Annotated in this window: 59 protein-coding genes and 1 tRNA gene (2 of these 60 running past the window's edge); 28 read left to right on the forward strand and 32 right to left on the reverse strand. The window is 62.8% G+C overall.

All coding sequences use genetic code 11. The features are described from left to right. Positions 1–780 carry the 5' portion of a glycosyltransferase gene (locus GGQ99_RS03615; protein WP_183260717.1) on the reverse strand. Its footprint begins 498 nt before the window's first position, so only the first 780 of its 1,278 coding nucleotides appear in the window; the start codon lies at positions 778–780; its stop codon lies beyond the left edge, outside the window. Continuing rightward, positions 777–2,168: a TackOD1 domain-containing metal-binding protein gene (locus GGQ99_RS03620; protein ID WP_183260719.1), complete on the reverse strand. Its 1,392-nt coding sequence runs from the start codon at positions 2,166–2,168 to the stop codon at positions 777–779. Before GGQ99_RS03620 ends, GGQ99_RS03615 begins: the two co-directional genes overlap by 4 nt. A 440-nt stretch (positions 2,169–2,608) precedes the next feature. On the opposite strand from GGQ99_RS03620, the gene dusA reads away from it, so the two are divergent. Then, a complete protein-coding gene (gene dusA / locus GGQ99_RS03625) occupies positions 2,609–3,613 on the forward strand; it encodes a tRNA dihydrouridine(20/20a) synthase DusA (RefSeq protein WP_183260721.1) in 1,005 nt (334 codons plus the stop codon). Between the two features lie 11 nt (positions 3,614–3,624). Here dusA and GGQ99_RS03630 read toward each other — a convergent pair whose 3' ends face one another. Both GGQ99_RS03630 and GGQ99_RS03635 read right to left on the reverse strand, forming a co-directional pair. Continuing rightward, positions 3,625–4,326, reverse strand: coding sequence for a TIGR02281 family clan AA aspartic protease (locus tag GGQ99_RS03630; RefSeq protein ID WP_108607893.1), 702 nt, complete (start codon positions 4,324–4,326; stop codon positions 3,625–3,627). Positions 4,327–4,341: 15 nt separating this feature from the next. Next, on the reverse strand, positions 4,342–4,572 hold the full coding sequence (locus GGQ99_RS03635) for a DUF1289 domain-containing protein (RefSeq protein ID WP_108607894.1): 231 nt from the start codon (positions 4,570–4,572) through the stop codon (positions 4,342–4,344). Between the two features lie 227 nt (positions 4,573–4,799). Here GGQ99_RS03635 and GGQ99_RS03640 point away from each other — a divergent pair, with 227 nt between their 5' ends. Beyond that, on the forward strand, positions 4,800–5,795 hold the full coding sequence (locus tag GGQ99_RS03640) for a nicotinate-nucleotide--dimethylbenzimidazole phosphoribosyltransferase (protein WP_183260722.1): 996 nt from the start codon (positions 4,800–4,802) through the stop codon (positions 5,793–5,795). Here GGQ99_RS03640 and GGQ99_RS03645 read toward each other — a convergent pair whose 3' ends face one another. Beyond that, complete coding sequence (locus GGQ99_RS03645; RefSeq protein WP_183260725.1) at positions 5,796–7,316, reverse strand: sensor histidine kinase; 1,521 nt, start codon at positions 7,314–7,316, stop codon at positions 5,796–5,798. It lies immediately after the preceding gene. A 76-nt stretch (positions 7,317–7,392) separates the two neighbouring features. Between GGQ99_RS03645 and GGQ99_RS03650 the strand changes: the two genes are divergently transcribed. The 4 genes from GGQ99_RS03650 to GGQ99_RS03665 all read left to right on the forward strand — a co-directional run bounded on the left by GGQ99_RS03650 (position 7,393) and on the right by GGQ99_RS03665 (position 9,889). After that, positions 7,393–8,010: a thermonuclease family protein gene (locus tag GGQ99_RS03650; protein ID WP_183260727.1), complete on the forward strand. Its 618-nt coding sequence runs from the start codon at positions 7,393–7,395 to the stop codon at positions 8,008–8,010. 47 nt (positions 8,011–8,057) lie between these two features. After that, on the forward strand, positions 8,058–8,669 hold the full coding sequence (locus tag GGQ99_RS03655; RefSeq protein ID WP_183260729.1) for a glutathione S-transferase N-terminal domain-containing protein: 612 nt from the start codon (positions 8,058–8,060) through the stop codon (positions 8,667–8,669). A gap of 2 nt (positions 8,670–8,671) precedes the next feature. Beyond that, on the forward strand, positions 8,672–9,298 hold the full coding sequence (locus GGQ99_RS03660; RefSeq protein WP_183260731.1) for a uracil-DNA glycosylase family protein: 627 nt from the start codon (positions 8,672–8,674) through the stop codon (positions 9,296–9,298). A 99-nt stretch (positions 9,299–9,397) separates the two neighbouring features. Then, positions 9,398–9,889: an Lrp/AsnC family transcriptional regulator gene (locus GGQ99_RS03665; protein WP_108607898.1), complete on the forward strand. Its 492-nt coding sequence runs from the start codon at positions 9,398–9,400 to the stop codon at positions 9,887–9,889. Here GGQ99_RS03665 and GGQ99_RS03670 read toward each other — a convergent pair whose 3' ends face one another. The 10 genes from GGQ99_RS03670 to moaA form a co-directional block, all read right to left on the reverse strand. Next, on the reverse strand, positions 9,890–10,591 hold the full coding sequence (locus GGQ99_RS03670) for a DNA alkylation repair protein (protein ID WP_183260735.1): 702 nt from the start codon (positions 10,589–10,591) through the stop codon (positions 9,890–9,892). A 9-nt stretch (positions 10,592–10,600) separates the two neighbouring features. After that, positions 10,601–11,470, reverse strand: coding sequence for an NAD(P)-dependent oxidoreductase (locus GGQ99_RS03675; RefSeq protein WP_183260737.1), 870 nt, complete (start codon positions 11,468–11,470; stop codon positions 10,601–10,603). A gap of 103 nt (positions 11,471–11,573) precedes the next feature. After that, positions 11,574–12,404: an ABC transporter permease gene (locus GGQ99_RS03680; RefSeq protein WP_183260739.1), complete on the reverse strand. Its 831-nt coding sequence runs from the start codon at positions 12,402–12,404 to the stop codon at positions 11,574–11,576. Beyond that, positions 12,401–13,114 (reverse strand): ABC transporter permease, encoded by a 714-nt coding sequence (locus GGQ99_RS03685; protein ID WP_108607902.1) that lies wholly within the window; start codon positions 13,112–13,114, stop codon positions 12,401–12,403. The genes GGQ99_RS03680 and GGQ99_RS03685 overlap by 4 nt, the downstream gene beginning before the upstream one ends. A gap of 127 nt (positions 13,115–13,241) precedes the next feature. Then, entirely contained in the window at positions 13,242–14,021 is a 780-nt protein-coding gene (locus tag GGQ99_RS03690) for an ABC transporter substrate-binding protein (RefSeq protein ID WP_183260741.1), read from the reverse strand. Positions 14,022–14,182: 161 nt separating this feature from the next. Next, positions 14,183–14,695, reverse strand: a complete 513-nt coding sequence (gene mobB, locus GGQ99_RS03695) for a molybdopterin-guanine dinucleotide biosynthesis protein B (protein WP_183260743.1) — start codon at positions 14,693–14,695, stop codon at positions 14,183–14,185. Beyond that, positions 14,695–15,312 (reverse strand): molybdenum cofactor guanylyltransferase MobA, encoded by a 618-nt coding sequence (mobA, locus tag GGQ99_RS03700; protein ID WP_183260745.1) that lies wholly within the window; start codon positions 15,310–15,312, stop codon positions 14,695–14,697. The genes mobB and mobA overlap by 1 nt, the downstream gene beginning before the upstream one ends. A gap of 4 nt (positions 15,313–15,316) precedes the next feature. Further along, positions 15,317–16,237, reverse strand: coding sequence for an EamA family transporter (locus GGQ99_RS03705; protein WP_183260746.1), 921 nt, complete (start codon positions 16,235–16,237; stop codon positions 15,317–15,319). Positions 16,238–16,328: 91 nt separating this feature from the next. Further along, the gene (locus GGQ99_RS03710) at positions 16,329–16,799 is read right to left on the reverse strand and encodes a hypothetical protein (RefSeq protein ID WP_183260748.1); all 471 of its coding nucleotides are present in this window, start codon (positions 16,797–16,799) and stop codon (positions 16,329–16,331) included. 52 nt (positions 16,800–16,851) lie between these two features. After that, positions 16,852–17,847 carry a GTP 3',8-cyclase MoaA gene (gene moaA, locus GGQ99_RS03715; protein WP_183260750.1) on the reverse strand — a complete coding sequence of 332 codons (996 nt, stop codon included), beginning with the start codon at positions 17,845–17,847 and terminating at the stop codon, positions 16,852–16,854. Positions 17,848–18,054: 207 nt separating this feature from the next. On the opposite strand from moaA, the gene GGQ99_RS03720 reads away from it, so the two are divergent. The 3 genes from GGQ99_RS03720 (at position 18,055) to GGQ99_RS03730 (ending at position 20,079) form a co-directional block, all read left to right on the forward strand. Then, entirely contained in the window at positions 18,055–18,408 is a 354-nt protein-coding gene (locus GGQ99_RS03720; RefSeq protein ID WP_183260752.1) for a gamma-butyrobetaine hydroxylase family protein, read from the forward strand. 60 nt (positions 18,409–18,468) lie between these two features. Next, positions 18,469–19,080, forward strand: a complete 612-nt coding sequence (locus GGQ99_RS03725; RefSeq protein ID WP_183260754.1) for a pyridoxamine 5'-phosphate oxidase family protein — start codon at positions 18,469–18,471, stop codon at positions 19,078–19,080. Positions 19,081–19,194: 114 nt separating this feature from the next. Then, positions 19,195–20,079: a protein-methionine-sulfoxide reductase heme-binding subunit MsrQ gene (locus tag GGQ99_RS03730; RefSeq protein WP_183260756.1), complete on the forward strand. Its 885-nt coding sequence runs from the start codon at positions 19,195–19,197 to the stop codon at positions 20,077–20,079. 5 nt (positions 20,080–20,084) lie between these two features. On the opposite strand, the gene GGQ99_RS03735 is transcribed toward GGQ99_RS03730, so the two are convergent. Continuing rightward, positions 20,085–20,534 (reverse strand): MarR family winged helix-turn-helix transcriptional regulator, encoded by a 450-nt coding sequence (locus GGQ99_RS03735; protein WP_108607911.1) that lies wholly within the window; start codon positions 20,532–20,534, stop codon positions 20,085–20,087. Between the two features lie 47 nt (positions 20,535–20,581). Here GGQ99_RS03735 and GGQ99_RS03740 point away from each other — a divergent pair, with 47 nt between their 5' ends. Next, positions 20,582–21,514, forward strand: a complete 933-nt coding sequence (locus GGQ99_RS03740; RefSeq protein ID WP_183260758.1) for an alpha/beta fold hydrolase — start codon at positions 20,582–20,584, stop codon at positions 21,512–21,514. A gap of 10 nt (positions 21,515–21,524) precedes the next feature. Here the strand turns inward: GGQ99_RS03740 and GGQ99_RS03745 are convergent, their stop codons facing one another. Beyond that, the gene (locus GGQ99_RS03745) at positions 21,525–21,920 is read right to left on the reverse strand and encodes a rhodanese-like domain-containing protein (RefSeq protein WP_108607913.1); all 396 of its coding nucleotides are present in this window, start codon (positions 21,918–21,920) and stop codon (positions 21,525–21,527) included. A gap of 256 nt (positions 21,921–22,176) precedes the next feature. On the opposite strand from GGQ99_RS03745, the gene GGQ99_RS03750 reads away from it, so the two are divergent. Beyond that, entirely contained in the window at positions 22,177–24,045 is a 1,869-nt protein-coding gene (locus GGQ99_RS03750; RefSeq protein ID WP_183260760.1) for a L,D-transpeptidase family protein, read from the forward strand. A gap of 15 nt (positions 24,046–24,060) precedes the next feature. Here the strand turns inward: GGQ99_RS03750 and GGQ99_RS03755 are convergent, their stop codons facing one another. The 3 genes from GGQ99_RS03755 to GGQ99_RS03765 all read right to left on the reverse strand — a co-directional run bounded on the left by GGQ99_RS03755 (position 24,061) and on the right by GGQ99_RS03765 (position 25,719). After that, complete coding sequence (locus GGQ99_RS03755) at positions 24,061–24,696, reverse strand: class I SAM-dependent methyltransferase (protein ID WP_183260763.1); 636 nt, start codon at positions 24,694–24,696, stop codon at positions 24,061–24,063. A gap of 194 nt (positions 24,697–24,890) precedes the next feature. Further along, positions 24,891–24,965: transfer RNA gene (locus GGQ99_RS03760), tRNA-Val, on the reverse strand. 67 nt (positions 24,966–25,032) lie between these two features. After that, entirely contained in the window at positions 25,033–25,719 is a 687-nt protein-coding gene (locus tag GGQ99_RS03765; RefSeq protein WP_183260765.1) for a phosphoglycolate phosphatase, read from the reverse strand. A gap of 144 nt (positions 25,720–25,863) precedes the next feature. Between GGQ99_RS03765 and rpiA the strand changes: the two genes are divergently transcribed. The 4 genes from rpiA to GGQ99_RS03785 all read left to right on the forward strand — a co-directional run bounded on the left by rpiA (position 25,864) and on the right by GGQ99_RS03785 (position 30,247). Continuing rightward, on the forward strand, positions 25,864–26,562 hold the full coding sequence (rpiA, locus tag GGQ99_RS03770) for a ribose-5-phosphate isomerase RpiA (protein WP_108607917.1): 699 nt from the start codon (positions 25,864–25,866) through the stop codon (positions 26,560–26,562). An 18-nt stretch (positions 26,563–26,580) separates the two neighbouring features. Further along, entirely contained in the window at positions 26,581–27,132 is a 552-nt protein-coding gene (locus GGQ99_RS03775; RefSeq protein WP_183260767.1) for a DUF2059 domain-containing protein, read from the forward strand. Between the two features lie 193 nt (positions 27,133–27,325). Further along, positions 27,326–28,720, forward strand: a complete 1,395-nt coding sequence (gene gor / locus GGQ99_RS03780; protein WP_108607919.1) for a glutathione-disulfide reductase — start codon at positions 27,326–27,328, stop codon at positions 28,718–28,720. A gap of 153 nt (positions 28,721–28,873) precedes the next feature. Further along, on the forward strand, positions 28,874–30,247 hold the full coding sequence (locus GGQ99_RS03785; RefSeq protein WP_183260769.1) for a class II 3-deoxy-7-phosphoheptulonate synthase: 1,374 nt from the start codon (positions 28,874–28,876) through the stop codon (positions 30,245–30,247). Positions 30,248–30,301: 54 nt separating this feature from the next. Here GGQ99_RS03785 and GGQ99_RS03790 read toward each other — a convergent pair whose 3' ends face one another. From GGQ99_RS03790 to GGQ99_RS03800, 3 genes are all read right to left on the reverse strand, one after another. Continuing rightward, complete coding sequence (locus GGQ99_RS03790) at positions 30,302–31,072, reverse strand: RES family NAD+ phosphorylase (protein ID WP_108607921.1); 771 nt, start codon at positions 31,070–31,072, stop codon at positions 30,302–30,304. Next, positions 31,032–31,412, reverse strand: a complete 381-nt coding sequence (locus GGQ99_RS03795) for an MbcA/ParS/Xre antitoxin family protein (protein WP_246389401.1) — start codon at positions 31,410–31,412, stop codon at positions 31,032–31,034. The genes GGQ99_RS03790 and GGQ99_RS03795 overlap by 41 nt, the downstream gene beginning before the upstream one ends. A gap of 68 nt (positions 31,413–31,480) precedes the next feature. After that, positions 31,481–32,551, reverse strand: coding sequence for a GGDEF domain-containing protein (locus GGQ99_RS03800; RefSeq protein WP_183260772.1), 1,071 nt, complete (start codon positions 32,549–32,551; stop codon positions 31,481–31,483). Positions 32,552–32,873: 322 nt separating this feature from the next. On the opposite strand from GGQ99_RS03800, the gene GGQ99_RS03805 reads away from it, so the two are divergent. The 4 genes from GGQ99_RS03805 to GGQ99_RS03820 all read left to right on the forward strand — a co-directional run bounded on the left by GGQ99_RS03805 (position 32,874) and on the right by GGQ99_RS03820 (position 35,236). After that, on the forward strand, positions 32,874–33,293 hold the full coding sequence (locus GGQ99_RS03805; RefSeq protein WP_183260775.1) for a GFA family protein: 420 nt from the start codon (positions 32,874–32,876) through the stop codon (positions 33,291–33,293). Between the two features lie 104 nt (positions 33,294–33,397). After that, positions 33,398–34,195, forward strand: coding sequence for a DODA-type extradiol aromatic ring-opening family dioxygenase (locus GGQ99_RS03810; RefSeq protein WP_183260777.1), 798 nt, complete (start codon positions 33,398–33,400; stop codon positions 34,193–34,195). Between the two features lie 50 nt (positions 34,196–34,245). Then, entirely contained in the window at positions 34,246–34,605 is a 360-nt protein-coding gene (locus tag GGQ99_RS03815; protein WP_183260779.1) for a diacylglycerol kinase, read from the forward strand. A gap of 40 nt (positions 34,606–34,645) precedes the next feature. Beyond that, positions 34,646–35,236 (forward strand): hemerythrin domain-containing protein, encoded by a 591-nt coding sequence (locus GGQ99_RS03820; protein ID WP_183260781.1) that lies wholly within the window; start codon positions 34,646–34,648, stop codon positions 35,234–35,236. Positions 35,237–35,239: 3 nt separating this feature from the next. On the opposite strand, the gene GGQ99_RS03825 is transcribed toward GGQ99_RS03820, so the two are convergent. Together GGQ99_RS03825 and GGQ99_RS03830 are read right to left on the reverse strand one after the other, a co-directional pair. Further along, positions 35,240–35,821: a DedA family protein gene (locus GGQ99_RS03825; protein WP_183260782.1), complete on the reverse strand. Its 582-nt coding sequence runs from the start codon at positions 35,819–35,821 to the stop codon at positions 35,240–35,242. Then, positions 35,818–36,087 (reverse strand): hypothetical protein, encoded by a 270-nt coding sequence (locus GGQ99_RS03830; protein WP_183260784.1) that lies wholly within the window; start codon positions 36,085–36,087, stop codon positions 35,818–35,820. Before GGQ99_RS03830 ends, GGQ99_RS03825 begins: the two co-directional genes overlap by 4 nt. Here GGQ99_RS03830 and GGQ99_RS03835 point away from each other — a divergent pair. From GGQ99_RS03835 to GGQ99_RS03850, 4 genes are read left to right on the forward strand one after another with little or no spacing between them, the layout of a single operon-like run. After that, positions 36,068–36,778: a DNA-3-methyladenine glycosylase I gene (locus GGQ99_RS03835; protein WP_108607929.1), complete on the forward strand. Its 711-nt coding sequence runs from the start codon at positions 36,068–36,070 to the stop codon at positions 36,776–36,778. The genes GGQ99_RS03830 and GGQ99_RS03835 overlap by 20 nt on opposite strands. A gap of 53 nt (positions 36,779–36,831) precedes the next feature. Beyond that, complete coding sequence (locus GGQ99_RS03840; RefSeq protein WP_183260786.1) at positions 36,832–38,514, forward strand: NAD+ synthase; 1,683 nt, start codon at positions 36,832–36,834, stop codon at positions 38,512–38,514. A gap of 45 nt (positions 38,515–38,559) precedes the next feature. Next, on the forward strand, positions 38,560–38,979 hold the full coding sequence (locus GGQ99_RS03845; protein WP_183260788.1) for a GNAT family N-acetyltransferase: 420 nt from the start codon (positions 38,560–38,562) through the stop codon (positions 38,977–38,979). A 9-nt stretch (positions 38,980–38,988) separates the two neighbouring features. Then, entirely contained in the window at positions 38,989–40,230 is a 1,242-nt protein-coding gene (locus tag GGQ99_RS03850; RefSeq protein ID WP_183260790.1) for an MFS transporter, read from the forward strand. A 4-nt stretch (positions 40,231–40,234) separates the two neighbouring features. On the opposite strand, the gene GGQ99_RS03855 is transcribed toward GGQ99_RS03850, so the two are convergent. From GGQ99_RS03855 to GGQ99_RS03865, 3 genes are read right to left on the reverse strand one after another with little or no spacing between them, the layout of a single operon-like run. Next, positions 40,235–40,855, reverse strand: a complete 621-nt coding sequence (locus GGQ99_RS03855; protein ID WP_108607933.1) for an ATP-dependent Clp protease proteolytic subunit — start codon at positions 40,853–40,855, stop codon at positions 40,235–40,237. 36 nt (positions 40,856–40,891) lie between these two features. Continuing rightward, complete coding sequence (locus GGQ99_RS03860) at positions 40,892–41,275, reverse strand: SRPBCC family protein (protein WP_108607934.1); 384 nt, start codon at positions 41,273–41,275, stop codon at positions 40,892–40,894. Next, on the reverse strand, positions 41,272–41,586 hold the full coding sequence (locus GGQ99_RS03865) for an ArsR/SmtB family transcription factor (RefSeq protein WP_108607935.1): 315 nt from the start codon (positions 41,584–41,586) through the stop codon (positions 41,272–41,274). Before GGQ99_RS03865 ends, GGQ99_RS03860 begins: the two co-directional genes overlap by 4 nt. A 342-nt stretch (positions 41,587–41,928) precedes the next feature. Here GGQ99_RS03865 and GGQ99_RS03870 point away from each other — a divergent pair, with 342 nt between their 5' ends. Together GGQ99_RS03870 and gltX are read left to right on the forward strand one after the other, a co-directional pair. Further along, complete coding sequence (locus GGQ99_RS03870) at positions 41,929–43,731, forward strand: ABC transporter ATP-binding protein (protein WP_183260792.1); 1,803 nt, start codon at positions 41,929–41,931, stop codon at positions 43,729–43,731. Between the two features lie 160 nt (positions 43,732–43,891). Further along, on the forward strand, positions 43,892–45,265 hold the full coding sequence (gene gltX / locus GGQ99_RS03875) for a glutamate--tRNA ligase (RefSeq protein WP_183260794.1): 1,374 nt from the start codon (positions 43,892–43,894) through the stop codon (positions 45,263–45,265). Here the strand turns inward: gltX and GGQ99_RS03880 are convergent. From GGQ99_RS03880 to GGQ99_RS03890, 3 genes are all read right to left on the reverse strand, one after another. Further along, on the reverse strand, positions 45,183–46,253 hold the full coding sequence (locus tag GGQ99_RS03880) for a DUF2865 domain-containing protein (RefSeq protein WP_183260796.1): 1,071 nt from the start codon (positions 46,251–46,253) through the stop codon (positions 45,183–45,185). The genes gltX and GGQ99_RS03880 overlap by 83 nt on opposite strands. A gap of 71 nt (positions 46,254–46,324) precedes the next feature. After that, the gene (locus GGQ99_RS03885; protein WP_183260799.1) at positions 46,325–48,643 is read right to left on the reverse strand and encodes an NADP-dependent malic enzyme; all 2,319 of its coding nucleotides are present in this window, start codon (positions 48,641–48,643) and stop codon (positions 46,325–46,327) included. A 167-nt stretch (positions 48,644–48,810) separates the two neighbouring features. After that, entirely contained in the window at positions 48,811–49,590 is a 780-nt protein-coding gene (locus tag GGQ99_RS03890) for an SDR family oxidoreductase (RefSeq protein ID WP_183260801.1), read from the reverse strand. 118 nt (positions 49,591–49,708) lie between these two features. Here GGQ99_RS03890 and GGQ99_RS03895 point away from each other — a divergent pair, with 118 nt between their 5' ends. After that, entirely contained in the window at positions 49,709–50,527 is an 819-nt protein-coding gene (locus GGQ99_RS03895; protein WP_108607940.1) for a UDP-2,3-diacylglucosamine diphosphatase, read from the forward strand. A gap of 308 nt (positions 50,528–50,835) precedes the next feature. After that, a complete protein-coding gene (locus tag GGQ99_RS03900) occupies positions 50,836–52,056 on the forward strand; it encodes an MFS transporter (RefSeq protein ID WP_183260803.1) in 1,221 nt (406 codons plus the stop codon). Here GGQ99_RS03900 and dgcA read toward each other — a convergent pair. Continuing rightward, a complete protein-coding gene (gene dgcA / locus GGQ99_RS03905) occupies positions 52,018–53,001 on the reverse strand; it encodes an N-acetyl-D-Glu racemase DgcA (protein WP_183260805.1) in 984 nt (327 codons plus the stop codon). The two genes, GGQ99_RS03900 and dgcA, sit on opposite strands and share 39 nt — an antisense overlap. A 77-nt stretch (positions 53,002–53,078) precedes the next feature. Here dgcA and GGQ99_RS03910 point away from each other — a divergent pair, with 77 nt between their 5' ends. Then, positions 53,079–53,828, forward strand: partial view of an MlaE family ABC transporter permease gene (locus GGQ99_RS03910; protein ID WP_108607943.1) — the 5' portion only. 438 nt of this gene lie beyond the right edge of the window; the window shows 750 of its 1,188 coding nt (coding positions 1–750); the start codon lies at positions 53,079–53,081; its stop codon lies off the right edge, out of view.

Raw genomic sequence — 53,828 nt, forward strand, 5'->3', positions numbered from 1 at the left:
TACAAACGCAATCCGCCAGCCGGCCTGGCGCATGCGAATGGTGACATCGAGATCTTCGCCGCCGCCGACGTCGAGACCGCCAACCTGAGCCAACGCTTCACGGCGAAAGGCTCCGAATGCTCCCGAGCAACAGGTTACTTGGTCCATCGATCCGCTGAAACGTTTGCCCACGGAGATGGATTGCAAATATTCGATTTCTTGGATCTGCGTCATCAGCGTTGCGTCGGCATTTCGCGGGGCGATGTCACCACAGGCCGCTCCGACGCGAGGGTCGTCAAAAGCGCGCATCAGCGCTTGGATGGCAAAGCGATCGAACGAGCAGTCGCAATCGACGTTGATGATGATGTCGCCTTTGGCGATCTCGCAGGCGAGGTTTACGCCGCTTGACTTGCCGCCCCTGACATCGGTCGAGAGGACACAGGTCGCGTCGCCGGAACCCACAATCTCACACGCCACTTTGCTCATCCGGTCGGTTGAGCCATCACTGACAATCACGATCTCGAAGTCGGAAAAAGACTGTTCCCTAAGCGAGCGGACGCAAGCCCGAATAGAATCGGCCTCATTATGGCCAATCAGGACAACACTCACTTTGAAGGGCTTGCGATGGGGCTGCGTGATTGGGTCGGACTGGGCTGCTTGTCTTCTTTGGCTTAGCGCCACCGCAGCAAAGGGCAGGGCGTAGCGCGGCAGATCGAACACCAGCGTGTACCAGAAGATCACAACTACGCTCGACAGGGTCTGCGAATACAGGAACGAGAGGCCGAATTCGATATCGGTCACGCAATTGCCCCGTCCGAACCGCCCCACAAGATGCGCAGCCTCGGCTGCAGGTGGTCCGATAGAACGGCTTCGCACATGTTGAGTATGACCTGTGCATCAGTGTCCCTGTCGGATTGCGTCAGATGGAAAAAAAGCACGAAATCGCGCTCGGTTGACGGATGTACAGTGGCCATGCCCGCCAGATGGCCTTGGAGGTTTTCGGCGAACAATCTGCGGAGGGCAGCAAAGGTCGCTTCCCCGCGCCGACGTACGATCTCGTCGCGGGCTTCATAGATCAACTCGGCAACGACGCAATCGTGCAGGACCGGCAGGTCATTCGTGAACGAGCGAAGCTCTTTCTGCAGCCCGTCCGGGCAGTCCCTTAGTTGTGGTGGCGAATGCAGTGCCTGCCGCGCGGCGTCGGTCAATTGGTAGGTGGCGTAATCGGTCAAGGCATAGGAGTGCAGATCGACTGTCGCTACCCTTTGACCATCGATTCCCGCTCCGCAGTCCTGGCACACAAACCCGATTGCCGGCTCAGAAGTCGTGTGGCGGCACTCGCCACATATTTGCACGCTTCCCGGCTTGTCGTAGTCCTTCCCGTAGTTTCGCAGCTGCTTGCTACATTTCGGGCAGATAAGAGCGTTGTCGCGTTGAAAATCGACCTCCGGGCCAATCTGGGCGCAACTGTAGTGATGGATCAGCTTTGCTTCATCGAGGTTGGCCGACCGGCAGGTTGGACATTCTTCCCTCACCACAAGCCGGTGCGAGCCGCATTTGTCACATTGATGATGCCGGTCGACGAAATGCCTCTCCAACCAGCCCCGGTTTGCAAGAGCTTCCGCGACCAGCACCGTCGAGTTGGTGTCATGGAATCCTTTCATGGCGAAAAAATACTTGGACTCCGGGACGCGAACTGGCGTGAGGGTTTCGCCTGATAGAAACAGGTGCGCCAGCAGTCTTGAGGCCGGCGAGTCCGCCAGCATGAACTTGGGTGACAGTCGGGATCTTCTTTCGGCGAACTTGCTGATGACGCCTGCCGTCTTGATGATCGATTGAGGGTCCGCGACATCAAAATCGACGTCAGTGACATGGCTGGATCGGCCCGTCGCATTGACGACTGGCACAAAGCAGAGGCCCCTGGCGCTTCGGAAATCATCGAGTGCCAGAACGTGTCGCTCGTCCGTCAGTACGATGGCATCGGCATCCCCGCTGTCGACGACTTCGAAAATCTTGCGAAGATTACCGAATTGTCTGCTCGCCTGAGGGAGCAAGGCTACACGCGGAGCGGGTATGTCGAATTGCTCCCAGATGGACTTGCAATATTCGGCTGAAGTGTAGTTCGGCAGCTGAAAATGATGCTCGGAAATTTCGAGCTTTTCGATTGAGGAGAAGTTTCGACTCAACACGAAGCGACTCCGCTGCAAATGGAAGAGCAAGACATATGTCGAAGTCGGCTAAATTCCGACAAGAATGACTGAAAATTAACCTTCATTCTATGCAGGTCAATCGCATATAAGAGCTACAATGCCGCTAGCTATTTCGATCTACGGTCGGCCATCTCCACACGCGAATGCAACCGGCGAATCCGCCCCGCCCATATAGCCAGGCGCCGCTTTCCGCGGGTCCTTCACCCGATCCCGTATCGAAGGCCAGCCGACGACGCATCATTCTCGCAGGCGACCCGCCTAGCCCAAGCGCACCACCAAAAAGACTGCCGGTTCAACACGCGATGTCCCGTCGCAATCGACGGAGAGCACGTCAGGCGAGCGATTTGGCCTTGCGGCCTTGATGTGCTAGGGAGCCGTCATATCTCCAGGCGTTCGCTGCTCCATATTTCGAAGAAGCCATGACGAAACTCTATGCCGACGGTGCGCAGATTGTCGCCGTTGCCCCCATGATGGACTGGACTGACAGGTGCTGCCGTTACTTTCACCGGCAAATCACCCAGGACTCCCTGCTGTACACCGAGATGGTGGTGGCCGATGCCGTGATCCACGGCGCGCGCGAACGGCTTTTGGGTTTCGATGAGTGTGAGCATCCCGTAGCCCTTCAACTTGGCGGTTCCGACCCGGCGAAACTCGCCGAGGCGGCGCGTGTCGGCGAAGCGTTCGGCTATGACGAGATCAACCTCAATGTCGGTTGCCCCTCCGACCGGGTGCAGTCAGGTACCTTTGGCGCCTGCCTGATGAAGACGCCAGGGCTCGTTGCCGAAGGCGTCGCGGCGATGAAGGGTGCGGTCAAGATCCCGGTCACGGTGAAATGCCGCATCGGCGTCGACGACCAGGATCCCGAGCCGGCCCTGGACAGGCTCGCCGATGGTGTGTTTGAGGCCGGTGCGGATGCGTTGTGGGTGCACGCGCGCAAGGCCTGGCTTGAAGGGCTCAGCCCCAAGGAAAACCGCGATATCCCGCCGCTCGACTACAGTCGCGTCTATCGGCTCAAGGCCAGAATGCCTCACCGATTCATAGGCATAAACGGCGGTATTCAGACACTCGATGAAACCCGAACGCACCTCGATCATGTCGATGGCGTCATGCTCGGCCGCGCTGCCTATCACACGCCGAGCGTTCTGGCTGGTGTCGACGCCATGCTGCGCGGCGAGGCCGCCGAAGACATCGATTTCGCAGCCCTTGTCGATACCATGGCCGACTATGCCGCTCGTCACATTGCAGCCGGCGGTCGGCTCGGCCATGTCACGCGCCATATGGTCGGGCTGTTCCACGGCCTTGCCGGCGCACGGCGCTTCCGCCAGATACTGTCGACGGACGCAACCAGGCCCGGTGCTGGTCCCGAGGTGTTGCGACAAGCGTTTGCGGCGGTCGAGCTCAATCGCGCAAGCGAGGCGGCGTAGCGCGTGAGGCCTCAGTCGCGGAGGATCATCCGGTCGCCGCGCACGTCGAAACCCGACAGCGAGCCGATGAAATTCATGCCCAGCAAGCTCTGCTCAAGGCCCTGATCGGCGACGAGCATGGGCATGTTCTTGCGCTCGATCGTGCCGAGCTGGATGCTGCCGGCGGTTATGCGGGCGGCATGGGCGACGCCGTTGGCGGTCGACACGGGAACTGAAAAGTTCAGGCTCTCGGGATCGAAACCCGCGCGCCGGGCGTCGGCCACGGTGAGCACGGTGCTGGTGGCGCCGGTGTCGACCATCGCCTGGATGGTCGCGCCATTGATCTGCAGGCGTGCGCCGAAATGCCCGTTCGGCAGCTTGTCGAGCGTCACCGTCGCGCGGCCGTCGCCGTCAAGCGCCGACATCGGGCTGCCCGGCACCAGGCCAGCCGTCACGCGGCTGGCAATATCCTGTAGCTCGTAGCGATACTGATAGCCGGCGACCAGCACGAGCACGATCACCACCCACAGCGCCAGGCTTCTCAGCGTATCGCCCAGCCGTGTTCCCCGAGCCAGGACGCCGGCACCGATGACCATGACGAGCGCGCCGAGATAGATCAGCTGGCCAAAGCTGTCATTGTCGAGGCCAAGGGTCTGGCCGGACGAGTCGTTGAACAGCAAAAGCAGCAATCCGCCGCCGAGCACCGCAATGGCAATCCAGTAAAGCCGGCTCATGTCTTGTGCGAATCCTCAGACGGCGCCGCGTTCGCGGGCCATGCGCGTGCGACGGGTTTCCCGGCGCGGCTTGCGCTCGACGGTCTCAAGCCGGGCGGGAAGCGCGGCCATCACGGCGCGGCGCGTTTCCGGCGTCATGTCGAGCCAGGCGCCGATCTCTTCGCGCGTGCGTCCGCAACCGAAGCAGTAGCCGGTGACCATGTCGATGGAGCAGACGAGGATGCAGGGCGATTCGATGGCCATCATGGAATCCGGTGGCAGTGGCGCAGACTATGCCGGGAGCCGTAGGCCACCGCAACATGCAAGCTGCCGCCACCAGATGGTGCAACCGCCAAGGGAATGCAAGTCCGAAGGCCAGCGCAGGGTGGCATCCTGTCCATGGTGCAGGCCTGCCGGACGCCATGCCGCGATTGTTTTCGTTGCGCGAGGGGGCTATTGCGCAGGCGACCATTTCGAACGGCAGGCCCGCTATCATGACCACCGCTTCCCCATTTGACGATTTCCGCAACTTGTTTGCCCATCTGCCTGAAGGCGACGTGGCTCAAGCCGGCAAGGTGTGGGCACTGTTTGCCAAGGCCGACAAGCCGAAAGGCTCGCTCGGGCGCATCGAGGATATTGCTGCCTGGCTGGCGCGCTGGACCGGCCGCGCGCCGCCCACGGTGCTCAAGCCCCTTGTTGCCATCTTTGCCGGCAACCATGGCGTGGTTGCCCAGGGCGTTTCGCCACGGCCCATGGAAGCGACGGCCCAGCGCGTCGAGCTCTGCGCTGCCGGCGGGGCGGCGATCAACCAGATCTGCGTCGCCCATGATCTCGGGCTCAAGGTGTTCGACCTGGCGCTGCACCTGCCGACGGCAGACATCACCGTCGAGCCGGCGCTCGACGAACGCGGTTGCGCTGCCACCATGGCGTTCGGCATGGAGGCGATCGCCGGCGGCACCGACCTGTTCTGCATCGGCGATCTGGGTGTCGCCAACACGACGGTCGCGGCCGCACTTTCGGCGGCGCTGTTTGGTGGCAAGGGCGCCGACTGGGTTGGACCTGGCTCCGGTGCCGATGCCGCGATGCAGGCACGCAAGGCCGCATTGGTCGATCGCGCGCTGGCTCTGCATTCCGATCATCTCAAGGACCCGCTTGAGGTGCTGCGCCGCCTCGGCGGGCGTGAGTTTGCCGCGATCGCGGGCGCAATCCTTGCCGCACGCATGGAGAAAATACCGGTGCTGCTCGACGGCTTCGCAACGTCGGCCGCGGCTGCCGTGCTCTACGCCGTCAATCCCGCGGCACTCGACCATTGCATGTTCTCGCATGTCTCGACCGAGCCGGGCCATGCCCGCCTGCTGGCAAAGCTAGGCGCGAGGCCATTGCTTGGCCTGGACATCGATCATGGCGAGGCGGTGGGGGCGGGCCTTGCCGCCGGTCTGGTCAAGACGGCAGCACAGATCAGCTCCGGTATGGCTGCGGCCGTCAAATAGCTAGCGGCTACCGGAAGCACTGCGCGGCTGCAACGTGGTGGGCAGACCGTCGATCACCCGCGCTGCCGGGAAGATGGCGATCGCCTCGGTGCCCTCGCGCAGCTTCGAACGCAGATCGAACTCGCCGCCATGGAGCGCGAGCAGTCCCTGCACGATCGGCAGGCCGAGGCCGGTGCCCTGTTCCGCGCTCTTGATGGCGATCGAGCCCTGGCCGAATGCCGACAGCACGACCGGGATCTCCTCGGCCGGAATGCCTGGGCCGTTGTCCTTGACGGAGATGTATTGACCGCCGCCGGCGGTCCAGCCCACCCGCACGCGGATATCGCTGCCTGTAGGCGAGAACTTGATGGCATTGGACAGGAGGTTGAGCGTGATCTGGCGGATGGCGCGCTCGTCGCCGAGCAGGCGCGGCAGCGCGGGCTCGAATTGCTCGATGATCCGCAAATCCTTGTTGCGCGCCTTGAGTTCCATCATGTGGCAGCAGTCCTCGACGATCGAGAGCAACTGCTGGGGTTCTTCGTTGAGCTGGTAGCGGCCGGCCTCGATGCGCGACAGGTCGAGGATCTCGTTGATGAGATCGAGCAGGTGCTGGCCGGAATCGTGGATGTCGCGGGAGTATTCGCGATAGGTCGGGCTGTTGATCGGGCCCAGGACCTCGCCGGCCATGACCTCGGAAAAGCCGAGGATGGCGTTGAGCGGCGTGCGCAGTTCGTGGCTCATCGTGGCGAGAAAGCGCGACTTGGCAAGGTTGGCGTCTTCGGCACGGCGGCGCGCCTCGTCGGACATCGCCTTTGCCGTCTCCAGTTCGGCGATGAGCGCGTCCATTTCCGAGCGGAACGACATCAGCATCAGCGCCGACCGGTTCATGATCTTGGCGACATAGGAAAAGAAGGGCAGGGCAGCGACCAGTAGTACCGCCATGATCGCGCCGAGCGGCTCGGTCAGCTTGACACCGAAGGCGGCATAGGCCGCGACAGGTACGACGAACGTCACTGCCAGTGCGCCGCGCAGCGACGACGCAACGATTGCGGTCACGGCCATGGCGACAAGCAGGAAGACGCCCTTGACGATCGCGAGCAGGTTGGGGTCGCAGGCAGCGCACGATATCGCCGCCAGATAGGCCCAGGCCAGGCCGGTGACAAAATGGCCGACGAGGAAATTACGGCGGATCGCCGCCGGGGTCATCGCGGCTGCTGTCGCCTCATCGGCACGGCGGGCAAGAATGGCCAGACTGATGTAGCCGAGGACGGCAACCAGAGCCCATGTCAGGATGCCGGAATCGGCGCCAATCATCATTCCGCAGCCGGTAAAAACGACAACCAGCAGCGGAAGCGTGGCAGAATTGGCGACGATCGAATTGGCGTGGAGCTTCAGGAGTTCGCGGTCGAAGACCAGCCCGCCGGGCTGCTGTGACAGGCGATCGCGTGTCTTGCGCACAGCACGCGCGACATCGCTGTTGCGATGGCGTTTCCTGCGGTCCACAATGATCTTGTCCGCCGTGTTAGAGCGTTGCAACGGCATGTGATATTTCGATTTTCGCGCGCGCCTAGATTACACCCGCACGCTACGTCCGAATGATTAAGGGATTGTTTGCCATATGAGCCGTTCGTGGTCGGGCAGGCCGCGGCAGCGGTATTTCAGGCGTCCGCGCAGCCGCTGGCGCAAGCTCGCCGACTATGCGCTCGCAGCCTTGGTGATGGGACTTCTGCTTCTTGTCTCGGCGCGGATCGATCGGTTCGAAACGCGCACGACCCAGGGCGCCGCGGTCATCAATGATGGCGATTCGATCACGCTTGGTAGCGAACGCATCCGCCTGCGCGGCATCGATGCGCCGGAATTCTCGCAGATCTGCAGCAAGGATGGCGGCGAATATCCGTGCGGCCGACGCTCGCGCGAAGCACTGTCGAAACTCGTCGCAGGGCGCCAGGTGACCTGCGCCGGCTGGGAGCGGGATAAGTACGGACGGCTGCTGGGGGCGTGCAGCGTCGGCAACATCGAACTCAATCGCGCCCAGGTGGAAGCCGGATGGGCAATCGCCTATGGCGGCTACGAGGCCGAAGAAGCGGCGGCGCGCCGCGACCGCAAGGGGCTTTGGGCAGGCGAGTTCGACCGACCGCGCGACTGGCGCAGCATGCATGGCGACATGGTCGAGATCGAACACGGCAGCTACGGACGCATCCTCAACTGGCTGCGTGAAATCTTTCGTTTCTCGTGACTTGAGGCCTATAGTTGCGGGGGCGCAGCAACTTGGAGGCAGAGCTGGTGAAGCTGTTTGATGGAGGGCGCGCGCCGAATCCGAGGCGCGTTCGCGTGTTTCTCGCGGAGAAGGGCATTGAGGTGCCCATGGTCAGCGTCGACATGGGCGCGATGGGGCACAAGAAGGAGGATGTTTCCTCGCGCAATCCGCTGCAGCGCCTACCTGTGCTCGAACTCGACGACGGCACCATCCTCACTGAATCGGTCGCGATCTGCCGCTACTTCGAAGAACTGAATCCAGAGCCTGCCCTGTTCGGCCGCGGCGCGGTGGGCAAGGCGCTGGTCGAGATGTGGCAACGGCGCATCGAGTTCAACCTGTTCCTTGCGGTGGGGTTTGCGTTCCGGCACATCCATCCGGCGATGAAGGAATGGGAGGTGCCGCAGGTTCCTGAATGGGGCGAGGCCAACAAGCCCAAGGTGCTTGCGTTCCTGGCCCTGCTCGACAAGGAACTCGCCGGGCGCGAATTCGCTGCCGGCGACGCCTATTCCATCGCCGATATCACCGGACTGATCGCCATCGATTTCATGAAGCCTGCACGGATCGTTATCCCGGATGAGCTCGCCAACGTCTGGCGCTGGTATCGGGCACTCGCAGCGCGGCCGAGCGCCGGCGCCTGATCATGTCGCTGGAACTCGACCGTCTCGTCACCGAGATCAAGGCCTGCCGCATCTGCGTCGAGCGCCCCGTGGGCAAGCCCATGCCGCACGAGCCGAGGCCGGTGGTGATGCCGTCTTCCACGGCACGGATACTCATCGCCGGCCAGGCGCCCGGCACCAAGGTGCACCTGAGCGGCGCACCCTTCACCGACGCTTCCGGCGACAGGCTGCGGGAATGGCTGGGCGTAACATCCGAGACCTTCTACGATCCGAATGCCTTTGCCATCGTGCCGATGGGCTTTTGCTTTCCCGGCCAGGATGCCAAGGGCGGCGACCTGCCGCCGCGGCGGGAGTGCGCGCCGGCGTGGCGGGCCCCGCTGATGGCGCTGATGCCGCAGGTCGACCTCGTTCTGGCTGTCGGTCAGTATGCGCAGCGATGGCACCTGGGGACCACGCGTGCCGGTACGCTCACCGAAACCGTGGCCGGATGGCGAGGCATCTGGGAGCGTTCGTCATCGCCGCATTTGCTGCCCTTGCCGCATCCATCCTGGCGCACCTTTGCCTGGGCCAAGCGGAATCCCTGGTTCGAAATGGAATTGCTGCCTTTTCTCAAGGCAGAAATCCGAAATCGTCTTGGTCAGTCGAAATAGAAATCAATACCGAAGATGCAGGGTGCGCGGAGAATTCCTTTCTTGTATGATGGGGGAAATGACGGGATTATGGCGAACCTTTTCTAACGGAGCCCGCATATGGACCGCCTCGACAGGAAAATTCTTCGCCTCCTTCAGGAGGACGCGACACTGGCCGTCGCCGACGTCGCCAAGAAAGTCGGCCTGTCCACCACGCCGTGCTGGCGCCGCATCCAGAAGCTGGAGGAAGAGGGCGTCATCAAGCGGCGCGTGGCGCTGCTCGACCCCGAGAAGATCAATGCGCGCGTCACTGTTTTCGTGGCGATCCGGACCAATTCGCACAGCCACGAATGGCTGCGCCGCTTCTCGGAAGTGATCCAGGAATTCCCCGAAGTGATCGAGTTTTACCGCATGAGCGGCGACGTCGATTATCTTCTGCGGGTCGTCGTGCCCGACATCGCCGCCTATGACGCGTTCTACAAGCGGCTGATCGCCAAGATCGAGATCCGCGATGTGTCGTCTTCCTTCGCCATGGAGCAGATCAAGTATACGACCGAAATGCCACTCGACTACATGATGCTCGACAAGGAAAGCGGCGCGTCGGCCGCCTGATCAGCGCGTCTTCGCCTTCAATCGTTCGAGCGTCTTGGGATCGGTGAGTTCGCGTACTGCGTCCTTGCCGATCCATTGCGCCGTCTTGGCGGATGACGCCGCCAGTTTTTCCGCCACTGCCAGTGCCGGGGCGTGGAGAGTGAGCGAGCGTTTGCCCACCTGCCTGAGCGCCCAATTGGCCGCCTTCTTGACGAAATTCCTGCTGTCGCCGGCGTGCGCCTCGACCAGCCCGAGCCAGGCGACGAATGTGTCGTCGGGCTCTTTCTTCAGGTGCATGGCGGCCGTGGCAATGGTCGAGAAGGCGGTGCGGCGGACGAATTCGCGCTCATCGGCGGCATAGGCCGGGATGATTTCATGGGCCAGCCTGGCCTCGCAAACGAGGTGGGCGGTATGGTCGACGATTTCCCAGCTGTCGAACTCCGCCGCCATGGCGTCGATCTGGGTCCGCTTCACCTGTGAAGGCTCGTCGGTCAGGATCGCCAGCAGGCGCGCCTCGCGGATAACAGTGGCCCATAGAGCCGCCGCGCGGACATGATCGCGCTTCACCTGCCTTGCGATCGGGTTGAGCACGGCATTCGGAATGCCGAGCGCCCGGTCGGTGGCAATCCCGAAGCGCGCCATGCCGGCCCGGTTCTCCTCCGAAGCGAGCGTGCGCAGATGCGCCACGACTTCATCGGCGGTCGATGCCCGCGACAGGGCCATCTTGCGGCACTATTTCTCGAGGCGGGCGAGCAGCGACGAGGTGTCCCAGCGCTTGCCACCCATGCCCTGCACGTCCTTGTAGAACTGGTCGACGAGGGCGGTCACCGGCAGCTTGGCGCCGTTGCGGTCGGCCTCCTCGAGGCAGATGCCGAGGTCCTTGCGCATCCAGTCGACGGCGAAGCCAAAATCGTAGTTGCCGGCATTCATGGTCTTGTGGCGGTTCTCCATCTGCCAGGAGCCGGCGGCCCCCTTGGAGATGACATCGACCACCTTCTCGATGTCGAGGCCGGCCTTCTTGCCGAAATGGATGCCTTCGGCGAGACCCTGGACGAGGCCCGCGATACAGATCTGGTTGATCATCTTGGTCAACTGGCCGGCTCCCGCCGTCCCCATCAGGCCGACCATGCGGGCGAAGGAATCGATGACCGGCCTGGCGCGGTCGAATGCGTCCTGTTCGCCGCCGACCATGACGGTGAGAATGCCGTTTTCGGCTCCGGCCTGGCCGCCGGATACCGGCGCGTCGAGGAAGTGGAAGCCGCCGGCCTTGGCTGCGGCATCGAGCTCGCGGGCGACTTCGGCCGAGGCCGTGGTGTTGTCGATGAACACGGCGCCCTTCTTCATCGACTGGAACGCACCCTGGGCGCCGATGGTGACCTCGCGCAGGTCGTCGTCATTGCCGACGCAGGCGAAGACGAAATCTTTGCCGATGGCTGCTTCGGCCGGCGTCGGCGCAAAAGCACCGCCATGCTGGGTGGCCCACCTCTCGGCCTTCGCCAGCGTGCGGTTGTAGACGGTGACGTCATGCCCGCCCTTGTTCTTGAGATGGCCCGCCATGGGATAGCCCATAACTCCAAGACCAAGGAACGCGACCGATGCCATGGCTCACCCTTTCGAAGTGCAAATGTTCTGGTGCCCGTGGTCTATGCCATGGGACGAATTCGTCAAGACGATCGTGGTTGGGCCAGCAGCTTCGGCCGCCAGCTCAGCGATGCAGGTGACGGGTAATGCGCCGTTCGATCCAGTCCACCAGATGGCGCAAGGCCTCGACCAGCGACAGATAGAGCAGGGCGGCCCAGAGATAGGTCTGGAAGTCGAAGGTGCGCGAAAATGCGCGGCGGGTCTCGCCCATCAGATCGTAGACGGTGATGATGGCGACGATGGCAGAGCCCTTGATCATCAGGATGATTTCGTTGCCGTAAGGCCGCAGAGCAACAATCAGCGCCTGCGGCAGCACGATCTTATAGAGCGTCTGCAGCTTCGACAGGCCGAGGGCCGAAGCTGCCTCCCACTGGCCTTTTCCGACGCTTTCGATGGCGCCGCGCAGGATTTCAGCCTGGTAGGCTGCGGTATTGAGCGCGAAGGCGAAGACGGCGCAATACCAGGCCTCGCGGAAGAAGCTCCACAGGCCGACCGCCTCGAGTTGCGGCCGGAACGAGCCGAAGCCGTAATAGATCAGGAAGGTCTGCGCGAGCAGCGGCGTGCCGCGGAAGAAATAGACATAGCCGTAGGAAACTGCGTTCAGCACGCGGTTCTTCGACATGCGGGCGTAGCAGATCGGCAGCGACAGGATGGCGCCCAGCACGATAGAAACCGCGACGAGCGTCAGCGTGACGCGCAGGCCGGAAAGATAGGAGGGCGCGTATTTGGCGAAGAGCTCGGGATTCCATGCGCTGAACAGATAGGTGACAAGGCTTATGCCTAGCGCGGCCCAAAGGCCGACAAAGGCCCAGCCCATGATGCGTTCGCGCGACCAGCCGCGCGGCGGCGCCGGCGGGCGTTGGACCTTGACTGCGGTCTCGCTGGAGGCGCTCATCGCTGCGCCTCCCGCTTGCCGACCCAGCGTTCGATGGCGCCGATGCCGAAGGATGAGATGATGGCGAGCGCCAGGTAGATGAGGCAGGCGACGCCGAAGAACATGAAGGCGTGCTTGGTGACGCGGGCGGCGATGCTGCTCTGGCGCACGATGTCGGTCAGTCCTATCGCCGAGACGAGCGCCGTGTCCTTGAGCAGGATGAGCCAGAGATTGGACAAGCCGGGCAGGGCGATACGGACCAGCTGCGGCAGGATCACCAGCCGCATGGTCTGGCGCGACGACAAGCCGACGGAATAGCCGCCCTCGTATTGGCCGCGGGGAATGGCGCGAAAGGCGGAGAGGAAAACCTCGCTGGCGTAGGACGAGAAGACCACGCCAAGCGCGAGCATGCCGGCAACGAAACTGTTGATCTCGACGACGGCCTCGGGCCGCACCAGCCGCACCACCTGCTGGATGCCGATCTGGGCGCCATAGAAGACCAGGAACAGCGTCAGCAGTTCCGGCAGGCCGCGGAAGATCGTGGTGTAGATATTGCCGGCCAGCCTCATGGACGCTTCGCTCGATTGCTTGGCGAGCGCCACCAGGAAGCCGATCAGAAGCCCGAGCGGCAGTGTGACTAGGGCGAGCGAAACAGTGACGAGCACGCCATAGGCAAGATCGTCACCCCACCCGTCGGGTCCGAAACTCAGAAGCGCCCAGACGCTTTGCATCGGTCGGCTGTCCCCTTTGGCCTCCGGTGGCCGGAGTGCCGCCGCCTTTGATGGCGGCTTGTTGTTATGTTAGCCAAACGGCGGGAACTTGTCCCGCCGCCTGTTGAGTTTTCAAGCCATTGACGGCTCAATCGCCATAAACGTCGAACTTGAAGTACTTGTCGTTGATTTCCTTGTACTTTCCGTTGGCGCGAATGGCCGCGATCGCTGCAGTGAACTGGTCGGCCAGCGCGGTATCGCCCTTGCGGACGCCGACGCCGGCGCCATCGCCGTGAATTTCAGGCATGTTCGGGATCGTACCGACGATCTTGCAGCAGGCGCCATCAGCCGTTTCCAGCCAGTTCCCCATGGTCACAGCGTCGTCGCTGACCGCATCGAGACGGCCATTGGCCATGTCGAGCTTGTACTCCTCGGCGGTCGGGTACGACTTGATCTCGCTGTCGGTGAAGACCTTCTCGGCGTAGTTGTAGTGGATGGTCGAGCCCTGGACGCCGATCGTCTTGCCGGCGAGGTCTTCCTTGGTCACGCCTTTGATGTCGCTGTCCTTGGCGGCGGCGATCACGGCAGGCGTGTTGATGTATTTCTTGGAGAAATCGATCTTCTCCTTGCGCTCAGGCGTGATCGACATCTGGGCGATGATGGCGTCGAACTTGCCGGCCTGGAGGGCAGGGATCATGCCGTCCCACTCTTGGGCGACGATCTCGCACTTGGCCTTCATCTCGTCGCAGAGCGCGTTGGCGATGTCGACATCGAAGCCGACGAGCTTACCGTCCGAGGTGAGGTTGTTGTAGGGAGGGTATGCGCCTTCGGTGGCAATCTTGATCGTCTTTTCCTGCGCCTGAGCCATGCCGACGGTCAGTGCAAGTGCAGCCGATGCTGCCAGGGCGATACGCATGGAAATACCCATAGTGTTCCTCTCTTTTTCGCTTTCGGCCGGTTCCTGTCCATTCGACCGTTGAGCGGAAAATTTCCGCCGATGGGGCGGATACTCCCACTCTTTTCAGTTGAAAATCAATGGCAAAAAGGGTTGTTGCAGCACCGGTTGTGAACATCTCGGATGACGCTGCGTCAGTGTTTGGTAAGGCCCGATCTTGCTTCGACGAAGTCGGCGATCGACTTGATGTCGTCGATGCCGAACACCGGCACCTGTTCGCCCTCGACCGGATGATCCGAGGCTATGGCAACGATCGCGGGGTCCTTGGCGGTCAGCGGCGAGCGGTCCTTCGCCTCTAGTCGCCGCGCCTCGATCTTGAGATGGTTTTCGCGCTTGTAGCCCTCGATCAACACCAGGTCGCAAGGCCCTAGCCTCGCCAGAACCTCGTCGAGCGTGGGCTCGTCCTCGCCGCGCAACTCGTGCATCAAGGCCCAGCGTCGGCCTGATACGATGGCGACCTCCGTCGAGCCGGCCTCGCGATGGCGGAAGCTGTCGGCCCCGGGCTTGTCGATGTCGAAATCATGGTGCGCGTGCTTGATGGTCGAAACCTTCCAGCCGCGCCCGGCCAGTTCGCTCACCAGCCGCTCGGTCAAGGTCGTCTTACCGGAATTCTTCCATCCGGTGATGCCGAATACGCGATGCGCCATCAGTTGGCTCCGTCCAGAATCCGTTCGGCCTCGGTGAGGTCCTCAGGCGTATTGATGTTGAAGAACGGATCGACGGTCCTTGCGCCGAACTGCTCGTTTGGAAAATCCACCACTTGCAGGCCTGCCTGTTCGATGAACGTCATCACCCTACGGGTATCGCCACTTTCCAGAAACGCCGCAAGCGCATCGCGCAGCGACAGTGGCCACAGCGCGAAAGTGGGGTGTACACGCCCATTCGAGGCGGCCACAGCACCTCGGCTTCCGCCGGATGCCAATTGCTTGGCAAGATCGGCTGGAAAAAACGGTGTATCGCCGGCCACGCTGAGGACGTGGCTGCTGCCGGGCTTCTGCGCTGCCCATTCCATCCCTGCGAGAATTCCCGCCAAGGGGCCCTGATAGCCGGCGATCGTGTCGGCGATGATTTCCACGCCGAAGCTGGTGAAAAGCGTGGGGTCGGCGTTCGTGTTGATGGCGACCGGAGAAGCCTGGGGCCGAAGACGATCGAGCACATGGCCGATCATCGGACGTCCGCCGAGCGGCAGCAGTGTCTTGTCGGTGCCGCCCATCCGGCTCGAACGGCCGCCGGCGAGGATGAGGCCTGCGATCTGCCCTGCCATGCTGTTAGATCCCGTCGGGCGCCATGGAGGCGCTGGTGCTCTCGGCGGCCGGCCGGCTGTGGCCGACGACGCGCTCGCGGTAGAGTGAATAAAGGCCCGAGGCGACGATGACGGCCGCTCCCGCCATCATCGCGAGATCGGGGATGTCGCCGAAGACCACGACGCTGAGCGTGATCGCCCAGATCAGCGCGGTGTAGCGGAACGGCGCGATGAAGGAGATCTCGCCTTCGCGCATGGCCATGATCACGAACTGGTAGCCGAACAGGACCAGGACTGCGGCGCCGGCGAGAAAGAGGACGAGCTCGAACGTCATCGGCACCCAGCCGCCGAAGGGCACGATCGTCAGCGCCCCGGTGACGGTGATGACAATGGTGGTGACCGTCGAGACGAACAGGGAGGGGACGTGATCGGGAATCTTGCGCGTCGCCAGGTCGCGCACCGCGCAGAAGGCGACCGAAAGCAGCGCCAGCAGCGAAAAGGCGTTGAAGCCGTCGAAGCCCGGTCGCACGATGATCAGCACGCCGCCGAAACCGGCGATGATGGCCAGCCAGCGGCGCCAGCCCACGCCTTCGCCGAGAAACAATGCCGCTCCCATGGTGACAGCCAGTGGTAGCGCCTGGAGCACGGCCGAGATGTTGGCCAGCGGCAGATGCGGCAGGGCTGCAAGGAAGCAGATGGTGCCGCCGACCTCGCCGACAAGGCGCAAGAACACCATCGGATGCCAAAACTGGCCCGCTCCCCTCAGCGCACCCTGCTGCCAGGCCAGCAGGCTGATCAGCGTCGTGGCGAACAGCCCGCGCACGAGCATGAGCTGACCCGGATTGATCGTCTCGGCGGCGAGCTTGCTCAGCGTGTCGTTGAAGGTGAAGGCGGCCATTGCGACCACCATGAACATGGAGCCGCGGATATTCGAGGAAAGTGGCACTTGGGCTTTCCATTGCTGCTGTTGCCTACGGCTTTAGCATTGGTGCGCGAAACAGCAATGGCAAACGCATGGACCAGCGGCCGCTACGTCGTCACGGCCCGACGAGGCTGTCGGCGATCGCACGGACGAGCGGGTCGTATTTCGACTTGGCGGCGGCGGGGTACTTGAGCATGAATGCATGGATGACGCCGTCGCGGCCAAACTCCAGGCGATGGTAGAAGATATCCGTTCCGTCGTGCCCGGAGAGCGCGACCCAGTCCTTGCCGACCTTGCGGTAGGTGACCTCCATCCCTTCGGAGCTGAAATCGGCCAACTGCTCCGGTGTCTGGTCGAGGGCATTGTTTGAGCCATAGACGGCAAGGCTCGCGCCATCCGGGGCCACGAAGGTCATGCCGTCGCCGTTGGCCGGCTCCCCGGCGCGATCGGTGAAGACATCGAGCGGGAACGTCACCGACGTGCCGAAGCGGGCGTTGGTGTAGATGAAAGGCTTGGCCATTGCGGGTGGTGCGGACGAAATTGCGAGCAAGATCGCGGACAGCGCCGCTGCGAGCCGGTAAGCCATGCCACCAGTACCCCTTCGAGCTGCCTTGCCTCTGCGATGGATGCCGCTCCGCTCAGCCGCCGGTCACGCTCATATGGCGCGAGACGGACGGCCGGTTGGTGCGGCGATCGATGACGAAGTCGTGGCCCTTGGGCTTGCGTCCGATTGCCTCGTCGATGGCGTCCGACAAAAGCTCGTTGCCCTCGGATGCGCGCAGCGGTGCCCTGAGATCGGCGTCGTCGTTCTGGCCGAGGCACATATAGAGCGTCCCGGTGCAGGTCAGCCTGACCCGGTTGCAGCTCTCGCAGAAATTATGCGTCATCGGCGTGATGAAGCCGAGCCGGCCGCCGGTCTCGGCGACCTGGACATAGCGTGCCGGGCCGCCGGTCTTGAACGGGATGTCGGTCAGCGTGAACTGGCGCTCGAGATTGGCCCGGAGCAACGACAGCGGCAGGTACTGGTCGGTGCGGTCGCCATCGATCTCGCCCATCGGCATGGTCTCGATGACGGTCAGATCCATGCCGCGGCCGTTGGCCCAGCGCAGCATCTCGGGGATTTCGAGATCGTTGAAGCCCTTGAGCGCCACGGCATTGAGCTTGATGTGCAGGCCGGCGGCCTGGGCAGCGTCGATGCCTTCCATCACCTTGGCGAGGTTGCCCCAGCGCGTGATGGCATGGAACTTGTCGGCGTCGAGCGTGTCCAGCGAAACATTGATGCGCTTGACGCCGCAATCGGCGAGTTCCCGGGCGAAGCGTGACAGTTGCGAGCCGTTGGTGGTCAGCGTCAACTCTTCGAGCGCACCGCTGTCGAGGTGACGCGACAGCTGGCGGACGAGATACATGATGTTCTTGCGCACCAGCGGTTCGCCGCCGGTCAGGCGCAGCTTCTTGACGCCCTTTTCGATGAATACGGTGCACAGCCTGTCGATCTCTTCGAGCGACAGCAGATCCTTCTTGGGCAGGAAGGCCATGTCTTCGGCCATGCAATAGGTGCAACGGAAGTCGCAGCGGTCCGTAACCGACACGCGGAGGTAGCTGATCGAGCGACCGAAAGGATCGATCATGTCCATGCGCTGCGCTTCCGTTCCCAGTTCTGTGGCGTCTTCTGTGGCGCCTGCATATTACGGCTATGTTGTACGCATGCGGCTGTCAATCAAGATGAAAGTTTCTTTCCCTGGGGTGGCGTCGCGTTCCTCGTCGAGCTTGCATGGTGTTAGTGCTTTTCGCGGCGTTCGAAGCGCAGTAGTGAAGGGCAGTTCAAATTGGCAGGATGGATCATGACGGCACCGAAAGAATTGAGGGTCTCCAAGGACCGCAAGCTGTTGACGGTGACCTTCCCGGATCATCGTCCGTCCGAACTGTCCGCCGAGTTGCTGCGGGTGCTTTCGCCCTCAGCTGAGGTGCAGGGGCACTCGCCGGAGCAGCGCGTGACCGTGCCCGGCAAGAAGGATATCACCATCCTCAAGATCGAACCGGTGGGCAACTACGCGGTGCGCATCACCTTTGACGATTTCCACGACACCGGCATCTTCACCTGGAACTACCTGCACACGCTTAGCCATGAGAAGGACAAGCACTGGCAGGAATATCTCGACGAACTGGCCCAGAAGGGCATGAGCCGCGAGCGATAGAACCTGTCGCCGGCCGTTCACATTGGCCGGCTAAGAGGAGCGGAAACGAAAGGCAGGGCTATGTCGGTGATCTCGACGATTGAGCAACTTGAAGCGCTGTACGGGCTTCCCGGCGAAACGTCGCTGGTCAAGGAACTCGACCACATCATCCCCGAATATGCCGCCTTCATCGAGGCCTCGCCCTTCGTCTCCCTGGCGACCAGCGGACCGGAGGGGCTCGATTGCTCGCCGCGCGGCGATCTTGCCGGCTTCGTGCGCATCCACGACCCACGCACGCTGATGATGCCTGACCGGCGCGGCAACAACCGTGCGGATTCGCTGAAGAACATCATCCGCGACCCGCGCGTGGCGCTGCTGTTTCTGGTGCCGGGCTCGGGTACGACGCTGCGCGTCAACGGCCGTGCCCGCATCAGCATCGATGCCGAGCTGTGTGCGTCCTTCACCGTCGAAGGCAAGCCGGCGCGTTCGGTGACGGTGATCGAGGTCGATGCCGTCTATTTCCAGTGCGCGCGAGCGATCGTCCGGTCCGATTTGTGGAACCCGGAACGGCATGTCGACGCGAAGTCGCTGCCGACGCCTGGACAGATCCTCGCCGTGACCAGCCGGGCCAGCATCGACGGTGAAACATATGATCGCGAATGGCCGGAGCGTGCGAAGACGTCGATGTGGTAGGGCCTGTCGGCTCGAGGGCGACAGCCCGGCGGCTCAACACAACGTGATCGTGCTAAGGTAACTTTTGCGGCTTTCGCGACGTATACCCGGCAAAGCTGCTGGAGCCATTTTCGCATGAAGCCTTGGACCGACCGCGCCGGAAAATTGTCGCCACTGAAGGCTGCGGCCTTCGTCGGCACGCTCGTGCCGGCGCTGCTTCTGGCCTATTACGCCGCGACAGGGTTTCCGTCGGCTGCTCCAACGGGAGGCCTGCTTGGCCCGCGACCCTTCACGGCCGCCATCCACCACACCGGCGACTGGGCGATCCGCTTCCTGCTCCTGTCGCTGGCGGTCACGCCGCTGCGGCGCATCGGCCAATGGCCGAAGCTCATCCTCATTCGCCGCATGCTCGGCATTGCGGCGCTGTGCTACGCGCTCGGCCACCTCGTTCTGTATTTCTTCGACCAGAACTGGAACGTTGCGCGCGTTGTCAGCGAAATCGCGCTGCGCATCTACCTGACGATCGGCTTTGTAGCGCTGCTTGGCCTTGTTGCACTCGGTGCGACCTCGACCGATGCTGCGATCAAGAAACTGGGGAGCAACTGGAACCGCCTGCACAAGATCGTCTACGGCATCGGCATTCTGGCGGCGCTGCATTTCTTCATGCAGTCGAAGGCCGACGTCTACGAGCCGACCCTGATGGCCGGCTTCTTCATGCTGCTGATGGTCTACCGGCTGGCGCAGTGGCGCGGCCTCAGCCTGACATCGCCATGGGTGCTGATTGCAATTGCGATTGCGGCGGCGCTGGCGACCGTCGTCGTCGAGGCCGCATGGTATGGGCTGGCGACCGGCGTGCCGCCCGGCCGCGTGCTTGCGGCCAACCTGCAGTTTTCCTATTCGATCCGGCCGGCGTGGTGGATCCTGGCGACCGGACTCGGCGTCGCCGTGCTCGGCTATGTCAGGTCGATGGGAAAGGCCGATGCGCCGCGAGGCAGGCGGGTAGCCCGGGCCGGTGCCTGAACCCTCTAGTCCTTCAGGGCATCGGCGACACGCAGCATGTGCGCGCCGATGAGATCGCATTGCTCGGGCGTCGAGGCGCTCATCGCCTTTTCGATCAGCGCGCCATAAGCCTTCAGCGCCCGCATCAGCAGGGCTTCGCCATCCGCCGTCAGCGTCAGCCGCATGATGCGCCTGTCCTTGGCGTCGGCCTCGCGGCTGACCAGCGAGCGCTTCTCAAGCTGCGGCAGCAGCATGGTGATGTTGGAACGACCGACCAGCAGTTTGCGCGCGAGATCGTGCTGCGACATGCCCGGATGCCGGTAGAGGTTCATCAGCACATCCAGCTGCGCCGGCTTGAGGTCGTGGGGCTGCAAAGCGGTCGCCAGGGCGCGCTCCATCGAATGGCACGCCTTCGCCACCGCGACCCAGTTGCGGAACCGTGGGTTGTCCCACGGCAAATCTTGCTTATTGTTCATGATTGAACTATTATGTTCATGATTGAACTTATGGATGGGCGCGCACTATGGCATCAATCGGGCTGAAGGTCATCCGGCGGCTGTTTGGGGCTGCCGAGTTCGTTTCGCCACGGCTTGCCGGCCGCGCCGCATTCGAGCTTTTCCGGCGCACGCCAGGCGAAAAGTCGCTGTCGGAGGCCGAAAAGCGGGCCATCGCCCGGGCCGCCGACTTCATGGCCGAGGCGCGCCATCACCGAATCATGACGCGGAAAGGGTGTGTCGCCATCCATGAATTCCGCCCGGCCCAGGGACGAGCACAGGCCGGAACGGTGCTGGTCATCCATGGCTGGCGTTCGCGCACCGAATACATGCGGGCGCTGATCGAAGGTTACCTCAGTGCCGGCTATCGGGTGGTCTCGCTCGACCTGCCAGGCCATGGCGGCTCGCTTGGTCGCGCGCTCGACATGGCAAAGGCGGTCGAGGCGGCCACGTTGGCCGGCCAGTGGTTCGGGCCGTTCGAGGCGATCGTCGGCCATTCCTTCGGTGGTGCTGTTGCGGTCAATGCCGCTGCGGGAACGGTCAAGGGATTTGCGCCGCTTTCAACCAACCGGCTGGTGCTCATTGCCGCGCCCGATTCGATGCCCCGGCTGTTCGAGGATTTCGGGCGCTACGTCAATCTCGGTGCCCGCACGCAGCACGCCATCGCAGGCCAGGTCGAACGCGTGACCGGAACCCCGATCCATCAGTTCGTCAGTTCGAGGCTGCTGATGCGCCTGAGCATTCCGACGCTGATCATCCATGCCCCCGACGACAGGGAGGTCTCGGCCAAGGACGCACGCGCGATGGCAGGTGCCGGACGCCATGTCAGGCTGTTCTGGGCCGAAGGCCTCGGCCATCGGCGCATCCTTTCCGACGCCCGCGTCGTGGACGAGGGCGTCGGCTTTGTCAGGAACTCGCTGGTGCTCGAAACGGTACTGGAACGCCACGAGAGCGCTGCGTAGTTGATCGCGATCAGCCCTTCTTCTCGCCCGGTTCGGTTGGCAGGCCGGCATCGCGCCAGGCGGTGAAGCCGCCGAGGATATGCCGCACTGGCTCCAGTCCCATCTCCTGCGCCGTCTTGGCCGCGAGCGCCGAACGCCAGCCGCCTGCGCAGAAGAACACGAAGCTCTTGCCGCTTGAGAAGAACGCCTTGTGGTACGGGCTCTCAGGGTCGATCCAGAATTCGAGCATGCCGCGCGGGCAGTGCTGGGCACCCGGTATCCGGCCTTCGCGCTGCACCTCGCGGGGGTCGCGAAGGTCGACGAAGACGGTGTCCGGGTCGTCGAGCAAGGTCGCCGCCTCTTCGGGCGAGACCACCTCGACCACCGCGTTGGCTTCGTCGAGCAGTTCGCGATAACCCTTCTTCACCTTGACCTCACGTCAACTTGTCTTGGAGTGCGAAGTTCTCGCATGAAGACGGGCCGCCTGTCATTGGCATCGGATTGTGCCAGCCGCCCGACTGCCTCACGATGATGTGAAACTGTTCGGCAACAGCTGCCGGGAAATTTATGAAAGCTTAACGTTATCGGTATGAATCGATGCAGGAGCGCCTTACATCCGACATGGGGTGACAAGAAATCTTCCATCGGTGCGCAGGGCGATTCCGGCAGGGGATGGGTAATTAATGACGCTTTCTTTCCTGAAAAAGCCGATCTCTCTTCCTCTTGCGGCCTTGGCAGCGACGCTCGCCATGGGTGCGCCGCAGGCCGGTGCGCAGAATTTCTTCGACATTCTGTTTGGCGGCGGCAACAACCGTAACTACAGGCAGCCGCAGGGCGAATTCCCGCCACCACCGCGCAAGACGCCGCCGAAGCGGGCTGCGCCGGCAAAGATCAGCGCGCCCTCCTATTACACCTACAAGACCGACCAGATGGTGCCGGTCGACTTCTCCAAGCTGGTGCCGACCACGCAGTCGGTGTCGCTGGAGCCCTCGCTCGCCGGCACCGCGTTTCGCGAGGCGCTTGCCGGCCTGAGTGATTTCAACCTCGTTGCCGAAAAAGAGATCGCCAAGGCGCTGCTCGACTACTATTCGGCCAATCCCGATTTCATCTGGGTCACCGGCCAGGTAGCCAACAGCCGTGCCGAAGACGCCATCCGCAGCTTGAGCGATGCGGCAGGCCACGGGCTGATGCCGGCGGATTATTCCGTCGCTGTGCCGCAAGCTGCCTTCGCAACTGATGACACCGCCGGTCGGCTGAAGACGCTGATCCGATTCGAGATGGCGATGTCGGCGCGCGCGCTGCGCTACGTTCACGACGCGCAGGGCGGCCGCATCGACCCGAACCGCATCTCCGGCTACTACGATTTCGCGGCCAAGCCGCTCGACATGGTCGGCGTGCTGAAGAGCCTGAGCCAGTCGCAGGACGCGCGCGCCCTGCTGGAGGGCTATCACCCGAAGAACCCGGAATATCAGGCGCTACGCGTCGAACTGGAAGCACTTCGCGCGAGCGAGGAAAACGACATCGTCGTCGACGCCAAGCTGCTGCTGAAGCCGGGCGAGACGAGCCCGGAATTGCCCAAGCTGCTGCATCTGATCGCACGCGGCCTCGACGACGAGATGGGCGGCGAGTATGGCGAGACGCTGGCAAGGCTGGGCGCGAGCGAGATCTATGTGCCTGAGCTGGTGCCGGTGATCGAAGCCGTGCAGAAGCGGGCAGGGCTGAAACCCGATGGCGTGGTCGGCCCACGCACGGTGGCAACGCTTGCCGGCACGTCCAAGGCCGACAGGCTGGACAAGGTGCTGGTGGCGCTCGAACAGTTGCGCTGGCTGCCTTCAGACCTCGGCAGTCCGCGGGTGTTCATCAACCAGCCCGCCTATACCGCTAGCTACATCGACGGCGGTGTCGAAAAGCTCAAGATGAAGACGGTGATCGGCAAGACCACCAACCAGACCAGTTTCTTCCAGGATGAGATCGAACAGGTCGACTACAATCCCTATTGGGGCGTGCCGCAGTCGATCATCGTCAACGAGATGCTGCCGCGCCTGCGCAACGATCCGAGCTATCTCGACCGTGCCGGCTACGAGGTCACCGATTCGCGCGGCAAGCGCATTCCATCGTCGGCGATCGACTGGGGTCAGTATGGCGCCAAGGTGCCGTTCAGCGTGCGCCAGGCGCCGAGCGAGGCGAATGCGCTTGGTGAACTCAAGATCCTGTTCCCCAACAAGCATGCGATCTACATGCACGACACGCCGCAAAAGGCGCTGTTCGATCGTGACAGCCGCGCCTTCAGCCACGGCTGCATCAGGTTGTCGGATCCGCGCGGCATGGCGGCGGCAGTGCTCGGCACCGACGTCGATCATATCGCGGCCAAGCTGAAGCAGGGCCATTCCTTTGAGAAGGTGACGCGCAAGATCCCGGTCTATGTCGCCTATTTCACGGCCTGGCCGGACCTCGACGGCAAGGTCGAATATTTCGGCGACGTCTACGACCGCGATGCCAAGCTCAGGGACGCGATGAGCCGGACCGAAGCGGCACGAGCGCCGAGCATCTGATTTTCCGGGGGTGATCTAGGGCAAGCGCTTTTTGATCGATCGGTTCATGCGGCGAATGAATCTCATCGGAGCAGATTCCGGGATGGCAAGCAGTTCCGTGATGAGGACAGGGTTGACGGTGGGGATGGTTTCGCCGCTCGACAGGGTGGCATTGTAATAGGCCGTTTCGCGGTCGAATGCGAATACGTCGACGTGCGAGAGATAGGTGCAAATGGCGCCAAGCATGGCTTGCGATGTCGGAAAATCATTGTGAACGCACATCTCGGTGCGCCGCATTTTTCTATCGTGAAAAAGGTACGTAAATATAATTTGGCGACCCGGAGCGTGCAGCGCCATCTGTCGAAAGAAGGCTGGAACGTCGTCCAAGTATTCGAGAAATCCGGCGCAGACGACGACGTCGAAGTTGACGCCTGGCAATTGGAAGTCCTGATTAAAATCAACGACGAATGTTCCGGGAAGGTCGGCAACGCAATCGACCGGAGTATATTCGCACGTTTTTGGAATAAACCGAGAAAGTTTCCTGTTTCCTGCGCCGATGTCCAGTACAGAGTCTGTAGCGCGAATAAGTTTGGCGATGATCTGAGCTCTGCTCTCCCAAAAGGGTTGGGAGCCGTTCGCTACGCCACTCCATTCATCGAATGCTGTGAGCATGGTAGGCCCCAAGAAGGACGCTTGGGAAAATAATCTACATTGTTTGAATTCGTAAGCAATGGCTTGAAGTGCATGGCGGCAAATCAGGCTGAGCGTCTGCTCCAGGACTGCCGCTGCTCGCTGCTGCGTCTCCCCAGCCGGTACCGAGAAGGGCAGGGCCTGCTACATTAAGCATTTGAACTTACTGGGAAGAATGGTGGGCGATATAGGGATTGAACCTATGACCCCACCCGTGTGAAGGGTGTGCTCTCCCGCTGAGCTAATCGCCCGTCCGAGGCCCGAGGGCCGAACGTCCGGGCGATATAGGGGAGGGGCGGGAGTGGTGTCAAGGCGGCTTTAGCGACTTGCCGCGTCTATCAGCTTCTGAGCCATGCCAATCGTCAGTTCGTCATAGTGCGAGATGACCACCGAGGGTTCGTATTCGCTGACGTGGCGGTCGGTATAGCCGAAATCGACGGCAACGACCGGAATGCCGGCTGCCTTGGCGGTGTCGATGTCGGTGACCGAATCGCCGACCATGACCGCCCGCGCCACATCGCCGCCGGCCTTGGCGATGGTTTCAGTCAGGTGCCGCGGGTCGGGCTTGCGGATGCCGAAGGTCTCGGGCCCGGTGATCGCCGCGAAGCGGTCCGACAGGCCCAGCGCCCGGATGAGGTTGGTGGCGAGGGACTCGTATTTGTTGGTGCAGACGGCGAGCAGGTAGCCTGCCGCGGCAAAGCGGTCCATGGCGGCAACGACACCGGGATAGGGCTGCGAACGGCCGGGAATGTTGACCGTGTAGTGATCGAGGAAGATGTCGTGCAGGCGGTCGTGCTCGAGGGCCGCCAACTGCTGCTTGCGCTGGGCGGTGTAGGCGCGCTCGATCATCACGCGTCCGCCCTGGCCGACAAAGCGCCGGAAGGCGGTGTCGTCGACCTGGGACAGGCCGCCGGCAACAAGCGTATGGTTCAGGCTGTCGAGAAGGTCGGGCGCCGTGTCGACGAGGGTGCCGTCGAGGTCGAAAACAATGATCGGTTTGGACATGGCGCCGCTTTCGTAGGTTTATGCGTTGCCAGAGCCGATAGCCCCGGGCCCGGCATGACGCAAGCCACGGGTCATAAAGCCTTTGACCCAACGGGCAAAAATGCTAGGAGCCAAGCCTGAATTCGAGGATTTTGCGAACAAATCATGGATGCCAAGGCTTTGAAGATCGAGGCGGCACGCGCCGCCTTGGGCTATGTCGAGAGCGGAATGCGCCTCGGCATCGGTACGGGTTCGACGGCCGAAGAGTTCGTCAGGCTGCTTGCCGAAAAGGTTGCAGCCGGCATGAAGGTGATCGGCGTGCCGACCTCCGAGCGCACTGCCGCCCTGTGCCGCGAATTGTCGGTGCCGCTGTCGACGCTCGACGAAACGCCTGAACTCGACCTCACCATCGACGGTGCCGACGAGATCGACCCGGCGCTTTCGCTGGTCAAGGGCGGTGGCGGCGCGTTGCTGCGCGAGAAGATCGTGGCCGCCGCTTCGGCGCGCATGGTGGTCATCGCCGACCAGACCAAGCTGGTCGACGCCCTTGGGCGCTTCCCTCTGCCGATCGAAGTCAATCCGTTCGGCCTCAAGGCCACCGAAATCGCCATCGCCAAGGCTGCGGCAAAACTCGGGCTCTCCGGGCCGCTGGTGCTGCGAAAGACAGGCGGCGAGACCTTCGTAACCGACGGTGGACATTTCATTATCGATGCATCTTTTGGCCGCATTCCCGATACAAGAGCGCTTTCTGATGCCCTGCACGCCATCCCCGGCGTCGTGGAGCATGGCCTCTTTCTCGGCTTGGCCACCGTTGCCGTCATCGCCGGCACAGACGGTGTCAAGACCGTCCATCCGACCCGCTAAACAGGAGTTCTACTCATCATGATTTTGACAAACCGGCTTCGCGGCTTCTCCGTCATGGTGGCGGCTTCGGCATTCGCGGCGATCGCGGCCTCGGCCCAGGCCCAGGAGATCGGCGAATCCCATCTCAAGGCGGCCCATGCCGCCATCGCGGCGATCCACGCCACGGATTCCTTCGACGGGATCCTGCCGCAGGCGGCTGCAGCTCTGAAGCAGCAGCTGATCCAGCAGAACCCGGACATGCAGGAACTGATCACCCAGACGGTGGACGAGAACACGCTGGCGCTCGCTTCGCGCCGCGCTGATCTCGAAAAGGAATCGGCGCTTGCCTATGCCAAGGCCTTCTCCGAGCAGAACCTCAACGACATCGCTGCCTTCTACAATTCCGAAGCCGGCAAAAAGCTGATCGAGAGCGGCCCGATCGCTTCGCGCGAATTGGTCAAGGCTGCCGATATCTGGCAGAACGGCATCGCTCGCGATCTCGCCCAGCAGGTCGGCGAGAAGCTCAAGGCCGTTGCCGGCACGAAGGCTCCGGCAGCCGAGGGCGCAGCCCCGGAAGCGCCCAAGAAGTAATCCTCCGCGACCAACGGTCACGATCCAAAAGCCCGGCAGTTGCCGGGCTTTTCTTTTGGTGCCTCTGCCACTACCTGTGACGCACCAAATCGCAGCGCTTCAGCCGGCAATCGAAAAAACGGTTTCGGCGCCCGGAATACGCTGCTCAAACGACATCGGAGACACCCGCGCTCCGACCGCTGGAAGGACCATCATGGCTCAGTATGACTACGACCTCTTCGTCATCGGTGGTGGCTCCGGTGGGGTGCGGGCGGCGCGGGTTGCGGCGGCACTTGGCAAACGTGTCGCGCTGGCCGAGGAGTTCCGCTTCGGCGGTACCTGCGTGATCCGCGGCTGCGTACCCAAGAAGCTCTATGTCTACGCCTCGCAGTTTCCCGAACATTTCGAGGATGCGGCCGGCTATGGCTGGACTGTCGGCGAAGCCAAGTTCGACTGGTCGAAACTGGTTGCCAACAAGGAGCGCGAGATTTCGCGGCTCGAGGCGATCTACAAACGCAATGTCGAAGGTTCGGGCGGTGAGACGTTTCATTCTCGGGCCGTGCTCGTAGATAGCCATACCATCAGGATCGAGGCGGAAGGCCGGACCGTTACCGCCGACCAGATCCTGATTGGCACGGGCGGGCGGGCTGCCGCGCATCCGGCGCTGCCCGGCCACGAGCACTGCATCTATTCGAACGAAGTCTTTGACCTTCCCGAATTGCCCAAGGCGATCATGATCGAGGGCGGCGGATACATCGCCGTCGAATTCGCCAACATCTTCCATGGCCTCGGCGTCGAGACGACGCTGGTCTATCGCGGCAAGGAAATCCTCAGCCGCTTCGACATGGATCTCCGGCGCACACTGCACGACACGATGGTCTCCAAGGGCATCCGCATTCTTTGCCCGGCGGTCTCGGAGGAGGTCGTCAAGCGGGCCGACGGGCGCCTCGATGCGCGTCTCAACACCGGCGAGGTGCTGACCGTCGATCAGGTCATGCTGGCCATCGGCCGCACGCCCAATACCGAAAATCTTGGCCTCGAAGCCGCTGGCGTCGAGATGGACAAACAGGGCGCCATCGTCGTCGACCGTTTTTCGCGGACCAATGTGCAGAACATCTGGGCCGTTGGCGACGTCACCAACCGCGTTCAGTTGACGCCGGTCGCGATTCACGAGGCGATGTGCTTCGTCGAGACGGCGTTCAAGAACAACCCGACCGAGCCCGATCACGATTGCGTGGCCACGGCTGTATTTTCGCAGCCCGAGATCGGTACCGTTGGCCTCTCCGAGGACGAGGCGGCCAAAAGGTTCAAGCACCTCGAGATCTACCGCACCAGCTTCCGCCCGATGCGCCATACGCTGTCGGGCAGGCAGGAAAAGATGCTGATGAAGCTGGTTGTCGACGGCGACACTCGTCTGGTGCTGGGGGCTCACGTGCTGGGCCCCGATGCCGGCGAGATGGCGCAGCTGCTCGGCATCACGCTCAAGGCGGGACTCACCAAGGACGATTTCGACCGCACGATGGCGGTTCATCCGACTGCGGCGGAAGAGCTTGTGACCATGTACAAGCCTACCTATCTCGTGAAGGACGGTGTTCGGATCGACGGTTGAGCGCGCGTGCCAGACGGCACGCAACCTTGGGTTCGATCTCACGCCGGATACGGGGTAGTATAGCGGCTCCTCATCGTGTAAAGAGCCGCGTTCCCGCAATGGCGGGCTATGGCGCGGGTGAGGTGCCCGTTAGCGAACTTTTTAGGTGCGAACATGACGAAATGGTCACCGAATTCCTGGAGAAGCATGCCGATCCAGCAGGTCCCGGCTTATCCGGATGCTGCGGCGCTCGCGGAAACGGAAGCTCGTCTCGCAACCTTTCCCCCCTTGGTTTTTGCAGGTGAAGCGCGAAAGCTGAAAAAGCAGCTCGCCGCCGTCGCCAATGGCCAAGCCTTCCTGCTTCAGGGCGGCGATTGCGCCGAAAGCTTCGTCGAACATGGGGCGGACAACATCCGCGACTTCTTCCGCGTCTTCCTGCAGATGTCGGTCGTGCTGACCTTCGCCGGCGCGCAGCCGGTGGTGAAGGTCGGCCGTATTGCCGGCCAGTTCGCCAAGCCGCGTTCGTCCGACAACGAGACCAAGGGCGACGTGACGCTGCCGAGCTATCGCGGCGACATCATCAACGGCCCGGGCTTCGACGAGAAGTCACGCGTGCCCGATCCGGCACGCCAGGAGATGGCTTACCGCCAGTCGGCGGCGACGCTTAACCTTCTGCGCGCCTTCGCTCAGGGCGGCTACGCCAGCCTTGAGAACGTGCACCAGTGGATGCTCGGCTTCGTCTCCAACAGCCCGCAGGGCGAGCGTTACGAGGCGCTGGCCAACCGCATCACCGAGACGATGGACTTCATGAAGGCCGTCGGCATCACCTCGGAGACCAACTACGCGCTGCGCGAGACCGACTTCTACACCAGCCATGAAGCCCTTCTGCTTGGCTTCGAGCAGGCGCTGACGCGCGTCGACTCGACCTCGGGCGACTGGTACGCAACATCGGGCCACATGCTGTGGATCGGAGACCGCACCCGCCAGGTCGACCACGCCCATGTCGAGTACTGCCGTGGGGTGAAGAACCCGCTCGGTCTCAAGTGCGGCCCGTCGATCACCCCGGACAACCTGCTCAAGCTGATCGACCAATTGAACCCGGACAACGAGGCCGGCCGCCTGACGCTGATCGCTCGCTTCGGCAACGACAAGGTCGGCGATCACCTGCCGAAACTGATCCGCGCCGTCGAGAAAGAAGGCCGCAAGGTCGTCTGGTCGTGCGATCCGATGCATGGCAACACGATCACGGCTGCCGGCTACAAGACGCGCCCGTTCGACCGCATCCTCAGCGAAGTGCAGAGCTTCTTCGACATCCACTGCTCCGAGGGCACGCACCCAGGCGGTATCCATGTCGAGATGACCGGCAAGAACGTCACCGAATGCACGGGTGGCGCGCGCGCCATCACGGCAGACGAACTGCAGGATCGCTACCACACTCATTGCGATCCGCGCCTCAACGCCGACCAGGCGATCGAACTCGCCTTCCTGGTTTCGGAACAGCTCAGGAAGAGCGCGCCGACCCCGGAGAAAAAGGCCGTCAACGCCTGATCCGTAGACGCGTTCAATCGATCAAGAAGGCGCCGGTTTCGACCGGCGCCTTTTTCATTTGCGGACCCAGCGCATGTCCTTGAGACGCGGATCGCCAGCGAAGCTTTCGCGATCAAAACCGATGCGCCGCTCCGGGAATTCGCAGATTGCCTGGACGCCCGACGGCCCCAAGCGGATGCGCCATGTCTGCCGCTCGACGGGGGCCGGTTTGGAAAATGTGCGACAGGTGAGCAAGGCGAGGTTGGCGCCACCTTGGGGATCACGCACCGAGCGATAGCGGATGGCCTCGATGCCGGCCTCGCGCGCGGCGTCGGCCAGTTGCTGGCAAGCGGCATAGTCGGTCGGATGCGTCCAGGCAGGCGCATCACTTAGCAGTGGCGGCAAGGTGAGGTCGGTCACGCCGGCGGCTTTGATGCTCGCCGAGAAGGCGGTGTACTCGGCCGCGTCGCTGGGCCAGGGCGTGTCGGGCGATTCCGAAAAGAACAGCAGGCGATAGAAAGCCATTTCGGCGACGGCAGTCTGCACCTTCTCGGCGGCGTAGTAGACACCGAGCGACTTGCCGGCGCGGCGGAAGCGCGATCCGGTGGGATAGTTCGAGCCGTAGCGAAACGGCGTTGCCAGCAGATAGTGCAGCTTGCGGCATTCGACCGGCACGATCGGCTTGGTCGCCTCGACGAGTTCCTCGAGCAGTGCCTGCTCGTCGAGGTCGTCGACGAGCTTCAAGGTGGAGACGCGATGCTGGGCCTCGACCAGCCGCCAGCAGCGGCCTTCGAGCGCACGCGCCTCAGACGAGAGCGCGGCGGGCGTCCAGGTAGGCAATGACATCGACGAGCCCGGATATGGTTGCGATCTTCTCGCTTGGCGTGGCGCCGAGCGCCGTGTTGTCGTTGCGTAGCCAGGCCCGAGCGACCGACTCGTCGCCACCGACTATGGCGTCGAGCGAGCGGAACAGGCGGACGAACAGGACGGCGAGTTCGAACGGCTTGCTACCGGCTTCCAGGGCGAATTCCTGCTTGCGCATCCTTGAAACCGTGGCCTCTGAGACGCCGATGACGGCGGAGAGGGCCTTGGCGGTGATGCCCAGCATGTCGGCGGCGCGCAACGTCGCCTTGGTGATGACGGTGCCTTGTGTGGCCGATGGCGCCGGATTTTGATGGCTTAGCATTGGTCTTTCCATTTCTCTGGAAAATATAGTCCATCAAAATTCATATGGAAAGGCCTTTGCCGAGGCGATCAATCCTTCTTGTACAGCATCCAGTTCTTGCCCTGGCGCTCGGCGATCGTCGAATAACGGGTGACGCGATTGCGGCCGATCAGCTTGGAACGGTAGAGCGCGCGGTCTGCCTTGGCGTAGAGGTCTTCCGCGCTTTCGGCATCAGAGGCCATGCAAACGCCCATTGAAACCGTCACCTGGCCGCAGTTGACGCCGGGCTGGATTTCCTTGAGTTGCGTCTGCGCAACCAGCAGGCGAACCCGATCGGCGATCTCGAAGGTGGCTTCCTCGGTGGTGCCCTCGACGATCAGCGCGAACTCCTCGCCGCCGGTGCGGGCAACGAACATGTCGCGATGGACGCTCGACTGGAAGATGTCGGCGATGATCCGCAGGATCTTGTCGCCGACGGGATGGCCGTGCCGGTCATTGATGTCCTTGAAACGATCGATGTCGGCGAGGATCAGGGCACTGAACAGGATGCCCTTGTTGTCGTTGTAGATCCTGGCGATCCTTCGGTCGAAGGCGCGGCGATTCCAGATATGGGTAAGAGGGTCGGTGTCCGCGAGCTTCTTGTACTCTTCGAGCTTCGACTTGACGCTCTCGAGTTCGCTCGACTTGTCGCCGAGCGTGCTCGCCACCTGCTTGCCGTGATCTATGGTCGAGGCGGTGGCGACGGACATGACGCCGACGATCTTCTGCAGCAGTTCCTGCGACATCGCCGTGCGGCTGTTCAACCCGCTGGACGTTTCGTCGAGCACCTTGCCGTAGCGTTCCAGATGGCTTCGCTCGTTCCGGAGCAGGCTGGCGACGCCTTCAAGCTCACGCGCCAGAATATCGCGTGCGTGTTCGACGATGCCCTGGCCATGATTCTGGGCGAAGAACTTCCGGCCGATGAGGTCCAATTGGTCCTGGGTCGGACGATTGCCGAGTGCGATGACTTCGAGGCTGAGCGCCGGGTTGGTGCCGGTCAGCGCTTCATAGAATATCTCGTAGTTGCGCGGCAGGCCGATGACTCCCATCTGGGCCATCGTCGCCACGACACTGCTCGCAATATCATTGCCTCGGTCTGTCGGGGCGGCTGCAGAATGCATGTATGTCCCGTTTCAGTTGGCCAAACGGTCGCTTCCATGCCGGCAAAGCGCTGGCGGGCGACCGGTCGGGGGGCGAGCGGCGAGATGAGAGTGCTTGCAACGACGCAGGTCCCCTCTGCGCTCATCACTTCTATCGACCTCTAATTTAGGCTGGCTAAGGTTTCCTTAATTTGCAGCGATGTCGCGTTCATTTTTCTACCACAGGGTGTATTTTCCTGCTGGCGATACCGCCAAGACCTCGGCAGCATGTTCGATGTCGCAAACTCTCACGCATCGCCTCTTGTTCAGGAACAATCTGGATGTGGCTATGGAGGAGCAGGAAATGGACAAGTCGAACAAAGGGTCATGCCTGTGCGGGGCCGTGCGGTTTACTACGACGGGCCTGCTGCGCGGCGTGGTCTATTGCCATTGCAGCCAATGCCGGAAGCAGAGCGGGCATTTTTATGCAGCGACCAGCGTTGCCGATGGTGAACTGGAGGTACAGGGCAGCGAGCACATCACCTGGTATGCGGCCTCGGATTTCGCCCGGCGCGGCTTCTGTAGCCGTTGCGGGTCGCTGCTGTTCTGGAAGGCGCATAGCGAGCCGGACATCTCGATCATGGCGGGCTTGTTCGACGCCGCCGACGGGCTTGTCGGTTCCTGCCACATCTTCGTCGGCCAGAAGGCCGGCTATTACGAGATCAATGATGGCTTGCCCCGATATGAGCGATCATCTCCGGAGGTTGCGGTCGCAGCTGATTGAACAGTCGCGCCCCTGCCGTTCACAATCGGTGAACGCTTCGTCGCTCGGCGGAGGTCTGCTCGAAGCGGCCTGCGAGGCGTATATCTGGAGCAAGGAGAAAGAAAATGAACTCGTTGCCCACACTCTTCATCTCGCATGGCGGCCCGGACATCGTTTTGGCCGACACGCCGGCGCGCCATTATCTCGAAACCGTCTCGGACCTGATGCCGAAGCCGAAGGCGATCGTCGTCGTTTCGGCGCATTTCGAGACCGACGGTGTCGCGGTGGTGACCGATCCCAAGCCCGGCATGATCTATGACTTCGGCGGCTTTGCCCCGGAACTCTACAAGATGGTCTATCCCGCCGCGGGCGAACCGGCACTGGCGACGAAGGTTTTCGGCATGCTCGAGGCTGCCGGTCTGAAACCGCACACCTATGAGAAGCGCGGCTATGACCACGGCACCTGGACGCCGATGAAACTTGCCTTCCCCGATGCCGACATTCCGATCGTGCAGGTGTCAATCGATCCGAACCGTGACGCAGCCTGGCACTATGCCATCGGCAAGGCGCTGGCGCCGTTGCGTGAAGAAGGTGTGCTGCTGATTGGCTCGGGTCACGTCACCCACAATCTGCGCGCCTATTTCTCGACGCTGAGGCACGGTGCTGAGGCCGACCCCGTGCTGGCCGGCAAGGTGAAGGCCTTCACCGATTGGTTCGCCGAAAAGCTTGTGTCGGGCGACACCGATGCGATCCTCCATTGGAAGCAAAAGGCACCGTATCCGTCGGAGAACCATCCCACCGACGAGCATCTGATGCCGATCTTCTTTGCCTATGGGGCGGCAGGCGAGGGCGCAAAAGGGCGTCGCGTGCACGATTCGGTCGATCATGGCTTCTTTGCCAACGATTCCTATCTGTTCGACTGATCGCCGAGCGGCTAAATGATGCCCCTTCGATTGAGCTGAAAGGGCATTTCATGGATCGGCTGGTCAAGGCTTTCCAGAATTCGGTGCGGGCGTTCTCGCGGTTGATCCGCACCGAAGCGGCATTCCAGCAGGAGATCATGCTGCTGGTTGCAGCACTGCCGCTCGGCTGGTTCGTGGCCGCGACCTGGAGTGGCTATGCGCTGTTGATAGGCTCGATCCTGTTCCTGATCACCGTCGAGGTGCTCAACACCGGCATCGAAGCCGCTTGCGATGCGGTCAGCCGCGAGTTCAACATCGACATCCAACTCGCCAAGGACTGCGGTTCGCTCGCCGTGCTGATCTCGATCGTGATCGTGCTCGGCGTCTGGAGCTTCGCGATTGTCGAGCGTCTGCTCGGCCTTCCGATCTGAGGGGCGCATACCCATATGTCGGTTACCAAAGGAGACCGACATGTCCGACCAAGCCGATATACATCATCTCGAAACGCGCGCAGGCTTGCCGGATGATCTGCGCTGGCTGGTCGAAAAGTACCCGCGGGAGGATTGGCAGGTCCACGACAACGTGCACGGCATGGCGTCGATGTGGCTACAGCGCCACGACATGTTCCGCGAACTGGGCGGTACGCTGACCGGCGGCATCGGCGACTATCGCGAGGGCAGGCTGGATGCGCAGGGCTTTGCGCGCTGGTTCGCACCACGCCTCAACTACTTTCTCGGCAATCTCGACGGGCACCACAATGTCGAGGATCACCACTATTTCCCTGTTTTCGCCAATGCCGAGAAACGCCTGAAGCGCGGCTTCGAGATCCTCGACGCCGACCATCACCTGATCCATGAGGCGCTGGAACGCAATGCCGAGACGGCAAGCGCCTTTCTTCGTGCGCTCAAGGAAAGCGAAGACAGGCAGCGCTTTGCAGCGGATGCTTATGCCGAGGAGAATGCGCGGTTGGTGGCCATGCTGACCCGGCATCTCGACGATGAGGAAGACCTGATCATTCCGCTCATCCTGGATCGCGGCGACCGCGAACTCGGCATCGGCTGAAGCCTATTCGCGCGGCTCCTTTTTCGCGACATGACGGGCGAGCAGCCAGGCGGCGACGGCCACTGCCACGCCGATGGCGAGCCCGATCAGCAGGCGCTGATGGTCTTTCAATGCATCGCCGATGATGTGTTCGGCACCGAGGCCGAAGACATATCCCAGACTGACGAACAGCGCTGCCCAGACCAGCGCGGACAGCGCGTTCAACGCAAGGAAGATGACAACGGGAATGCGCGACAGTCCGGCGGCGATGCCGCCGGCCAGCCGCATGCCGTAGATATAGCGGTTGGCCAGAACAAAGAGATTCGGATGGGACTGCACCATCCGGTAGGCGTGGCTGAAGCCCGGCCGTCGCCGCAGCAATCGTACCCACTTGTGGTTTGAAAAACGGCGCCCCAGCACGAAAAACAGCGTGTCGCCGAAAAAGGCACCTGCCGCCGCCGTGGCAAAGGCCTGCCAAGGTGCGAATACCTGCTGATGGGCAAAGAAGCCGCCGAGGATGGCCACGCTTTCGCCCTCGGCCATACAGCCGATGAACACTGCCAACAGCCCGAAGCGCTCGACGAGGTTATGGATCGTGTCGATCATGGAGCAGGCGACTCGCCGGTGGCGGAAGCAGCGAAGCGCCGGACTGGATCGGTGAGTTCATGCATCCGGACGCTCAGCATAATGATCTCCTGGAAACGGATCTCGTCGAGCTTTTCGTCCGGAGCCATGATTTCGATTTCGGCCTTGTGGGTGACGGCACGGTGAAGGCGCCTGCTTGGCAGCCGCAAATCCATATAAGAAGATATTCGCAGGCGGCGCCAGAATCCGGGCGAGGAGGAAACAACGATGAACTTTGCCAAGATCATGGCGCGGGCTGCCGAACGCAAGGGCGGCGAGGCGGTGCTCAAATCATTGCTTGGCCCGGCCGCCGACAATGCAGCACTCGCCAAAATCACTGACGACCGCATCCTCGCCACCATGGCCGAGCGGGTCTTCGCCGCCGGTTTCGTGTGGCGGGTCATCGAACAGAAATGGCCCGGATTCGAGGAAGCCTTCCTGGGCTTCGAGCCGAAGCGGCTGTTGTTCCAGCCCGACGATTTCTGGCACGATCTGGCTTTGGACAAGCGCATCGTGCGCAATCCACAGAAAATCCGTTCGGTGCGCGACAATGCGGCCTTCGTCGAGCACGTATCGAAGGAGCATGGCGGTTTCGGCAAGTTCCTGGCTGCCTGGCCTGCCGACGACCAGGTCGGGCTCACCGCCTATCTTGGCAAGCACGGCAGCCGTCTCGGCGGCAACACCGGGCGGTACCTGTTGCGCTGGCTGGGCTGGGACACGTTCATCCTGTCGCAGGATATGATCCTGGCGCTGCGGGATGCGGGTCTCGATATCGGCGAAGCGGCGACGTCGAAGAAGGATTTGGCCAAGGTGCAGGCCCAGATCAACGAATGGGCGGCGGCGACCAAGCTGCCGCGAGCGCATATCTCGCGCATCCTGTCGATGTCGATCGGGGTCAACCACTCGGCCGACGAACTCCGCTCCTATATGGGCGAATGATGGTCCAATCGATCGCCATTGCCCCCCACCGATACGCAGGCTAAATCGCTGACATGACGAAAAAATCGATCCCCGACGTCCTCCGCATCGCTGTTGCCCAGCTCAACCCGACGGTAGGCGACATCGCAGGCAATCTCGCCAAGGCGCGCGAGGCACGCGCCGATGCGGCGCGCCAGGGTGCCGATCTCGTGCTGTTCACCGAACTGTTCCTGGCTGGTTATCCGCCGGAAGACCTGGTGCTCAAGCCGGCCTTCCTCGCGGCTTGCGAGCGTGCGGCCGAGGATTTCGCCAAGGACACCGCCGACAACGGCCCCGGAGTCATCATCGGGGTGCCGCTCAAGCGCAAGAGCGGCGTGCATAATGCGATCATCGTCGCAGATGGCGGCAAGGTCATTGCCGAGCGTTTCAAGGTGGATCTGCCCAACTACGGCGAATTCGACGAGAAGCGCGTTTTCCAGGCCGGTCCCGACATGCCCGGGCCGGTCAATTTCCGCGGCGTGCGCCTGGGCATCCCGATCTGCGAGGACATCTGGGGCGAACTCGGTGTCTGCGAGACGCTGGCCGAAAGCGGTGCCGAGATCCTGCTCGTGCCGAACGGCTCGCCCTACTACCGCGCCAAGATGGATGTGCGCCACCAGGTGGCGATCCGCCAGGTGATCGAGAGCGGCCTGCCGCTGCTCTACGCCAATCAACTCGGGGGCCAGGACGAGCTGGTGTTCGACGGCGCTTCCTTTGCCATCAATGCCGACCATTCGCTGGCGTTCCAGATGAGCCAGTTCGAAGAGACGGTGGCTATGACGCTGTGGCGGCGTGGCGACGAAGGCTGGGCCTGCGTCGAAGGCCCGATGTCGAAGATCCCCGAACGGGAAGAGGCCGACTACCGGGCCTGCATGCTGGGGCTTCGCGACTACGTCAACAAGAACGGGTTCAAGAACGTCGTGCTAGGCCTGTCGGGCGGCATCGATTCGGCGATCTGTGCCGCGCTCGCCGTCGACGCACTCGGCGAAGAGCGGCTGCGGGCGATCATGATGCCTTACCGCTACACCTCGAGCGATTCGCTGAAGGACGCCGAGGACTGCGCGCGGGCGCTCGGCTGCCGTTATGACATCGTGCCGATCCACGAGCCTGTCGACGGGTTTTCGCACGCGCTGACGCAGCTTTTCGAAGGCACCAAGGAAGGTATCACCGAGGAAAACCTGCAGAGCCGCGCCCGCGGTACCATCCTGATGGCCGTGTCCAACAAGTTCGGCTCGATGGTGGTGACGACTGGCAACAAGAGCGAGATGTCGGTCGGCTATGCCACGCTGTATGGCGACATGAACGGCGGTTTCAACCCGATCAAGGACCTCTACAAGATGCAGGTCTATGCGCTGTCGCGCTGGCGCAACAGCCAGGTGCCGCCGGGCGCGTTCGGGCCTTCGGGCATCGTCATCCCTGAGAATATCATCGACAAGGCGCCTTCCGCCGAACTGCGTCCCAACCAGACCGACCAGGATTCGCTGCCGCCCTATCCAGTGCTCGACGACATCCTGGAGTGCCTGGTCGAGAACGAGATGGGGGTCGACGAGATCGTGGTGCGCGGCCACGACCGCGACACTGTCCATCGCATCGAGCACCTGCTCTACATCGCCGAATACAAGCGGCGGCAGGCGGCACCCGGCGTGAAGATCACCAAGAAGAACTTTGGCCGCGACCGGCGCTACCCGATCACAAATCGATTCAGGGATCGCGGGTAAGCCACTGAACGTGAATTGAAAACCACCAGAAGACCGGAGGGGTTCATGGCCGAGGTCGAGATCAGTTTCGATGCGTCGCGCATCGACTTCGACAAGACCTCCGAGGTCATCAAGGCGAGTTATTGGGGCGAGGGCCGAACCGACGAGATTCATCGCCGGGCCTTTGCCAACTCGCTCTGCCTGGGCGCCTATGTCGATGGCGAGCAGGTGGGGTTCGCGCGCGTCGTCACCGATTATGCCTGCTTCGCCTATGTCGCCGACGTCATCGTCTGGCCCGGCCGGCGGGGGCTTGGCATCGGCAAGAAGCTGATCCAGGCTCTTCTCGATCATCCCGAACTTGCCAGCGTGACCGGGTTTTCGCTGCGGACTTCAGACGCGCACAGCCTTTACAAAAAATTCGGCTTCGTAACCTCGACAGACGGCATGTATATGCGCCTGGCGCGGCAGCCGGCCACTCACGAATAGACTGAGCACGTGACTTACATAGCCTTCGTCCGAGACAACCCGCGCTGGCTGGCCGGCGGTTTTTTGCTCACCTTCTTTTCGACCTTCGGCATGACATCGTTCGTCGCGCTGTCGGCCGGCGACATCCGCCGCGACTACGGGCTGTCGCATGGCGAATTCGGCACGCTCTACATGTTCGCCACACTGACCAGCGCCTTGAGCCTGCCGTATCTCGGCCAGATCGTCGACCGCCACAGCGTGCGGAACGTGGCGCTGTTCATCGTACCGATGCTGGCGCTCGCGAGCGCGTCGATGGCGCTGTCGCAGCACCTCGTGATGTTGTTCGTGGCGATCTATCTGCTGCGCCTGTTTGGCCAAGGCATGATGGTGCATGCCGCCTACACGGCGACCGCGCGCTGGTTTTCGGCGCAAAGGGGACGAGCGCTTTCGACCGTCATTCTCGGCCACAACGCCGGCGACGCCTTCCTGCCGATGGGTTTTGTCCTGATCTCCGCTGCGGTTGGTTGGCGCAACGGCTGGCTGCTTTCGGCAGCGGTGCTGGCGCTCGTCGCCGTGCCGGCAGTTGCCTTTCTGGTTGCCACGGACCGCAAGCCGCGCTCATCGGACCCCGTGGCGCGCCGGGTCGATGCGCGCGACTGGACGCGCGCCGAGGTCGTCCGCGATCCGATCTTCTACGTGTTGCTGCTTGGCGTCATGGCGCCGGGCCTGATCGTGACGACCCTGTTCTTCCACCAGGTCTATCTGGTGGAGTTGCGGGGCTGGTCGCTCGAGGTCTTCGCTTCGTCCTATCTGGTGACGGCGGTGGTCAATACCGCATTCACGCTGGTGGTCGGCCAACTCATCGACCGCTTTTCCGGCGTGTCGCTGCTGCCTTTCGTGTTGCTGCCGCTGGGGTTCGCCTGCCTGTTTCTGGGCCTCGTCGACGCGCAGTGGAGTGCCTTCGGCTTCATGGCGCTGCTCGGCGTTTCGAACGGCTTGTCGACGACGCTGTTCGGCGCCGTGTGGCCCGAGGTCTACGGCCTGAAGCACCTCGGTTCGATCAGGGCACTGATCGTGGCCGCTGGGGTGCTCGCCTCTGCAATCGGACCGGGTTTGACCGGATTCCTGATCGACGGCGGCGTGAGCTACCCCGGCCAGATCTTGGCGATGGGTTTTTACTGCTTCGCCGTTTCATTCGTCCTGTTGCTGGCTTCGCGCCGAGTTCGCGCGCGGAGCCATGTCCAGGCTGCGCCTGCTGCGGCCTCAGTGTAACCAGCTACTTCCCGGAAATGCCTTCCACGATTTCGCGGCGGTCATAGACGTGGTCGACGATGCCCCAATCCCTGGCTTCCTCCGCCGTGAAGAAAAAGTCGCGGTCGAGCACGCGTGTCACTTCCTCCTCCGTGCGTCCGCAATGTTCGGCGTAGAGCCTGGTCATGCGCCGCTTGAGCTTGAGAATGTCCTCGGCATGGCGTTCGATGTCGGAGGCCTGGCCGCGGAAGCCGCCGGAGGGCTGGTGCAGGATCACGCTTGCATTGGGAAGCGCGATGCGCCGGCCGGGTGCGCCGGCCATCAGCAGGAACGAGCCCATCGAGCCGGCCGTGCCCATGCAGAGCGTTGAAACAGGGCATCGGATGAACTGCATCGTGTCGTAGATGGCAAAGCCGCTGGTCACCACGCCGCCCGGCGAGTTGATGTAGAACGAGATTTCGCGGTTCGGGTTTTCCGACTCGAGGAACAGCAACTGCGCGCAGATGAGCGACGCCGAATTATCGTCGACCTCGCCGTTGAGGAAAACGATCCGCTCGCGCAGCAGTCGGGAAAAGATGTCGAAGGAGCGTTCGCCGCGGGGCGACTGTTCGACGACCATAGGGACGAGTTGCATCGTGTCGCGCATGCGCGAAATTCCTTTCATCGATGGAGTTTTTTGAACTTAGGCGGCTGCGCGCATCAGGGGCGGGCTGTTTGAATTCGCCGGCGCAGCGATGGTTCTCACGGGGTCGACGCTATGGGTGAGCCGGAACCGTGTGCCGCCGTCCGGTTGTGCTTCGAGATCGAAGGTGACGTAGGTCTCGGGCTCGCTCACCGTGGCATCGTTCCAGGCGTAACGTACGCGCGAGAAGGGTAGGGCCTCGATGATGCGATAGGCGGGGCCGGTCGTGTCCGCGGTGACCTTGTCCGCCGCCGGCACGTCGAGCCAGGTTGCGACGAATTCCGGCACCGTCAGCGCGCGCCAGACCTTTTCCGGCGTGGCTTCCAACTCGCATTCGACGACGATGGTGTCCTCGTTCGATTCCTGCCTCTGGGTGTCCGTCATTGGTCCATCTCCTTGAGCAGCGTCTTCAGTCGCTCGACGCGATCCGGCCAGAAGCCGCGATAGCGGGTGAGCCAGTCGAAGAGCGGCCGCAGACCGTCGGGGTTGACGCTGTAGTTCACATGCCTGCCGGCACGCGCTTCCTTGATCAGCCCGGCGCCGCGCAGCACGGCGATGTGCTGCGAAATCGCCGGCTGCGAAATCTCCAGCCCTTCGCGCAACTCCGTCGCGTTTTTCTCTCCCGCGGTCAGCCGATCGAGAACGGCACGGCGGGTGGGATCGGACAGGGCGCGGAATACGTCAGATTCGTTCATGGATTTGAGATAAGCATGTACTTATCTCTTGCGCAAGTGGGGACCGATTTCAGCCCCTGTTCTGGCACAACAGGCTTCGGTCCAGACCGGGACTTGGCGAAGCAACGATGCTCGGCTATAAGCAACTCCTTCGCGGCCACTAACAGGGAGGTCTGAATGCCAGAACATGACATGTCCTCCCGAGGTTCGAACCGAGGTCGTTGACCTCGCGAACCGCCCTCGGCGTCTTTTGTTCCCGACGCCGCCGTACCGCGACTTCCTGATTCCATAAGAATTATTCGTCGCGCCTTTTGCACTTCATTCTATTGGGATGGCGTCGGTTTTCGGCGCCTCGATGACATCATGGCTCGTTTTCGTATCGACCTGCGCGGCGGCGCCTTCCGCAGCGTTCTGGGATTCACTTTCAGGCACTGGAAGCACCAACCGGTGCGGCTTGTCCTCATCTCGGCTGCCGTGCTCGTTTCGACGATGGCCGACGTGCTGACGCCGCTCTATTCGGGTCGGCTGATCGACGCCGTTGCCAGCGGTGCCGCGACCGACGCGGTGGCGTGGGATGCGGCCTTGGCGGCGTTCTTCACGCTGCTGGCGCTGGCCTCGGGTTCGCTGGTATTCCGCCACATCGCGTTTGCCGGCATCATCGAGCTGACGCTCAAGATGATGTCGGACATCGCTCACGACGCATTCCACCGCGTCCAGCGCTTTTCGACTGACTGGCATGCCAACAGCTTCGCCGGCTCAACGGTGCGCAAGGTGACGCGCGGCATGTGGGCGCTCGACCTGCTCAACGACACGCTGCTGGTGGCACTGCTGCCGTCCATCGTGATGCTACTGGGATCGACCATCCTGCTGGGTTGGCACTGGCCGATGATGGGCCTGATCATCGCCGCAGGCTCGCTGATCTTCATCGCGCAGACGGTAGTGATGTCGCTCGGCTTCGTCGCTCCTGCCGCAAGCCTTGCCAACAGCTGGGACACGCGGCTTGGCGGCTCGCTCGCCGATGCCGTCAGCTGCAACTCGGTGGTCAAGGCGTTCGGCGCAGAAGAGCGCGAGGAAGGCCGGCTCGCCAAGGTGATCGCCAAGTGGCGCCACCGCACGGCGAGGACCTGGATGCGCGGCACGATCAACGGCACGTCGCAGAACGTCACCCTGGTTCTGCTGCGCGCCGCGATCATCGGCTTTGCGTTGATGCTGTGGGCCGGCGGGCAGGCCAGTGCTGGCGACATCGCCTTCGTGCTGACCTCGTTCTTCCTGCTGCAGGGCTATCTGCGCGACGTCGGCATGCACATCCGCAACCTGCAGCGCTCGGTCAACGACATGGAGGAACTGGTCGACATCCAGGGTCAGCCGCTCGGCGTCGCCGACCGGCCCGGCGCCAGGCCGATCCAGATCCGCGACGGCGGCATCGAGTTCGAGAACGTGACGTTCCACTACGGCACCCACGCGCTGCCGCTCTACCGGGACTTCTCGGTGTCGATCAAACCGGGCGAACGTGTCGGCCTTGTCGGTCACTCAGGTTCGGGCAAGACGACGTTCGTCAAGCTGATCCAACGGCTGTACGACGTCGGCAGCGGCCGGATCGTGATCGACGGGCAGGATATCGCCAATACGACGCAGTCCTCGCTGCGGTCGCAACTGGCGATCGTCCAGCAGGAGCCGATCCTGTTCCACCGGTCGCTGGCCGAGAACATTGCCTATGCCCGGCCCGGCGCGACGCAGGCTGAGATCGAACACGCGGCGAAACTCGCCAGCGCGCATGATTTCATCCAGCGCCTGCCCAAGGGCTATGGCACGCTGGTCGGCGAACGCGGCGTCAAGCTGTCGGGCGGCGAACGCCAGCGTGTTGCAATCGCACGGGCATTCCTGGCGGATGCACCGGTCCTGATTCTCGATGAGGCGACGTCCAGCCTCGATTCGGAGTCGGAGGTGCTGATCCAGGAGGCGATGGAGCGGTTGATGGTCGGACGCACGACGCTGGTCATCGCGCATCGGCTGTCGACGGTGCGGGCGCTTGACCGGCTGCTCGTCTTCGATCGGGGCGAGGTCGTCGAGGAGGGCAGGCACGAGGCACTGGTTCGCCTCGACGGCGGCATCTACCGCCGGCTGTTCGAGCGCCAGGCGCTGGAGCTGACGAAAGGCCTGGTCTGATCTTGAAAGGGCCGCGAGATGATCGCGGCCCTTACTTCGTTGGCAAACAGATGTAGCCCCATTGGTCAGCTTCCATTCGGGGCAATCTTGCATTATCTCTGAAACAGAGGTGCGGGGGCGCCGTCTTGTCAACGCAAAAGCCTTCCGCTACGCCCCGATCATGACAGTTACAGTTCGCTTCGCACCTTCGCCCACCGGACGCATCCACATCGGCAATGCGCGCACGGCTCTGTTCAATTGGCTGTTCGCGCTCAAGCACAAGGGGCGTTTCGTCCAGCGCTTCGACGATACCGATGTCGAGCGCTCGCGCCAGGAATTCGCAGATTCGATCCTCTACGATTTGCACTGGCTCGGCATCTTTCCCGACCAGACCGAATACCAGTCGCGCCGTTTCGCCAGCTATGATGCGGCTGTCGACAGGCTCAAGGCGGCCGGCGTGCTCTATCCCTGCTACGAAACGACGGAAGAACTCGATCTGCGCCGCAAGGTACGGCGCACGCGCGGTTTGCCGCCGGTTTACGGGCGCGAGGCGCTGAAACTTACCGATGCCGAACGCGCATCCTATGAGCATGACGGGCGCAAGCCGCACTGGCGCTTCCTGCTGCCCAACTTTGCCTCCGACCCGTTCGAGACCGAGCGCACCGAAATCCACTGGAACGATATCGTGCGCGGAGAGGAGACCGTCGACCTGGCGTCCCTCTCCGATCCGGTCCTGGTGCGCGAGGACGGCACTTATCTCTACACGCTGCCGTCGGTGGTCGACGACATCGAAATGGAGATCACCCACGTCATTCGCGGTGACGATCACGTCACCAACACCGGCGTTCAGATCGCACTCTTCCGCGCGCTGGGTGCCGAGCCGCCGGCATTCGGCCACCACAACCTGCTGACCACGGCGTCGGGCGAGGGGCTGTCCAAGCGCACCGGTGCGCTGTCGATCGAAAGCCTGCGCGACAGCGGCATCGAGCCGATGTCGGTTGCCTCGCTCGCCGTGCTTGTCGGCACGTCGGAGAATGTCACGGCGGTGCCGAGTCTTGCCGAACTCGCCGAGAAATTCGATCCGGCCGCGACCTCCAAGTCGGCTTCCAAGTTCGATCCCGATGAGTTGCTCGTGCTCAACCGGTCGCTCCTGCACCACATGTCGTTCGACGAGGTGCGCGACCGCCTGATGGTGCTCGGCGTCAGCGGCCAACATGCCGAAGCGTTCTGGATGGCCGTGCGCGGCAATCTCGACCGGCTGTCTGATGCTGTCTCCTGGTGGAAGATCCTGCGCGAGGGGCCGCAGCCGGCAGCTGAGATCGCCGACGAGGATCGCGAGTTCGTCGGACAGGCATTCGACCTGCTGCCGGAAGAGCCATGGGACGGCAATGTCTGGAAGGACTGGACGGCCAAGGTGAAGAAGGCGACCGGCCGCAAGGGCAAGGCGCTCTTCATGCCACTGCGGCTTGCCCTTACCGGGCTGGAGTCGGGCCCGGAACTCGCAGATCTGTTGCCGCTGGTGGGGCGGGAAGGAACGCTGGCCCGACGGCCCTGACCTTTCGGTCCGGGTCAGGCGGCGCTCTGGGCGTGATCGGGAGCGGCGCCTCGTCTTCTTGGGCGGGTTTGGTGGCCTTGGGCACGGCGCGTCCTTCGCCGGCGACGACGGAAAAGTTGCTGTTCAGGCTGACATTGCAGCCGCACGCCGGCACGCGTGGCAAATCCACCCGCTTGTAGCGATAGGCGGTCTCCAGATTGTCGTAAGGCTGGCCGGAGCGTGCGGAAACCATGCTTTGCCCAGGCTGGCTGGTATTGAGGTGATAGAACAGCTCGATGTCGGTGCCCGGGCAGCTTGCTTCGCAGTTCTTCTCGTCGCGCTGGAAATCCGACAATTCGGCAGCATTCGACATCGGGAAGAAGTAGCCGTCGCAGGTCCGCACGCAGAGCGTACGGTATTCACCCGTTCCTTGTTGCTGGTTGCGGCCGATCACGATGCGCTGCGGGTAGCGCTCGTCGGCATCAAGGCTTTCGGAACTGTCGCCGCGAATGATCGTGACCCCGGCCTCGTCCTCGCCTGGTTCGGCGCTGAGGGTCGAGTCTTCCTCTTCGCCGGGCTGGTCGTAGCAACGAGCCCGTTCGAGTGCGTCGAGGATGCGGATCCGCTCGGCGCGGGCATTCCGGTTGGGGCGCATCGCCGGCCTGCTTTCCAGCTTGCCGAGATTGTCTTCCATCCTGGCGATCCGGGCATTGAGGTCGGCGCAAGCAGCCACCATGTCGGGTGCAATGGCCCGTCCGCAGCCGAGGTCGGCTGCTCTGATACGGGCCAGATCGATCTGGTCGCGCTGGGTGTTTGCGGCGACGGCGAATTCGTCCGACTGGACGAAGCTGTCGCTCGTCTGGGCGGGCAGGCCGGCCAGTTCCGCCTCGAGCAGAAGACATTGTGGCGAAGCGGCCAAGGCGGCTGAGGTAACGATCATCGACAAGGCGGCAGCCAGCGCATTCGCCGGCCACCTGATCATCCTTGTCGTTGTGCCGCGCCCGAACATGCCGCTCCCTGGAAGGATCGACTCAACCTAGCGCCAGCGAGGTTAACCGTTTGTTTGGAAACGGCGAACCTTCAGCTGGCGGCATGCGCCCGCTGCGAGGCCTCGACCACCGCCAATGCCGTCATGTTGACGATGCCGCGCGAGGTGACGGACGGCGTCAAAATGTGGGCCGGCTGGGCGGTGCCGAGCAGGATCGGGCCGACATGCAGTGCGTCCAGCATCGTCTTGACCGTGGTCAGCGCGATGTTGGCGGCGTCGAGATTGGGGAAGACCAAAAGGTTGGCTTCGCCCTTGAGCGTCGAGTGCGGGTAGACGCGCTGGCGCAGCACTTCCGACAGCGCGGAATCGCCGTGCATTTCGCCGTCGCTGGCGAGTTCCGGTGCGATGCGCTTCAGGATCGCGGCTGCCTGCCGCATCTTCTGCGCACTTTGCGAATCGCGTGAGCCGAAATTCGAATGCGAAAGCAGTGCCGCCTTTGGCTCGATGCCGAAGCGGCGGATCTCGTCGGCTGCAAGCATCGTCATCTCGGCGATCTCTTCGGCGCTCGGGTCGACCGTCACATAGGTGTCGGTGAAGAACAGGACGCCGCGCTGCGAGATCAGCATCGAAAGCGCCGACAGGTCGCGATCCTTGACGCCGTCCCGGGCGCCGACGATCAGCGTGACGTTGCGCAGGTGACGTTCGAAACGGCCTTCCAGCCCGCAGATCATGGCGTCGGCATCGCCACGCTTCAGCGCAATGGATGCAATGACCGTATTGTTGGTTCGCACCATGGTGCGTGCTGCCTCCGGCGTGATGCCCTGGCGGCCGCCAAGATCGATCAGGTGGTCGACATAGTGGCGATAGCGCGGATCGTCCTCGGGATTGATGACCTCGAAGTCGATGCCGGGACGAATGCGAAGGCCATAGCGCTTGAGGCGGACCTCGATGACATGCGGACGGCCGATCAGGATCGGCTTGGCAAGGCTTTCCTCCAGCACCACCTGGGCGGCGCGCAGCACGCGCTCGTCCTCGCCGTCGGCATAGATCACCCGATTGGCCGTTGCCTGCTTGGCGTTGGAGAAGATCGGCTTCATCACCAGCCCGGAGCGGAAGACGAAGCGGCTGAGTTTTTCGACATAGGCGGTGAAATCGGTGATCGGGCGGGTGGCCACGCCGGTGTCGCAGGCGGCCTTGGCGACGGCAGGCGCAATGCGCAGGATCAGCCGTGGATCGAAGGGCGAGGGGATCAGGAAGTCGGGGCCGAAGGTCGGCGTCTCGCCGGAATAGGCGCGCGCGGCGACATCCGACGGCTCCTCGCGTGCAAGGGCGGCGATCGCGCGCACCGCCGCCATCTTCATCTCTTCATTGATCGCGCTTGCGCCGCAGTCGAGCGCGCCGCGGAAGATGTAGGGGAAGCACAGCACGTTGTTGACCTGGTTCGGGAAGTCCGAACGGCCGGTGCAGATCATGGCGTCCGGCCGTGCGGCACGTGCCTCCTCAGGCATGATTTCGGGCTTGGGGTTGGCAAGCGCAAGGATCAGCGGCTTTTCGGCCATCTGGCTGAGCAATTCCGGCTTCAGCACGCCGGCGGCGGACAGGCCCAGGAACACGTCGGCGCCGCCGATGACGTCGGCCAGCACGCGGGCATTGGTGTCCTTGACGTAAGGATCCTTCCAGCGGTCCATTTCCTCGGTGCGGCCCTTGTGGGCGACGCCGAAGCGGTCGGTGACCCAGATGTTCTCGACCAGGGCGCCGAGCGACACCAGCAGGTTGAGACAGGCGAGGGCGGCTGCACCTGCGCCTGACGTCACGATCTTGACGTCCTCGATCTTCTTGCCGGCGAGTTCCAGGCCGTTGAGCACCGCTGCTGCGACGATGATTGCCGTGCCGTGCTGGTCGTCGTGGAAGACCGGAATGCGCATCTTCGCTTTCAGGCGTTCCTCGACGTCGAAGCATTCGGGTGCCTTGATGTCTTCGAGGTTGATGCCGCCGAAGGTCGGCTCGAGCGCCGAGATGGTGTTGACCATCTGGTCGATCTCGGGAGCGTCGATCTCGATGTCGAAGACGTCGATGCCGGCAAATTTCTTGAACAGGACGGCCTTGCCCTCCATCACCGGCTTCGACGCCAGCGGGCCGATATTGCCAAGGCCGAGGACCGCCGTGCCGTTGGAGATGACGGCCACCAGATTGGCGCGGCCGGTGTAGTCGGCGGCGGTCTCAGGGTCGTCCCTGATGGCAAGGCACGGGGCTGCGACGCCAGGGGAATAGGCAAGCGCCAGATCGCGCTGGTTGCCGAGCGGCTTGGTCGCCTGGATTTCGAGCTTTCCCGGGACGGGGTGCTTGTGGAAAAAGAGCGCGGCCTGATCGAGATCGGAGAGCGCTTCCTTCTTCTTGTTGTCCCCGGCCATCTCTAACTCCTTTAGAATCCGCATCAAAGGCCGTTCTTAGCACGACGGCCGCATATTTCGAGGTGTCAATGCCAAAACGGCGTTGAAGCACTTTCAAGCGCTGGAACGGAAATCATTCCAGCGGCTTGGCGCCAGGTGTTGAGATGCTGAGTCAGCTTCTCCGGGGGTCAGAACGAGCTGACATACAGTCCGCCGTCGACGGGAATGTTCTGGCCGGTCATGTATCCGGCGTGAACCGAGCACAGGAAGGCGCAAATCTGGCCGAATTCTTCTGGCGTGCCAAGCCTGCCGGCCGGCACTTCGGCGCTCAGCCGGGCGCGGCGCGCAGCCCCCTGAACAGGATCCTCGACGCTGCCCGGTTCGTGCGGGCCGCGCAGGCGGTCGGTGTCGAGCTTGCCCGGCAACATGTTGTTGATGGTGACGTTGCGGTTCGCCACGGTGCGCGCCACGCCCGCCAGGAATGCCGTGAGGCCGGCGCGTGCGCCCGAGGAAAGATCGAGGCCGGGAATCGGCGTGTAGACCGACAGCGAGGTGATGTTGATGATCCGGCCGAAACCGCGTTCAGCCATGCCGTCGATCACCGCTTTGATCAGTTCGATCGGCGTGACCATGTTGTTGGTCACGCCTTCGAGGATCTTTGCGCGGTCGAGTTCGCGAAAATCGCGATAGGGCGGGCCGCCATTGTTGTTGACCAGGATGTCGGGCGACGGACAGGCGGCGAGCAGCGCCTTCTGCACCTCGGGATCGGACACGTCGCCGGCGATTTCGGTGACGGTCACGCCGAAGCGCTGGCGGATTTCCGTCGCGGTGCGGCTGAGCGCGCCTGCATCGCGGCCGTTGAGGAAGAGTTCGCATCCGGCTTCGGCCAATGCGATGGCGCATCCCTTGCCGAGTCCGCGGCTTGACGCGCAGACGATAGCCTTCTTGCCCCGTATGCCGAGATCCATGAGTCCGTCTCCTGTAGGTGATGCGCCACCCTAGGACTGCCGGCAGGCGACTGCAACCGTCATACGTCTGTTGCATGAATCTGGGCATAGCCAGCGCGACAGCAACGGGTGAAATGCCATGTCAGGCACCAGCACACGCAGTTTCCGAACGCTCTTCATCTCCGATGTCCATCTGGGGTCGAAGGGCGCAAAGGCCGACTATCTGATCGATTTCCTGCGACATCACGAAGCGGAGTCCATCTTCCTGGTCGGCGACATCGTCGATGGCTGGCGCCTGCGCCGCTCCTGGCATTGGCCGCAGACCCACAACGACGTGGTGCAGAAACTGCTGCGCCAGGCACGCAAGGGCACTGCCATCACCTACATCGCCGGCAACCATGACGAGTTCGCCCGCATGTTCCAGGGCGTGCATTTCGGTGGCATCGTCGTCGCCGACCGCGCCATCCATGAAGCCGCCGATGGCAAGCGCTTCCTGGTGATCCATGGTGACCAGTTCGATGCCGTGGTGCAGAATGCGCGCTGGCTCGCCTATCTCGGCGACTTCGCCTACGACGCGGCCATGGCGACGAACCGGCTCGTGGCGCGCTTCCGCCGCACCTTCGGCATGCCCTACTGGTCGTTCTCGTCCTGGGCCAAGGTCAAGGTCAAGAAGGCGGTGAACTTCATCGGCGCCTTCCAGGACGTGCTGACCGAAGAGGCCAGGCGTTCCGAGGTCGATGGCGTCATCTGCGGCCACATCCATCACCCGGCGATCGAGAATTTCGACGGCATCCAGTACATCAACACTGGCGACTGGGTGGAAAACTGCACGGCCGTTGCCGAGAATTTCGACGGCACCTTCGTCATCCTGCGCTGGCCGCATGTGCTGGCAGGGCAGTTGGTGAACGAGCCCTTCGTGCCGATGGTCGTCGACCAGCGCGTCGACAAAGCTGCCTGAACGGAACAACACACATGTGTCATTCAAGACATGCTTCCCGCAACCGGCGGGAAGGGCCAGGCCATGCGCCCATGATCGAGCCAACGCAACCGGTCCACGAGCGGGCGTGGCGTCTCGGCGTCCATGATCGCCCTGCGGATGCCCGAACGACAACGCGGCTTGGCCGACAAGGACCAATCGGCGTGGCCCAACCCCAGGGCGGCATGGCGAACCGGGCCGCTTTCGCCTCCCGGATAGCCATGGTATTGGATCAGGCAAATCGGTGAGGCTTGCTAGGTTCGGGTCTGCACCCGGACCGCATACCTGCCATGACACTTCCGCCTCTCACGCCAGAACAGCAGGTCAAGCCGCAGCGCTTCGAGCTGCGCATATCGCTGCTTTTCGCGGCCCTGTTCGTGCCGATGGGCGTGCACCTGCCGTATTTCCCGCTCTGGCTCGAAGCCAAGGGGTTCGATCCCGAACAGATCGCCATCATCCTTTCGGCGCCGATGTTCCTGCGCGTCATCACCACCCCGTTGATCGCGGCGATGGCCGACCGGGCCAAGGACCGCGCCAACGTCTTCATCTTCCTTGCCGCTTCAGCGCTGTTGCTTTCGCTCGGCTATTTCCTCGAACCGGCCTATCTCATCGTCCTGGCCGTCTCGCTGGCGCTTGCGGTGGTCTGGACGCCACATTCGCCGATCGCCGATTCGCTGGCGCTGTCTGGCGTTCGCCGCTACGGCTCCGATTATGCGGCGATGCGTATCTGGGGCTCGATCGCCTTTCTCGCCGGCAGCCTGGGCGCAGGGTTCATCCTGTCATGGACAGGCGCCGATGCGGTTCCGGCAATCATTTCGATCGGACTGCTCGGCTGCTTCCTGATGTCGTTCATCACGCCTCGCCTGGGCAGGCCGAGGCGGGCTTCCCCGCTATCGGCAACCGACATGCAGCAGGCGCCGAAGCTCTTAAACCGCTATTTCCTGCTGATGGCCGGCGGCACCGGCGTCATCATCGGCAGTCACGGCTTTCTCTACGGTTTCGTGTCGATCTACTGGAAGTCCCTCGGTATCAACGAAACCATCGTCGGATTGCTGTGGAGCTGGGGAGTGGCGGCAGAGATCGTCATGTTCATGTTCTTCACCCGGCTGTTCGGTTCCAGATCGACGGCGCTGGTGCTCGTGCTTGCCGGCGCCGGCGCGATCGTCCGCTGGGTTGCGTATCCCCTGATCTGGCCGCTGGGGCTTGGCGTGCCGGGCTTCTTTGCAGTCCAGACCTTGCACGCCGTATCGACCGCCCTGGTGCTGATCGGTGTGCAGAAGCTGATCGCCGAAACGGTTCCCGAAGAGCGCACCGGTGCGGCACAAGGCGTCGCCTACTTCACCAACGGCATGTCGATGGCGATCGTGACGCTGCTTTCCGGTCCGCTCTACGAGCGCTTTGGCGTCAATGGCTTCTTTTTCATGGCCGGCGTAGCGGCTTGCGCCATCGTCCTAGTGGTGCTGGCTTCGCGCTCAGCCCCAGAGCGCGGACCGGGGCGGAGACACCATTGAGCCCTCGTAGATAAGCCCCGGCGAGCGGTCGCGCGCCAGCAGCAGCGCGCCATCGAGATCGACGAAATCGGCATCCTGGGCAAGCAGCACGGCTGGCGCCATGGCGAGCGAGGTGCCGACCATGCAGCCGACCATCACCTGGAAACCGAGCGCGCGGGCCCGGTCGCGCAGTTCGATCGCCGCCGTCAGGCCCCCCGATTTGTCGAGCTTGATGTTGACGGCGTCATAGAGGCCCTCGAGCCGGTCGAGATCTCCAGCACTATGGACGCTTTCGTCGGCGCAGATCGGTACCGGATGCGCAATTCGGGCTAGGATCTGGTCAGCACCGGCGGGCAGTGGCTGTTCGATCAGTGCGATGCCCAGTTCCGCGGCTGCAGCCAAGTTTTCGGAGATATTGGCGTCCGTCCAGCCTTCGTTGGCGTCGAGGATGATGCGGCTTTGAGGTGCGGCTTCGGTCACCGCGCGGATGCGGGCAATGTCGCCGTCGCCGCCGATCTTGACCTTGAGCAACGGGCGCATGGCGTTGGCTCGTGCCTGCGCCGCCATCGCGTCGGGCTCGCCGAGGGAAAGCGTGTACGCGGTCTCAAGCGCGCGGGGCGAGGCCAGGCCGAGCCTTGAGGCAACACCGATGCCGCTCGTCTTTGCCTCGAGGTCCCATAGGGCACAGTCGATGGCGTTGCGGGCGGCACCTGCCTCCATCAGGCCGAGCAGATCGGTGCGGGAGGCGCCTTCCTCGACCGCCCGCCGCGCCTGCTCGATTGCCTCGCGGACGCTTGCCATGGTCTCGCCATAGCGCTTGTAGGGTACGCATTCGCCCCGGCCGATGAAGCCTGATTCGGCGATTGTGCAGGTGATGACCTCGGCTTCGGTCTTGGAACCACGCGAGATCGTGAACGTTCCGGCGATGGGGAAGCGCTCATCTTCGACCGAAAGGACACGCACCATGAAAATCTGCTCCGTTCAACTGCTTGTCAGGGTTACGAAAATCGACAGGCAGCAGCCGACACGTTAAGTAGGGTGCCATGTTGACCATCGGCAAACGGGAAGCAAGCGGCGGGGCAGCCGACGGCCGAGATCACCGACCGCAGGTTGCTGTGGCGGAGCGCGAAGGCGTGCTCGCTTGCGTCTTCACCGGCATCTGGACCACCCGCACCGTAGCCCTTGTCGACGCCGAAATGCGCACGCTCGAAGCCCGCAAGGGATTTGTAGCATTGGCGCTCGATCTGTCCGGCATCGAAAAGATGGACACCGCCGGCGCCTGGGTCATCGACAGGCTGGTTTTCGCCAACGAGAAAAGAGGTGTCGAGGTCAAGATGGAAGGCCGCAGCGAAGCGGCCAACGTCCTGCTCGATGCCGTTGGCGAGGCCGTGCGGCGCGACGGCGATTCGGCTGCTGAGGTCCAGCCCAACATTCTTATCCGCATGCTCGAGGCGATGGGCCGGCGTGTCTACGAGATGCGCGACGATTTCCTGTCCTCGATGAACATCCTGGGCGCGACCATCCGCGGCGCCCAGATGAAGCTCGGGCGCGGTCATGCCGTCAACCCTGCGGCCATCTTCAGCCAGATCGACCGCATGGGCGTCGGCGCGATCCCGGTCGTGCTGCTGATGTCGGGCATCGTCGGCGCCATCGTCGCCCAGCAGGGGGCGTTCCAGCTCAGCTATTTTGGCGCCGATATCTTCGTCGTCGACCTGATAGGGGTGCTGGTGCTGCGCGAACTCGGCGTGCTGATGACGGCGATCATGATCGCCGGCCGCTCGGGCAGCGCGATC

It is taken from the genome of Aminobacter niigataensis, assembly GCF_014200015.1.
In the GTDB taxonomy this organism is placed as follows: domain Bacteria; phylum Pseudomonadota; class Alphaproteobacteria; order Rhizobiales; family Rhizobiaceae; genus Aminobacter; species Aminobacter niigataensis.

Coding starts and splice junctions, on each gene's coding strand:
- rpiA (WP_108607917.1), top strand. CDS start 25,864: ATGGATGCCAAGGCTTTGAAGATCGAGGCGGCACGCGCCGCCTTGGGC.
- dusA (WP_183260721.1), top strand. CDS start 2,609: ATGACGAAACTCTATGCCGACGGTGCGCAGATTGTCGCCGTTGCCCCC.
- GGQ99_RS03755 (WP_183260763.1), bottom strand. CDS start 24,696: ATGCTCACAGCATTCGATGAATGGAGTGGCGTAGCGAACGGCTCCCAA.
- GGQ99_RS03785 (WP_183260769.1), top strand. CDS start 28,874: ATGACGAAATGGTCACCGAATTCCTGGAGAAGCATGCCGATCCAGCAG.
- GGQ99_RS03730 (WP_183260756.1), top strand. CDS start 19,195: ATGAAGCCTTGGACCGACCGCGCCGGAAAATTGTCGCCACTGAAGGCT.
- GGQ99_RS03840 (WP_183260786.1), top strand. CDS start 36,832: ATGACGAAAAAATCGATCCCCGACGTCCTCCGCATCGCTGTTGCCCAG.
- GGQ99_RS03735 (WP_108607911.1), bottom strand. CDS start 20,534: ATGAACAATAAGCAAGATTTGCCGTGGGACAACCCACGGTTCCGCAAC.
- GGQ99_RS03820 (WP_183260781.1), top strand. CDS start 34,646: ATGTCCGACCAAGCCGATATACATCATCTCGAAACGCGCGCAGGCTTG.
- GGQ99_RS03660 (WP_183260731.1), top strand. CDS start 8,672: ATGTCGCTGGAACTCGACCGTCTCGTCACCGAGATCAAGGCCTGCCGC.
- GGQ99_RS03860 (WP_108607934.1), bottom strand. CDS start 41,275: ATGACGGACACCCAGAGGCAGGAATCGAACGAGGACACCATCGTCGTC.
- GGQ99_RS03725 (WP_183260754.1), top strand. CDS start 18,469: ATGTCGGTGATCTCGACGATTGAGCAACTTGAAGCGCTGTACGGGCTT.
- gltX (WP_183260794.1), top strand. CDS start 43,892: ATGACAGTTACAGTTCGCTTCGCACCTTCGCCCACCGGACGCATCCAC.
- dgcA (WP_183260805.1), bottom strand. CDS start 53,001: ATGGTGCGTGTCCTTTCGGTCGAAGATGAGCGCTTCCCCATCGCCGGA.
- GGQ99_RS03630 (WP_108607893.1), bottom strand. CDS start 4,326: ATGAGCCGGCTTTACTGGATTGCCATTGCGGTGCTCGGCGGCGGATTG.
- GGQ99_RS03685 (WP_108607902.1), bottom strand. CDS start 13,114: ATGCAAAGCGTCTGGGCGCTTCTGAGTTTCGGACCCGACGGGTGGGGT.
- gor (WP_108607919.1), top strand. CDS start 27,326: ATGGCTCAGTATGACTACGACCTCTTCGTCATCGGTGGTGGCTCCGGT.
- mobA (WP_183260745.1), bottom strand. CDS start 15,312: ATGGCAGGGCAGATCGCAGGCCTCATCCTCGCCGGCGGCCGTTCGAGC.
- GGQ99_RS03810 (WP_183260777.1), top strand. CDS start 33,398: ATGAACTCGTTGCCCACACTCTTCATCTCGCATGGCGGCCCGGACATC.
- GGQ99_RS03640 (WP_183260722.1), top strand. CDS start 4,800: ATGACCACCGCTTCCCCATTTGACGATTTCCGCAACTTGTTTGCCCAT.
- GGQ99_RS03845 (WP_183260788.1), top strand. CDS start 38,560: ATGGCCGAGGTCGAGATCAGTTTCGATGCGTCGCGCATCGACTTCGAC.
- GGQ99_RS03680 (WP_183260739.1), bottom strand. CDS start 12,404: ATGAGCGCCTCCAGCGAGACCGCAGTCAAGGTCCAACGCCCGCCGGCG.
- GGQ99_RS03805 (WP_183260775.1), top strand. CDS start 32,874: ATGGACAAGTCGAACAAAGGGTCATGCCTGTGCGGGGCCGTGCGGTTT.
- GGQ99_RS03635 (WP_108607894.1), bottom strand. CDS start 4,572: ATGATGGCCATCGAATCGCCCTGCATCCTCGTCTGCTCCATCGACATG.
- GGQ99_RS03885 (WP_183260799.1), bottom strand. CDS start 48,643: ATGGCCGGGGACAACAAGAAGAAGGAAGCGCTCTCCGATCTCGATCAG.
- GGQ99_RS03775 (WP_183260767.1), top strand. CDS start 26,581: ATGATTTTGACAAACCGGCTTCGCGGCTTCTCCGTCATGGTGGCGGCT.
- GGQ99_RS03855 (WP_108607933.1), bottom strand. CDS start 40,855: ATGCGCGACACGATGCAACTCGTCCCTATGGTCGTCGAACAGTCGCCC.
- GGQ99_RS03870 (WP_183260792.1), top strand. CDS start 41,929: ATGGCTCGTTTTCGTATCGACCTGCGCGGCGGCGCCTTCCGCAGCGTT.
- GGQ99_RS03765 (WP_183260765.1), bottom strand. CDS start 25,719: ATGTCCAAACCGATCATTGTTTTCGACCTCGACGGCACCCTCGTCGAC.
- GGQ99_RS03650 (WP_183260727.1), top strand. CDS start 7,393: ATGAGCCGTTCGTGGTCGGGCAGGCCGCGGCAGCGGTATTTCAGGCGT.
- GGQ99_RS03690 (WP_183260741.1), bottom strand. CDS start 14,021: ATGGGTATTTCCATGCGTATCGCCCTGGCAGCATCGGCTGCACTTGCA.
- GGQ99_RS03865 (WP_108607935.1), bottom strand. CDS start 41,586: ATGAACGAATCTGACGTATTCCGCGCCCTGTCCGATCCCACCCGCCGT.
- GGQ99_RS03825 (WP_183260782.1), bottom strand. CDS start 35,821: ATGATCGACACGATCCATAACCTCGTCGAGCGCTTCGGGCTGTTGGCA.
- GGQ99_RS03750 (WP_183260760.1), top strand. CDS start 22,177: ATGACGCTTTCTTTCCTGAAAAAGCCGATCTCTCTTCCTCTTGCGGCC.
- GGQ99_RS03880 (WP_183260796.1), bottom strand. CDS start 46,253: ATGTTCGGGCGCGGCACAACGACAAGGATGATCAGGTGGCCGGCGAAT.
- mobB (WP_183260743.1), bottom strand. CDS start 14,695: ATGGCGCATCGCGTATTCGGCATCACCGGATGGAAGAATTCCGGTAAG.
- GGQ99_RS03890 (WP_183260801.1), bottom strand. CDS start 49,590: ATGGATCTCGGCATACGGGGCAAGAAGGCTATCGTCTGCGCGTCAAGC.
- GGQ99_RS03645 (WP_183260725.1), bottom strand. CDS start 7,316: ATGCCGTTGCAACGCTCTAACACGGCGGACAAGATCATTGTGGACCGC.
- GGQ99_RS03720 (WP_183260752.1), top strand. CDS start 18,055: ATGACGGCACCGAAAGAATTGAGGGTCTCCAAGGACCGCAAGCTGTTG.
- GGQ99_RS03670 (WP_183260735.1), bottom strand. CDS start 10,591: ATGGCCCTGTCGCGGGCATCGACCGCCGATGAAGTCGTGGCGCATCTG.
- moaA (WP_183260750.1), bottom strand. CDS start 17,847: ATGGACATGATCGATCCTTTCGGTCGCTCGATCAGCTACCTCCGCGTG.
- GGQ99_RS03800 (WP_183260772.1), bottom strand. CDS start 32,551: ATGCATTCTGCAGCCGCCCCGACAGACCGAGGCAATGATATTGCGAGC.
- GGQ99_RS03740 (WP_183260758.1), top strand. CDS start 20,582: ATGGCATCAATCGGGCTGAAGGTCATCCGGCGGCTGTTTGGGGCTGCC.
- GGQ99_RS03795 (WP_246389401.1), bottom strand. CDS start 31,412: ATGCTAAGCCATCAAAATCCGGCGCCATCGGCCACACAAGGCACCGTC.
- GGQ99_RS03830 (WP_183260784.1), bottom strand. CDS start 36,087: ATGATCTTGGCAAAGTTCATCGTTGTTTCCTCCTCGCCCGGATTCTGG.
- GGQ99_RS03790 (WP_108607921.1), bottom strand. CDS start 31,072: ATGTCATTGCCTACCTGGACGCCCGCCGCGCTCTCGTCTGAGGCGCGT.
- GGQ99_RS03900 (WP_183260803.1), top strand. CDS start 50,836: ATGACACTTCCGCCTCTCACGCCAGAACAGCAGGTCAAGCCGCAGCGC.
- GGQ99_RS03675 (WP_183260737.1), bottom strand. CDS start 11,470: ATGGCATCGGTCGCGTTCCTTGGTCTTGGAGTTATGGGCTATCCCATG.
- GGQ99_RS03665 (WP_108607898.1), top strand. CDS start 9,398: ATGGACCGCCTCGACAGGAAAATTCTTCGCCTCCTTCAGGAGGACGCG.
- GGQ99_RS03710 (WP_183260748.1), bottom strand. CDS start 16,799: ATGGCTTACCGGCTCGCAGCGGCGCTGTCCGCGATCTTGCTCGCAATT.
- GGQ99_RS03835 (WP_108607929.1), top strand. CDS start 36,068: ATGAACTTTGCCAAGATCATGGCGCGGGCTGCCGAACGCAAGGGCGGC.
- GGQ99_RS03895 (WP_108607940.1), top strand. CDS start 49,709: ATGTCAGGCACCAGCACACGCAGTTTCCGAACGCTCTTCATCTCCGAT.
- GGQ99_RS03815 (WP_183260779.1), top strand. CDS start 34,246: ATGGATCGGCTGGTCAAGGCTTTCCAGAATTCGGTGCGGGCGTTCTCG.